Origin of the sequence: Altibacter sp. (assembly GCF_019913785.1) — a bacterium.
Classification (GTDB): domain Bacteria; phylum Bacteroidota; class Bacteroidia; order Flavobacteriales; family Flavobacteriaceae; genus Altibacter.
Window position 1 is genome coordinate 57,672 of the sequence record NZ_JAIOHK010000072.1, and the last position, 54,250, is coordinate 111,921.

Consider the following 54,250-nt stretch of genomic DNA (forward strand, 5'->3'; position numbering starts at 1 on the left):
GTAAAACTTAAGATGTTTTAAATGACCTATGGGATAGAGTCGGAATCCCGATTGCGTATCCTGTAATCGAATGCCCGTCTCTACCCAATACCAAAAATTCGAGAATTTATTGCCAAAGCTGCTTTTTTTTGGCACGCCCTCTTGAGACATATTTCGAGCTCCAATTAGCAGCACATTCTTGTTTTCTTCATTTTCTAGTGCTTCTACAAATACCTGGATGTCTTCAGGAAAATGTTGGCCGTCACTATCGATGGTAATTGCATACTGAAACCCTAATTTTTCGGCCTGTTTAAATCCAAGTCGAAGGGCGTTCCCCTTTCCTTTATTTTTAGGAAGTGTTATTTGTTGGAGTTGTGGGTAGTCTTTTAAAATTACAGCTGTACTATCTGTTGAACCGTCGTTTACAATAATAATATCTTTCGTAAACACAAGGACTCCGTCAATTACTCTTTTCAACGTCTTGTAATTATTGTAAGTAGGAATAATTACACAGCATTGCAATGCCTTAAGTCTTGTATTAATTGCGTTTAGCTTCATTTAATGGCTCCCTTGAAATTTTACAATTACACAAGAGGTGTACGTTGTTGAATAGCGAGTAAAAATAGACATTCAATTACGAAGTATCAAACTTTAAACACTAATGAATATAGAAAATTAGTTGGGAATTCGGCCTATTAAAACAGATCTTTTTCTTCGGAAGTAAAGGAATTGGATTGCTGAATAAATGACCGAACAAACACCTTCACTTCGTTTGAAGAAGTGGTGCCAAAATGATCGATTATAAACTGTTTGTCTTCGGCCAAGTTTTGTTGAAACTTTAAAAATTTTGGCGTATTTTCTTGAACGCTCATTCGCAATACCCGAATTTCGATATTATTCGGATTTGCATTGGCTGCAAAATTAAGCATGGCAGCACCTTCTTTAAAATAGCTTTTTTTCTCCTGTTTGCCTTTGGTGTACTTTGCCATTAATGTTAAAACGGCGCCCTTGTACGCGACCAGTACTTTATCATCGGTCTTTTTTACTTCGGCCAATTCTTTAAAAAGCAAGGCGGTCGCTTCCTTATTTTCCGAAGCTTTAATATAAGCCGTTCTTAATTCGCTTAATTCGGGCAAAAATGCAGTGCAGAAACAGATGAACAATATGGAAACCGCCAATTTCATTAGTCAACTATTTTAAAGGTGGCACTTAATTTCAATGCTTCGGTATCGTTGAACGAAGTGATGTTTTTAACCTTTACCTCATCGCCATCTTCACTTATTAGCAAGTCGAGATTCAAAACAGGATTCACGTCCGGGTTTATAATGGTCATAAATTTAATGTTGGAAGAAACCGATAGGAATAGCTTCTTATCTATAGCCTCTTCGGTGAGTTCTTTGATGATTTGAATCATACAAACTCCCGGCATGATAGGATTTCCCGGAAAATGACCCTTAAAAATATCATGGTCCTTATTTAATCGCACTGTGGCCTTTACGCCTTCTGCAGATTGCTCTAGGGCAATCACACTATACAATTCTTCTATTAGCATTTAGTCATTTTTGATATAGTCCAAATCAATGAACAGTTTTATATTATGATGCTGTATGGTAATCTGTTGGGCTATTTCCTTTGCTTCGGAATAAAATACAATCTCAAACTTCTCTTTCCTTTTTGAAGCATTTATTATGCGCTCGAGTCTGTTTTCGACACTGTTAAAAAAATAATAGGCATCTCTTTTCCCACCTTCCGATTTGTAAACCGAATGACTGTCTGAAACAAATTGCTCACTCACTTTACTATTTTCAGAAATTAATAATTTAAAATCTTGCCGAAGCGTATTGACCAATATTTTCTTATTTAAATCTTCAACAATAAAATTTAGGGTAAAGGTATCACCTTCATAGAGAAAATCAAATACCTTACTTCCAAACTCGGTGGTAAACACCACACGATGTATATTTTTCGATAGTTTTTTTACAATTAAGATCCCTCCAAAGTACCTGCCGTATACCTCAATTTTCGCCTTATAAACATAATCGGTCGCTTCGTTTGCAAAATACGGATTCACAATTGCGGTTGTGGTAAGAGGTGCAATTCTCAATCCTTCGGTGGTTTTTAAAGCACAGGAAGACAGGGTCGCGATTGAAAGAAAACTAATTAGTAAAAACCGCATCGCTTAAGCTGCTATTTAGCGTCCTGTTTTTAAAAATAATCTTAGTGAAATCGCCCGAAGGCTCTATCATTTTAACTTCGATTACGCCTCCGTCATCCCTATCAAACACCAGCTCAAAGGAAGCAATATAGTTCGCAATTTTCTTGTCATATGGCTTAAAGATGGCCTTATTCATATTTGTGGTTTTTAGGTAGGAGATTTTAAAATCTTCATCCTTGAATAAGGTGCCCTTTACACTGTTTACAATGAGTTCGTTCAGCTTTTTAAAAAGTTTACTGCTCCCAATATCTACCGAACTCTTAGTTCCCCCATCATTAATCAACATTTGGTCGTCTTTAAAAATAACACTGTACTGATAGGGTGTTGTATATTCCCATTTAACCCATCCGGGGGCCTTAAATGCCAATTTACCGGAGGTCTCAATATCATTGTCCAAAAAATCCAAATGCTTGTACTGCACGAAATCACTTTTAATGGTCGACGTAGCCTTCGATGTAGCTTCTACCATACTCTTAAAAGCGGCAATTTCTGCTTGATTCATAGGGGTTTCCTGAGCCAATAAGGTGACTGGGAAAATCAAGCATAGTAGGATAAGAAATGACTTATGCATAGGGTTCAATATTGAGCAATTGATCTACAGTGACCGATTTCAAATGGTTTGTCTGCAAAAATAGCAATAACTGTTCCAATACGGCGATTGTTTTTTTACTGCTGTCGTGAAGTAAGATAATATCCCCTTTTTGCAGGTTGCGAGTGATTCTCTTAAAAATGATTGCTTCTGAAAGCATGGTGGTATCAAAAGATCTTTTACTCCATCCAATAGACGTTAGGCCGGTCACTTTGAGCGCTTTTTTTATGTTTGGATTCGTTATTCCGAAGGCAGGGCGGTACAGTTTCAGTGCTAGTCCCAAAGTATCTTTCACAACTTTATTGGTCTGCTCCAATTCTTGAACAACTTTTTCCGAAGAAAAAAACCCAAAGGCATAAGCATGTGAATAGGTATGATTACCAATAGTATGCCCTTCAGATAGTATTTGCTGAACAATCTCCGGATGGGATTCCAAATTTTTGCCTACACAGAAAAAAGTAGCTTTTGCCTCATGCTTTTTCAGAAGGGATAAAACAGCAGGTGTAAATTGAGGGTTTGGGCCGTCATCGAAAGTAATGGACACCCAATTCTCGGTCATGTGTTTATTTTTATTCAGAGACGGTAGATGGTAATTCCAACCTATAAATGCAGATCCCATCGCAGTGATCAAAAGCCAACTAAGCCCTAAAATAACGTAATAAATCCAATCGAACGCAATCAAAAAATTGATGAAAAGCAGCAGCACCGCTACACCCAGCGTAATTTTGTTTATGGTATTAAACTTTAGCATTTTTGCAAAAGTACGAAACTGTGGTTCTGACCTCTGTATTGGTTGTACAGCAAAATTCTATTCAATTTTGAAGATGTTATTGAATTCAGTTTTGTGTCCTCGGGAATTTGCTGAAACTTCAATATTTTGGACGCTAACCAAACACCAAATGAAGATGCGGTATTGAATTCCCCGCTTAGATGTTTGTAGTACGCTTGTGGGATTTTTGAAAACAAACCATCGCTTAACTCGCGATAATAGGTATCAAAAACAACATCTCCGTTATTCCCCATGACCAACAAATCGATATCCTCCACCTTTAGCTCCGCAGTGGCTAAAAAGCGTTCCATCGATTGTGAAAGATCTTCCTTATCGAGCGTATTCAAAATATCAACCGCCAAAAGTTCGGCGTAGGCTCCTTCTTTCTTCTGATTTGAAAGAACAAAAAAGTTTGCACCTTCACCAAAGACTGCACCTTCGGTATTCGATTCAAGTAATCGTGCCGACGACACCATTTCGGCTTTAATATGATGCACTAATTTATGAATCTTCACCGTATGTGCTCCTAACTCATCCACACCACCTACCAAAATAGTTTCGGCTTCTTCCATAGCCAATTGTAACTGGGCATCCAGTAAGGCCGATTCGAACGAAATACTCGAATGCACATAGGTAAAATTATATCCTTTACATTCCAGATCGAGTGCAATTTGTCCACCTACCGTATTGTGTGTAGATTGAATAAAAGAAGTTGGCGTTAAATACTCCTCCTTGTTGTCGATAATAGCACTGACAAATTTTTCTGATTCCACTAAACAACCCATCCCAGTACCAGTGATAATTGCATCCACCGAATCTAGACCCGCATCGCTCAATGCAATTTTGGATGCAACAATACCCATCTTAATTCCTTTTGCCATTCTCCGAGCCGCAGCAGGTGGAATATAGTCTTTATAAGCAGGGTCGATGGCCGGGACCACATTGGCTTCATAGATCTCAATTTCATCCAAAAATTGGCTGTTATCAAAGGTTTTTTGGCAGGAGACTGAACCCACGCTTTGTATAAAAACTCGCTTCATTAGGGTTCTTTTGTAAAAATTAAGGTAGAGCAATTGCCTCCAAATCCTAATGAATTCGACAATACAGCGCTCAATGTTTTTTCTTTAAGTGTGGTTTGAGGTGTGATTTCAAACTCCTTCATCTGGGTTTTAAAATTGAGGTTTGGATAAATCACACTATGCTGCAAGGCCAATATGGAATATACTGCTTCAATGGCTCCTGCCGCTGCAAGCGTGTGGCCTGTATAGGCTTTTGTGGAGCTAAACTCGGGAAGATTCTCTCCAAATACACGTATCAATGCCTTTCCCTCAGAAAGGTCGTTATTACCTGTTGCAGTTCCGTGGGCATTTACATAATCGATGTCTTTAGGATTAAGACCTGCCACTTTTAAAGCCTTTTCCATCGCCAAGGTAGCACCGTCTCCATTTTCGGATGAGGCCGTTTGATGATAGGCATCGTTAGCATTTCCATATCCTTTTACATAGGCCAGGACTTTTTTGTTTTCGGCCTTAACAACCGCATCACTTTCCAATACAAGAAAAGCTGCTGCCTCGCCTAAATTTAAGCCCTTTCGATTTTCATCGAATGGCGTGTTATAGGTATCTGAAAGTATCATTAAGGTTTTAAAGCCGTTTATGGTAAACTTCGACAAGCAATCGGAACCTCCCACTACAACCCGATCCAACTTACCTGCTTTAATTAGACGCGCTCCAAACATTATGGCATTCGCCGCCGATGAACAGGCGGTACTTATAGTAGTGACCAGCGAATGATTAATTCCTAGTTGTTCGGCAATTTTCTGGGAAGAATCGCCTGCATGATGTCCATCAATATATTTCTGAAGGCTTTTTTCCTCGAGATATTCGTAAAAATACCGTTCGGTCATATCCATACCTCCAACACTTGTGGCCGAAATCAGGCCCGTTTTGTATGTATCAATATTTGTTATTTGAGCAGCTGCAATTGCCTGTTTAGCGGCAATTGCTCCAAGTAAGGCAGTTCGTGAATAGTTGTTATTGGAGTCGAGAGCGAGTTGGGATTCCAGTTCGGCGTTTGAAAAATTAATCTCACCCACCATGATCTCATTTTTGTGAATGGTGTCTATCCAAGCTATTCTGGAAATTCCTTTTTTTTCACCAATAAGGGCAAGATAATTTTCTGCCACGGTGTTTCCTATGGCCGAAATAATTCCCATTCCGGTAATTGCTACTCCTTTGCCCAAGAAAATTTATTTTGTACGATGCTCGGCAATATAATTTGCCATCACCTCAATTGATTCAAAAATCTTTCTCCCTTCCTTGGGATCCAATAATTTAATTCCGTAGTCCTTATCAAGCATTACAATTAGTTCTAATGCATCGATAGAGTCAAGACCCAAACCATCTCCAAAGAGGGAATCATCATCGGCGATGGTATCGACCGAAATATCTTCCAAATTTAATTGTTCAATAATTTTCGCCTTCAGTTCTTGTTTTAAATCGCTCATAATCTGTATAATCTGTTTATTTCTTTTTTGTTATGCGGAATACTTCCCTTATCACTCACCAAATATAAAAAAGCTTCATAAGTATCGGTATCAAAATCCACCCAGCCACCTATAACTTTTTCAGCTTTATTATTTAAAAAAAGACCATTGGTATAGTCGGCTAAATGTTCGGCACTAAAGCGGTCAAAGATAAAAAAACTATTTTCGGAAAACAGCCTATGTTTTATACTAATCTCACCAATACAAATATTGGGTAAGGTATACACAAAAACGGCGGGACTGGGAAAGTAATCCTCTTTATTTGCAATAGACGCCTGGTGTTTCCGGTCGGTATCAAGGCTTGATGCTCGGTTGGAAAGTACAATGGCTATATTCTGTTCTTTGTTTGTTGCTGAAGGTATCTCTTTCAGCAGCACATCGGCGGCCAAAAAGGCCAATTTGCTGAGGTTATCCATTTTAAAGAATTTAGGATACCCGGTATCCAATGCGTTGTATGCCGCTTTGATAAAATCGGGAAATGCTTCCGAAGCATTCTCAAATAATAGGGTTCCATTCTTGGAAACGGTATTATTCCTTATGTGTGAATAGGATTGTATAAATTTATTGGTCTTCAGCAAAACTTACTTCTTTTTACACACTAACATGGTGTGGTACTCTCCCAAGGCTATATCTTCTTCAATCCGGAGGCCGGCCTCGTCTATTAATCGCATCATCACTCTTGAACTATACATCTTACTGTTTCCGTTTGCCAGCACAGTGAAATAAAGTGAGGTTGCTTCTAGAATAAACTTTGCATTGTCAAACTTCTGCCTATCGGTAAAGGTTTCGGTAATACGCAATTCGGTCGAGGCATCCATTGAAGCAACGCAGGTTCGCAATACCTTTACGATCTCTTCTTCAGAAAAACAATCCAAAAATTGACACATCCAAATTTGGTCAGCGCCCTTCGGAATTTTAGGGCTTTCCGAAAGCCAATCTATTTCCTGTCCTGAAACACGATCTTCAAAACCATTGCTCTTAGCATTGGCCAAAGCCTTATTTAGTTGGCCCGGCAAATCGACAATTTTCACTAAAATCTCTTGATTGAATTTACAACACTGAATGGCAAACTTTCCAGTATTCCCGCCAATGTCAAAAAGCACTTTTGGTTTGGATTGAAAGACCAGTTGTAACGCTTCCTCAAAAATATTATCCGAGTAGTGATGGTCAAAATCGAACCATGCTTTTTGTGCTTCGGGGGAAAGCTGTGACAGGCCTTCGTAGATCGTTTTCCAGTTACCCAGTTCTTTTAATCCTTCGGGTTTACCTTTAACAATTGAATCGCTTAAATGAAACAAACCCTTATAACAAACATCATTTGTAAAATTAATATTGGCATTGGCTGTGGTGTTGTAATTCAAGAAATAGCCAACTTTTGTAAGTTCGTATTTTCCCTCCTCGCTTTTGTCAACTAAATTGGAACTCTCGGCAATTTCTAAAAGGACTCCAATGCCATACGCACTAAGTGATAATCCCTCCGAAATTTCCTCGATGGTTGCTCCTCCTTCATCTCTTTTATCGAATATAAAATCAAAGATTCCTAGTTTGCGAAGTGAAACTGTGGCTTGAAAAACGAAGGGTGCAAAAGCAATTTTTTGTGCTTCTTCCAATGCTTCGATTGCTCTCATTGCTTTTTTTGACATTTATCTCTTAATTTTCTGAAAAATTATTGCTGTATTGCATCCCCCAAACCCCGAGGCGGTTTTTAAAAATACATTTAATTCTTGTGCCCTCGTCCCGGTTATAATATTTAGAGGTTGCGATACGCCCAGTTCCTCAAAGCCTAGTGATGAAAACAATTTGTTTTGCTGAAGGGAATGCATCCCTACTATGGTTTCCAACAATCCAGAAGCACCCAGCGTATGACCAAAATAACCTTTCAAACTATTGAGTGGCACTTCGGAAAGCCCCAACCTATTAAAAGCAATTGCCTCCATTTCATCATTGAAAGGGGTCGCCGTTCCGTGCGCCGAAATATAATCAATTTCATTGGGTCTCACACCAGCTTCATCCAAGGCCGAAATCACACTTCTGTACAATCCTTCTCCGGTTCGTGACGGACCCGAAATATGGTTTGCATCATTGCAAGAAGCATCCCCTAGTATCTGAACCGCTTCCGCCGCTAAATTGTTTTTTTCTGAAGTAACCAAAACACTGGCCGCTACCTCTCCAATATTAATTCCATCTCTGTACTTGCAGTAGGGTTTACAAGGTTTATTGCTTAAGGCCTGAAACGAATTGAATCCCGAAACAATAAACTCGGTTACAAGGTCTCCACTTACAATAAAGACGTGATCGAATTTCCCTTGATTAATAAAACGCTTCGCAACTCCAACGGCCAAAATTCCCGAAACGCAGGCATTCGAAAGCACTATGGCTTCGGTTTTAAATCCGAAAAAATTCTTGATTAGGGTACCCAATTCACTTAAATACGCCCGCTTTTTAGGGAAAGGATTATTGGTTTCTAAGGCATCAATATTTCCCTTTGTAGTGGAAATAATTAGCCCCACTCGTTCATCCAATGCCAAACCCGATGCCTTGATTACCTTCTCAAGTGACACCAACATCATTTGTTCCAAGCGCGTAAAAGACCCATTGGTATTTAGAGATTCAAAAGCTCCCGATAAGGTTTCGGTTGGAATTGTGGAGGCGTAAAACGCCTGGGGTGAAATATTCTTATCAGCTATGCGAGAAATACCACTCACCCCATCCGCTACGTTTTTAACCACTGTAGGGCTGTCGAATCCTAAGGAAGAAACTATATTGTTATATGATACATAGACGCTATTCACTTAACAATCCTTCTTTCTCTTTCCAAGCCTTAAAAAATGGTGGAATCGTTAATGATAATTCGCCTGAGTCCAAAGAAATAAACACCTGTATTGTTTCTCCGGTACATACCAATTCTCCTTCTGGATTAAAAATTTCATATCTGAAAATCATTTTGGCAGCGGGGGAATCTACGTAAATGGTTTTTATAGTTGCCACATCGCCATAACGAAGCGGTAATTTATGTTCGCTAGTCGACTTTACAATAGGTGAGGCAAATCCATTCTCTTTTTGATCCAGATAGGAGATCCCGTGATGTCTGCCAAAAGCCTCTCTTCCATCTTCAAAATACTGAATATAATTTCCGTGCCATACAATTCCCAAAGGGTCGGTCTCTACAAATCGCACCCTAATTTCATAGGTATAATTAATTTCTCTGTTGCTATTATATCGCATTTTTCTTTTCATTATAAACAATTGAAATAACTGTTGTGATGATAAAAAACATGAATAGAAGTCCAATTTCAGGGAGAATCTCCTTCAAATTCGAATTTCTTAAAAATACATCATAGAATCCGTTTAAGCCCCAATTCATCGGTGATAAATTTGACACCAGTTGCATAAACTTCGGCATTACAAAAACCGGAACCCAAACACCCCCTAAAGCGGCTAAAATTACCACAAATGTGGCCCCAAACGGAGCCGATTGTTCCTGTGTTTTTGCTACGGTACCTAGCAACAAACCCAGACCAATTGCAGCCAAGCCTGCAAATGCAGCCACCGTAAATAAAAGTGGGAGTCGCCCTGCCACATCTAATGTAGGTAAGCCAATTGCGGGGAAAAGATATACGCCTATAATTAACATCAGGGAAAATTGAATGAGGCATACGGTTAGATACACCACCGTTTTTCCACCCAACACAGTAGCATAGTGTACCGGATTTGTTCTCAAGCGCACAAAGGTACCTTGGGTTTTTTCCTTGACCATATTTATAGAGAGCGGGACTATGATAAAAAAGATGGCAAATAGCGCCCAGGCCGGTACATTGTGTTGAGCCGAATTCGGTATTATATCCTTACTATCCTTCGTTGGGACCATTTCTTTATACGAGATAAAACGCTCCGTTTCGAAAATAGCCTCTTCTTCATCCTCGCTCAATTGTTCCTGAAACGCCTTGTAAATAGATTGGGTTTCTATTTGTGAAATCATTCTGTCGATTCCATTTTTTACCGAGCTTTTAAAACTTTGTTGTGTTGCCGGATCAAAATAGAGTATGATTTCCATGCGTTTAGGGACGCTTTCGGCGATTTGAAGACTATCTTCTTCCAGTCCGAATTTTGCCAAAATTCCTTCTACATTGTAGTTCACTTTTTTCTGAAGTACTGCTGATAGGTTTTCGGGAATTACGATCGCGAGTTGATATTCGCCATTAAATACTGCCCTTTTTGCCTCTTCCTCCGAAGCCTTTGTTATAATTTCTAAGGAATTAGAAGTCGATAACCCCTCAAAAATACTCTGAGACACACTCCCTTTGTCAAGATCAACCACTAGCACCGGAATCTTGGTATCGTTGATGGTTTTAAAGCTGCTGTCCTGAATAAGAGTAATAGTAATCACCAATACAAGCGGCATTACAAATAGGATGGCTAGTCCGCCAAGATCTCTTGAAAGTAACAAGGTTTCCTTATATGCAGAGGCTATTAATTTATGCATGGTCCCGAAGTGCTTTTCCTGTGATTGCTATAAATACATCTTCCAAATTGTGCGCGTTGGCCTGTTTGGCAATAAGATCGCTTGGGATGCCCTTACTGATTATTTTCCCTTCATCAATAATTGCCACCCGACTACAGAAATTTTCAGCTTCATTTAAATGATGAGACGTATAAATCATGGTAGTTCCTTCTGCATTTAATTGCTTAAGGTGATCGATAATTACATTTTTGGATTGCACATCTACCCCTACCGTTGGCTCATCCAAAAACAACACTTTGGGTTGGTGTAATATACTTGCTATTAGATTCACTCTTCTTTTCATTCCGCCCGAAAACGAATCGATTTTTTTATGTGCAAAACGCGTTAATCCCAGAATTTCGAGATGCTCGTCAATTGAATTTTTTAATTCACTGCCCTTTAGGCCGTACATGCTCCCGAAATAAGCAAGGTTTTCATAAGCCGTCAATGTAGGGTACAACGAATATTCCTGTGGTACAATTCCAATAAGTTGTTTGAGCTCGTTCTTGTTTTCCTTAAACGTACGTCCGTTAATCGAAAAACTCCCTGAAGTTGGTTTAATCAAGGAGCACAGCATAGAAATTAATGTAGTTTTCCCGGCTCCATTGGGCCCTAACAGGCCAAATATTTCTTGTTCCTTAACATGCAGGTCTAAATCCATTACCGAAAAATAATCGGCTCCTTTATACTTTTTGGATAGTTGATGGATTTTAATCATATTTCGGTAGCTTCAATTTTTTAGAAAAGCAACTTAATTTAGTGCTGACTATACGGCCTTTTTTAGTTTTTTAAAGAAAATCGCTTCCAAGTCGGCGATAGCTTCCAACTGAGTGGCAACCGCATCATAGACATCAATTTCCACATTGGCGCTACGGTTTCGGTAAATCCTGGATGCATCGACCGCAAAATCTCTCCAAAGATCGCCTATTTGTGTCATTTCGGTAGAAAGTTCCAATAACTTTTCATTTTGCAATAATTTGCCCGCTTCCTGCAAAAAGGCCGCATAAATATATCTAAAACCTCCACCTCCGGTCCCAATTTCTTCCTGCATTCTAACGATTTGCCCCAAATAATGATTGGCGACCTTAGTCCCTTTCTTTTTGGGCCACTTTCTAATGAGTTTGGCAATAGTTCGCACGCCTTTAACTCCAACATAAGGGACCGGCGCGAGCATATCGCGACAGGTATGTTTTATCCCCTTAACAATGGCCTTTTCTAATTGAAGTTCTTTGGGAAATGCTACCGGGTAATACATATGCCCCTTGGGAGCAAACGCTCCTTTCGCAAATCGCACTTTCTCAAGTTCTTTATCGGTTAAGGAAGTAACTCCCTCCATTACCGGATCACTTATAAGATAGGTGTTGCCTTCCTTTCCATAGACCACAAGATTATGGGCATTAAAGTGAAAGCGGTATTCATCGGGAAAATACGTTAAATTATATACTCCAACTTGCAGCCCAACAGGATTGTTCATGGCTAGGTTGGCATCTAATCGTTCCTTAGCGATACTTGGGTTTTTAAATTTTTCTCTTTTAAATTTTACACCAACCCTTTTCGCAAAGCGGTTAAAGATAAATCCCGGCATGGCTCTGTAGGTGATTGCTGGCCCATGATTTACCATCAGAAAGGGGATATAACAATACAGTAATCCGGATCCGATACCGAACACCATGGGTTCACTAACGACAAAGCCGTTATGTTTCATAAGATTAGAAACTACACCATTTTCACAATGGGCAGCTTGATGGTGGGTAAAATCTATTTCCATGAATTAGGATTCGATATGTTGCAATTCTTCGACTGAAATTTCAAATACATCGGCATATTTTTTTAATGTCTTCAAACTTAATTTTTTAAATACCGAAGGATTAAAATGTCTTTTTACTCTCCATTTCCAGAATCCAACATAGCTCGACAATACAGACAGGTCCATTTTATGCAATTCCATATAGTACTCTATCGGACTCGTTTTATTGTCTGTTACTCGTTGTTTGGCTCTTGCGATACGTTCATTAATTTCATCAAGCGCGTTGTTCAATGCAATGGTTTTAGGATCCCATCCGGTAGTGTGTTCGGTAATATATTCACCATTTTCATCCACCGCATAGCACAGCTCTCTCAGGTTGACCGATGCCAGATTGCTCTTATCCTGTGGAACTTCATTTTTTTTCATCAGGCCTCGTGAATTAGAAAGTTTAAGGTACAAGCTACAATTAATTCATCATTATTAAAAGTAGAGCACTCAATACTGCAGATGGTTACCGACCCAGTGTCAAATCGGGAGATTAATACTGCTTTTGTAGCAATTATTTCTCCTTCCTTCGGAAGACAAAATATTTCAACTTTTTTGATGGCACTAATATAGCCCACAAGTTTATTTCCCTTTCCATCCAAATCGTCTTTATCAAAATAACTCTGACCTACGATTGACGAACAGGTTTGTGCTGCATTTTCAATAAGACCTGTTTCTGAAAGCTTTCCTTCTTTCACAAACACGCAATCCGGTGTGATTTTAAATTGGGAATGTACCGAATTAGCATCTATGCTCACCAGCTTGCTCACCAATAACATCGGGTCTCTGTGCGGCAGAAAATTCTTAAACTCTATATGATCTTCTCTACTAAACTTCACGTATGTGCTAATACGGTTTTCATTTCACTGGTTGCTATAATCTTTCCGGAACATGTTGTTTCAATTTGAACAAGCGTTACACCCATAATGTCATGCAGAATGATGACCGAAGTTGTCAATTCTTGAGAGACCAAGGGCAGTTCAATAATTTCAACCTTCTTTATGGCGCCAATATATCCGGTTGGAGCTGGCTTGTTCATCAAAAAATACCGGTAGCCGGTGTGGAGCGCCACCGTTTGTGCCATATGTTCTATCAAGCCCGGTGCTGCAAATATATTGTCACTCGAAAAAATATTCTCTTTAGAAATAGTTAGGCCAGAAACTACCTTATTTTCAGAAAAAAAAAGCAGCTTATCGACCATAATAAAAGGCGCTTTTTGAGGAATCAAGTTTTGAACAAAACTTTTATCGGTAATTTTCTTGTCCAATAAATTCATTTAACAAACAGTTAAATACGCATAGGAGTATGAGAAACGGGCACTTTCGGGGACAGATAATAATATCTTATCTCCTTTTTTAAGCTTACCCGAACGCGATAATTCTTCGAGCATTATATAAATAGAGGCCGCTCCTACATTTCCAACTTTGCTCAAGTTCATAAACCAATTCTCCCAGGGGATTTCAATATTGCGATTCTTCATTTCATTATAAAGCCCTTCCTTAAAATAATAGGACGAAATATGAGGAAGATAGTAGTCGATATCGGTATGTTTAACACTGTGTTTATCGATTGCCATTTTTAAACTGTCAACGCCTTTTATAAGGATATTTTCACCTAATAAACGAGTGTCCTGTTTAATTGCAAAAATCGATTTTTGTGTCCACATTTCCGGTGAATACTCGCTCCATGGTTTTAAATTTCCATCCTGCAGCTTGTCTCCACCTGCGTACATACATGTTTCCATTTCATGCGCATACGAAAATCCTTCAATCCATTCAATTTTAAGCGATAAATCTCCCTTCGGACTGTTTTGTAAAAGGAAAGCACCGGCCCCGTCTGACAACATCCATCGTAAAAAGTCTTTATTAAAAGATAAAATAGGATGGTCTTCCAGTTCCTTTAAATGTTCAACTTCATTTTCGTACAAATTGGACTTCATCCAGGTAGAAACTCGTTCCGATCCGGTACATACCGCATTATCCACCTGTCCTGCTTTTACGGCCAGGAAGGCATATTTTAGGGCGTTCATCCCGCTACAACAAGCTCCGGAAGGCGAATTAATCTCTACATTTCCGTTTTTTAAGAAACCGTGTACCATGGATGCATGTGATGGTAGTATCTGGTCGGGAGTTGAAGTGCCACAGGAGAGTAATTGAATTTGGTCTTTCGTAAAGGTAGCATCACAAAGTCGCTCTACAGCCTCTTTAGCCAATTGGGCATTGTTATGTGTTGTTTCACCATTTTTGCCAATAGCGTAATATCGAGTCGTTATTTTATTGTTGCGCAATACAATACGGCGGGCCTTAGAGGTCTTCCCATTGATCACACCCAATTTCTCCTCCATATGATCATTGTCAACAGGCTCGTTGGGTAAAAATTTTGATATCCTTGTAATGTATACGTCTTTCATTAATCCTTCTTTGTAACTACACTTGAAAAATACAAATTCTCCCTTTTAATTTTATTGGCCATAATTGGATAAGTGAGCAAAAATACAATAAATACTATAGGTGCTAAACCCCAAATTGCAAGTAACAAATAATAATTAAAAAAAACGAGCCATTTCTTCCTTTTTGGATTACTTGGACCCCCTTTTTTAATAATAATATTTGCCCATTTAGAAAACAAAATATTTGCTCTTTTATCTGCCAGAACAAGAAACGGTTTTATACGTACCGCATCCAATTCTAGTAAATCTTTCTGAAGGTTTGAAAAGTTCGTAGACAAGAGACTTTCTTTAATGGGTGAACCAAACTTAAACGCCCCATTAATGTCTCTTTCCGAAACTCCGGGTTTTGGAAAAATCCCCCACATTCGATCTTTTTTACCTCCAAACATCCAGTGAGTGATCGTAATAACACTAATATGATTCATATGCCGATCCACTAAGGCTATATTGCCCACTAATTTTGCACCACAAGCGTACAGTGCTTTTTTTAGTTTCTCTTGCGCTTGAACCCACATATTTCTTGCACCAATAACTGTGATTACCGGTGTTTTATCAAGTATTTTTTTGGCCGCATCCGATTTTAAAAACGAATTTATCGGAATTGATGGTGTGAGGAACCAAACCTGATACCCTAAAATTACCAAATCGTATTTCTTCTCGAGAATTTCGGGTTTGGGATCTTCTATTTCGGACGGAATTTGAAGGAAGGATTCAGGAAAAACATCAAAAAATTCTTCCTTTTTCCATGGAAATTTATAGGCCTGCTTGGGTTCAATTTTATGGTAGGTAAAAGTAATATCAGGGTCGGCCATACCCAGAGTGATATTTTTTAAAATATCGTATAACTGTCCTGTTTGTGAATAATAAACTACTAAAACTTCTTTCATTTCGCAGATTTTTCATTCCAGAAATTAAAATAATTAAACCATTGCAAGGGGTATTTAGACAACATCCAGGCTACATTATCGGTATATTTTTTAACCAGCCCTTCTGCATCTCCGTATGCAACTTCTGCTCTTCGGGCATATAAATGATAATGTTTGGTAGATTCTTTCATGACATATACAAAAAGTACAGGAACCTTTAATCGAGATGCCAATACAAAGGGGCCGGCCGGAAATCTTGCCATTTCTCCCAAAAGCATTTCAGAAATATATTTGGTCCCTTCAAAAAATCGATCTCCTGTAAAACAAACGAGCTCCCCCTTGCTTAGGGCAGCGTTAATTTCAAAAATATGGGATAAATCATCTCCAACAAGAATAAATTTTATATTGGATTTTTTTGTCACACTTTCCAAATACTCTTTTATATTTTCGTGTTCGGCATCTGTAGTGACCAGGTTGATCTGCGAACGCGTATCTATTTCTTCAAAAAAATACTCGGCAAGTTCGAAATTACCAACATGAGCACTAATTAAAATACCCCCTGTTCCTTTATCCAATAGATCTATAATATTCTCTACACCGTCAAATTCATAGGTGAACTGATCTTTAAGGCCTGAAGCAATTGCCGATTTGTCGATAATCGTCTGACCAAAAACAAAATAACTTTTGAAAACAGAAAGGACGCTTTTTATTCTGGAATAATGAAGTCTTCTTCGGAAATAAAAATAGATATATTTCGTGCTTTTCCCTGCAAAGAAGCAAAAATACAAGGCCACAAAGAAAAGTAGTCCATAGGCTGCACGAACCCCTAAATTTCGAATAAAGAAAATGAAAATCTTATATCCTAAAACTGTACCTCTCGACTTTCCTTTCCATTCATCCGACATGTGTAAATATTGGTAATTTTCAGCTTATTTTTCTTTCGATAAGGTCATAAAAATCCTGAAGTGTTATAATCTTTAGGAAATCTTCTCCAACCAATTTAACGCCAAAATTAGCTTCAATTGCTACCACCAAATCTACAAAATCTAAACTATCCAATTCTAAGGTTTCTTTTAAATTCGCTTGAGGAGCAATCTCTTCTTCTTCAACCTCAAACTCATCTACAAGGAAATAGTTTATCTTCTCTACTATTAGCTGTTTCGTCATTTCTAAGACACTTTTTTTATAATTAATGCTGAATTTGTTCCTCCAAATCCAAAAGAATTGGACAAAAATACATCAATTTTTTTATTTAACATTTTACCGACAAGGTTTAATTTCGCTGCCTCCTCATCGGGTTGTTCTAAATTAATATTTGGGGCCACAAAGGAGTGTTCCATCATAAGCATCGAATAGATCACTTCACTTGCTCCCGCCATCCAACATTCGTGGCCTGTCATAGATTTCGTTGAGCTCACACAAGGCCCATTTTCACCAAAAACTTCAAAAATTGCTTTGGCTTCATTTGCATCTCCAACAGGGGTTGAAGTGGCATGCGCATTCACATAGTCTATTTCACTTGGTGTAAGATTAGCCTGTTGCAATGCATTTTTCATTGCTCGTGATGGTCCCTCAACATTTGGGGTAGATATATGCTCTCCGTTCGATGAAAATCCGTATCCAATGATCTCTCCCAAAATGGGAGCTCCTCGTTTTACAGCAGACTCATAACTCTCGACAATGAGCGTTGCAGCACCACCACTGGGTACCAATCCATCTCTGTCCTTATCGAAGGGGCGAGAGGCTTTGGAAGGATCGTTAAAATTCATCGAGAAAACACCCAAACCGTCGAAGCTGCCCATCGCAAGTTCATTAATTTCCTGAGCACCTCCACAAATAATGCAATCCTGAAGACCGCTTTTTATTAGTTGATATGCCATTCCAATAGCGTGGGAGCCACTGGCACAGGCCGCACTGATGGTGAAATTAATTCCGGTAAGTCTAAAAATGGTAGATAAATTCATAGTGACCGATGAATTCATCGCTTTGAATATCGCTCCAGAACCTACCAAAGTGGTGTCTTTTTTTTCGCGTATTTTATCGACAGATTCAATGACCGATTTGGCCGTGCTGTCATTTCCGAAGAGAATTCCCACTTCGTTTGAATCCAAGTAAGCTTGATCAATTTTTGCGTTTTCAAGGGCTTCGAGGGTAGAAACATAGGCGAAATTTGCCTCTTCGCCCATACTAATCCGTTCCCGTCTTGAAAGAAGATGTTTAAGGTCGGGAGCGTCCACCATTCCCGTTAATGGAGATCGATAGCCAAATTCCTTCCGGCTTTCGTCATAAACAATTCCGGATACGCCATTATATAGAGATTCTTTTACTTCTGAAAGATTTTTTCCTATACAAGAATAAATTCCCATTCCCGTAATTACAACTCGCCTCATCGTTCACAACTAGATTTTAAGAGTAAATTCCTCCATTTATATTAATTACTTCACCTGTAATATATGACGATTTTTCCGAAGCCAAAAACGAAACAATATGAGCGACTTCTTGGGCTTCTCCAAATCGGTTTGCGGGGATCATTTTCTTTAATTCTTTCTCATCTAGGGCATCTGTCATATCGGTTCTTATAAAACCCGGGGCCACTGCGTTAACAGTAATATTCCTTTTGGCCACTTCCTGAGCCAAAGCCTTGGTTGCAGCGATAAGGCCTCCTTTTGCCGCCGAATAATTAGTCTGACCGGCCGTCCCTTTCAATCCTGAAACCGACACCATATTGATGATCCTTCCGTAGCGATTCACCAATAATTTTTGAATTAATGGGTTAGTAACATTGAAGAATCCGTTGAGACTGGTATTTATAACATCACTCCAGTCTTCCGGTTTCATCCACATAAACAAGCCATCCTTTGTAATTCCTGCATTGTTTACAATCACTTCGACAACTGCCTCCTTGTGATTTTCGTGCCAAGCATCCAATTGTTTTTTCACCAATTCGGCATCCACGACATCAAATTGAATAATTTCACCCGAACCACCAACCGATTGGACCTCTCTTAAAGTTTCGAGTGCCGCTTCTTTATTGCTATTGTAATTTATCAAGATATGATAGGACGTATCTTTGGCTAGTTGAACACATACAGCCCTCCCGATTCCTCTCGAACCTCCTGTTACCAGCGCGTATTTTATTGCTGCTTTTTTCTCTTCCATTATTTATTTGTGTACGACGCTCGGTATATGCTTAGGTGCGAATACTTCCAAAATTATTTTTATTTCGAGAAGTTTTCTGCGTTTTGATACCATTTTCCACCTATGGGATCTCCACTCTTATTTATAAAACCCCATAATTTTTTATACTTCACACGAGCCACTCCGTTTCTAAACCCTTTTAAGTTATCCTTGCTAAAAAGTGACAATCCACCTGCTGTGATTTCGTATTGCGCAGGAATCACCATTTTCCCTTTGGTATCAATAAATCCCCACAATTTACTTTCTTTCACAGGTGCCAAACCATCCGATGAAAAAGTTTCGGCATCTCTATAGTTAAAAGGAACAACTTCCTCTCCTTTTTCATTTATATAACCCCATTTTTTACCTTTTGCAACTGGTGCCAAGCCATTATTGAATGCTCTTGCCTTATCGAATGTTGGCTGAATCACCCATTCACCCTTAGTGTTGATAAACCCAATTTGTTTATCTCTGCGGGCATAGGTTAAATTGGAATCTTCGGTGAAATCCCAGATTTTATCGGTGTTTTCTACAACAGTAAAATTCCCTTTTGCGACAATTCCGAATGACTCACCTTTCGCCGCCCAAATGGCTTTGCTGCTATAATCGCTTAGTTCGGAATACTCCACCGGTATGTAAACACTACCCGCTTTACTTATCATACCCCATTGATCCCCATTTCTAACTCTTGCGTATCCGTTAACGAATGGTTTGATGACATCATAGCTAGGCTCAAGGACTACCTTCCCATTGGTTCCAATAAGTCCAATCTTCTCACCAACCCTGTAAAATGCAACTCCATTATCGAAGTCATAGAATTTATCTTGTACCGGGGTGCTTAATACAGTCCCTGAAGGGGCGATATAGTTCCATTGGTCGTCGTCGTTCAATACGAGTGCATACCCCGAATTAAATTCCTTTACCCTTTCATAGATGGGTTGAATAACCCATTTACCCGAACTGTCAATAAACCCCCATTTCTTATCCTGAAAGGCGGCAGCATAACCTTCCTTAAAATCACCCGCCTTCTCAAACTGTGGCGAAATTACCATAGAGCCAGACGTGTCGATATAACCAAATTTGTCATTGTCCCTTACTAAAGCCAATTCTTGGGCATTAATAAATCCAGAGTTGGCCAGAAGGCCAAGCGCGAAGAGAAGTACCTTTTTCATAATTTTAATCTTCAGAGTTAATTATATGTTCTTTTACATTGTTTACAAAAGGATACATGACAACATCTTGGGTAAAAACGGGTACTATTTTTCGAATTTCATCAAACATTTTCTTTGTCTTAGACGATACCTTATTTTGGACTTCTAAATATTCAATAGCTTGAACAATTGTGATCAATTCGATGGCTACGACTTCAAAAGCATTTTCAATTACCTTTTTTGTAATCAGGGCCGCATTAGTTCCCATACTCACAATGTCCTGATTGTCATTATTATTGGGGATACTATGAACATACATTGGGTTGGAAAGCATTTGATTTTCTGCGGTGGTGGACGTCGCAGTAAACTGAACTCCCTGCATTCCAAAATTTAAACCCAGCGTACCCAAATTTACGAATGGGGGTAAGATATCGTTCAATTTTGAATTAAGCAGATAGTTTAATTGCCGTTCTGCCAGCATACTCATTTTGGCAACGACAATCTTAAGCTTATCCATCTCTAAAGATACATAATCTCCGTGAAAATTACCACCGTGATAGACATGCTTTTTTTCAACATTTACAATGGGATTGTCATTGGCCGAATTTACCTCTTCAATTAATATTTTTTCTACATTATTGAGTGTGTCAAGCACCGGACCTAAGATTTGTGGAACACAACGCAAGGAATAGTATTCCTGTACTTTTTCCTCAAAAACAGTAACCGTATCATTACCATTATTGCTATTGTACAAATGATGTGCTCGTTTCCTGGTAAGGGAACTATCTTTTAAATGCGAGCGCATAGATGCAGCAATTAGTCGCTGTCCAGAATGCTTTTTAGTATTGTTTAAATCTTCCGACAAATGATCGTCATACGCTTCTACTATCTCATTGATAGCCGAAGAACAACTAATCATCCAATTGAGGAGTCTCCTAGTATAAATTGTATTTACTACACCAATTCCCGTCATTACCGAAGTGCCATTCATAATTGCCAGTCCTTCGCGTAGGGCTACTTTAATTGGCTTAAGACCTTCCTTCTCAAAAACCTCTTTGGTATTTCTTTTCTCTCCTTGATAGTTAACCTCACCTTCTCCTATTAATACCAGCGCCATATGTGCCAATTGCACCAAATCACCACTGGCACCTACTCCACCATGTTCATAGATAACCGGAGTAATATTTCTGTTAATCAATGAAGTCATTAATTCGATCACCGAACTGTGTACCCCCGAATGACCCAAACTCAATGTATTCAGTCTGGCCAGCATTGCCGATTTAACATACATGGTTGGAATTGGATTTCCGGTACCTGAGGAATGACTGCGAATTAAGTTGTACTGAAGTTCAATTCGTTGAGAATCTTTTATTTTATACTGAGCCATTGGACCAAATCCTGTATTGACCCCATAAATAATCTTATTTTCAGAAAATTCTTTTAAAAAATCAAAGCTTTTCTGAACCGTATCCATAACTTCATTGGCAATTTGTATCGATTCATCTTTAAATACAACATCGTAAAAATCTGTAACACCTAACTCCCCTTTAATTGTCAACATCTAATTTAGAATAACTTTAAATGACTACTAATTTAACCCTCGAATAAAAATTGCTATATTGAATGCAAATTTAATAATTTTAAGTAGCTATACACCAAATATATAAATCAATGTAAAGTAAGCTATGAAGAAAGACAACAACATCGACGTATTAATAATTGGCGCCGGCCCATCTGGCTGTGTTGCAGCATCTTACCTTCACCAAAAGGGATTTTCGGTTAGGGTGATTGAGAAAAGTATATTTCCAAGATTTGTGATTGGAGAAAGTTTATTGCCCCGTTGTATGGATCATTTTGATGAAGTTGGCCTCTTAGATTGCTTAAAAGAGCAGAATTTTGAAGTTAAAAGAGGTGCCCGCTTTTTGAAAAACAACGTTGTATGTGATTTTGATTTTAGCAAAAAACACTCTGAAGGATGGGATTGGACCTGGCAGGTTCCCCGTGCCGATTTTGACAATACACTTAGCAATGAATTGATTAAAAAAGGGGTTCCTATTTCATTTGAAAATGAAGTCGTGGATGTTGCATTTGCAGACAACGGGACTTCAAAAACTACGGTGAAGGACAAAGACGGAAACACGCAAATAATTTCTGCCAAGTATATTGTAGATTCCAGCGGCTACGGAAGGGTACTACCACGTTTGCTAGATTTAGACAAACCGTCCGCCCTGCCATTGCATTCTTCTATTTTTACTCATGTTAAGGAAAGCAAAAGACCTGAAGGAAGGGAAGGAACACTTATTACTTTCGACGTGGTGAAGGACCATGTTTGGTTATGGGTGATCCCCTTTTCGAATGGAGTAACAAGTATTGGGTTTGTTGGACCCACCGCACTTTTTGAACAATACTCGGGAACTACTTCAGAAAAACTAAAAGAAATGATGAAGCTTTCCAGCTATTATTACGATCGTTTCTATGGAGAAGATTATCTTTTTGATCCTCTTGAAATAAAAAACTACTCTAAATCTGTTAAAAAACTCTACGGAAAAGGATTTACGCTTACCGGTAACAGTTCCGAATTTCTAGATCCTATTTTTTCCTCGGGTGTTACTTTTGCTACCGAATCGGGATTGCTATCGGCCAAATTAATTGCAAAAGAGCTTCGTGGTGAAACCGTAAACTGGGAAACAGAATACTCAGACTACATAAAAGAGGGGGTAAATGTTTTTACCACGTACGTAGAGGAATGGTACGCCGGAAATCTTCAGAAAATCTTCTTTCACCGACCTGAAAACCCGGAGATTAAAAGTCAGATATGCGCTGTTTTAGCAGGCTATGTTTGGGATAAAACCAATCCCTTCATAAAAAACCACAACCGCCTTTTAAAAACGGTCGCACATATTATTGATTTGGAAAATGAAAAAAAAGAGTAAATAAAAAAGGGGGCTTTGAAAGCCCCTTTTTTATTTTATATGCGTCTATTTTGCTTTTTTCTTAATATCTGCCGCCACCTTCTTTGCCAGTTTTGCGTAGGCTTCTGAAATCCTATAACCTGAATCGAAATCGTACCCCATGGCTCCACCTCCTTCAACTTTTGTATAATTTGCAGAAAATAGTACCGAAGCAGGGTCGCTGGTTTTAAACACCGAGACAGTAGCTTCTATTTTAGCGTTTTTTCGAACTATACCAACGTTATAGCCTGCCCACATCATGGTAGTATGAATTTTCATAGTATATTCCGCTTCGGGTAAATCGGCTCCCACCTTAATTTGTCCATTATCAAATCGCTTGTTAAAAGACTCAATATACTTTGGTTCGTAGCGTTCCTCGCGATCTGAAAACCAAGATGCCTTAAACCTATCTCCCGTTCCAGGTTCTTTTTCATCTCGCTTGGCCATTTTATCTTTTAGAAAATCTTCTTCAGAGTCATATTTGGGAATTTGCACATTTGAATAATCAAATTCCAAATTATAAGCAGAAATACCTTTTAAAGCAGCATAACTGCCTTGGGTAATCTTAACTTTCTGAGCATAAACAAAAGCCGTACATGCAATTGCTAAAATAAGCGTTAGTTGTCTTTTCATATCTTAAGTGTTAAGGTTTTTACGTATTCAAACTTAAAAAAATTATATGGGAACTCCCCTTTATTACCTTATCAATTTAGAAAATTAATACCCAAAAAACAATAACTTCTAAGCTCATTTAAGATTATGGTTTTACATTTAGTTGGCCTACTAGGGCTCCCTTCGGCATCGCTCAGGATAAACTTCTCGCCCTACAAAATTCTCAAAAAAGAAAATCCCAACCTCTTTTGAGATTGGGATTTTACATTTAGTTGGCCTACTAGGGCTCGAACCTAGACTCTTCTGGACCAAAACCAGACGTGTTGCCAGTTACACCATAGGCCATTACCTTAATGTGGGCGCAAATTTAGTACAAACTTTGGCTTGTACAAAGATTTTTATCAAAAAAAGTGTTTTTCCGAAAAGTAACTCAAAATAAGTCTCAATAAAACCACGTTATGCTTAATTGATATATGGGAACTATACATATTATTAGTAAATTCGTCCCAAATAAAATAGCACGCGTTTATGGATTCCTTCAACTTCAGTAAATGGAATAATATTTTAGGATGGTCGGTCTTTCTTGTAGCTCTAATTACTTATTGGCTCACCGTAGAGCCCACCGCAAGTTTTTGGGATGCCGGCGAATACATAACTACTGCGAGTAATCTTGAAGTAGGACACCCTCCGGGAGCACCTCTTTATCAACTTCTGGGAGCCTTCTTTTCCATTTTTGCCTTGGAAGCCAGCAGCATTGCCTTGACCATTAACCTTATGTCGGTTTTTGCCAGTGCGTTTACCATTTTATTTATGTTTTGGTCGTTGACCTTATTGCTTCGGAATGTCATCGCCAAGAATGAGGAGATTTCAAAACACAGTGCTATTGCCTTGTTAGGAAGTGCTGTCGTAGGCTCTCTTGCCTTTGCTTTTACCGATAGTTTTTGGTTCAATGCCGTAGAAGCCGAAGTTTATGCTGCCGCCGCCTTTATTATGTCCGCCTTGTTTTATTGCGGACTGCGCTGGGAACGCGAAATGAATACGCCCCGCGGAAATCGATGGATTATATTGATCGCCTTTTTAATTGGACTCTCGTTTGGAGTTCACTTCTTGGGTCTACTCACCATTCCTGCTATAGGATTTCTCTATTTTTTCAAGAATTACAAAGAAATTACCGTTAAGAATTTTATTATTGCCAATGTCGTTGTCGTTGCCATTTTACTTTTCATATTCAAGCTGCTATTGCCAATGACCATGAAGTTCTTTAGTGGTTCCGAATTGTTCTTCGTCAACAGCATGGGAATGCCTTTTAATTCGGGCACCATTATTGCCGGACTTATTTTTATCGCATTATTCTACTTCGGACTTAGATATACTCAGAAAAAAGGATATACCCAATTTAATACGCTGCTATTGTGCGTCTTGTTTATTTTTATTGGGTTTTCCAGCTGGTTAATGTTGCCCATTCGCGCGAATGCCGGAACAGTTATTAACGAAAACAACCCAAACAACGCCCGTGAATTATTGGCGTATTACAACCGGGAACAATACCCCGAAACGCATTTATTCTACGGCCCCCTTTTTACGGAAACATTTGTCGGTCTCGATCCTACCAACCCGTATAAAGACGATAAGCCTAAATACGAGAAAGACGAGAAAGCCGGTAAATATGTCATCGTAAACAATTATAAGAATGCGAGTCAGAATACAGATGATTCTCAAAAGGCATTCCTCCCCAGAATGTGGAGTCTGGAACACAATGCAAACTATTTGGAATTCACCAATGGTCTCAACTTCAGCATCAAAAGAGAATACAGGGGAGAACAGCGATTGGTCGACGAGGTGAAAGCCTTTAAAGAAGCGAATGCCCAAGGACTTGTGGATGGGGACGATTACAATTCGTTTTTAAAAGATTTTAGTCCCTTTCTCGATATTGAAAAACCTTCCTTTTGGCAGAATATCAGCTTTATGTTCGAATACCAATTTGGGTATATGTATTGGCGCTATTTTATGTGGAACTTTACCGGACGACAGGACGATGTCCAAGGACAGTATACCGACTTACACGGCAATTGGCTCAGTGGAATTGATTTTGTAGACGAAATGCGTTTGGGCTCACAAGACAATCTATCCAGTGATATGAAAAACAACAAAGCGAGGAATACTTATTACTTCCTCCCCCTTATTCTAGGTATTTTAGGATTGGTCTTTCACGCCAAAAACGACAAGAAAAGCTTTTGGGTGCTTCTGGTGTTTTTCCTGTTTACCGGTTTGGCATTAAAAGTCTATCTCAACGAAAGGCCTTTTGAACCTCGTGAACGTGATTATGCTCTGGTAGGATCCTTCTATGTATTCGCCATATGGATTGGATTTGGTGTTTTTGCCCTTTATGAAGTTCTCAAAGAATATATTAAACCCAAATTGGCAATTCCAATAGTTTTAGCGGCGACTACCCTTGCAGCACCGGTGCTATTAGCTACACAAAATTGGGACGATCACGACCGTTCTGGGAGATATACCGCACAGAGCATGGGTAGAATGTATTTGGATAGTTGTGATGAAAATGCAATTCTGTTTACAATAGGCGACAATGATACATTTGCGCTTTGGTACGCTCAAAATATCGAGGGTTATAGACAGGATGTCCGTATTGTAAATACGAGCCTTTTCCAGACAGATTGGTACATTGACGATATGAAAAAGAAAGCGTTTACAAGCGACCCTATTCCCTCGCAACTTACGCATGACAAATACAAGTTTGGATCTCGAGATTTCCTTTTTTTCCAAGAGACGAAACAAGACACCATAGACATAAAAACATGGATGAATTGGGTAGCCGATGATAGTCCCGCCACTCAGGTTGAGCTGCAGAGCGGCCATATGGCCAATACTTTTCCATCAAAGATAATTCGCATTCCTGTCGATAAGGAAGCCGTATTGCGCAATGGTATCGTGGCTCAGAAAGATGCAGACCTTATTGTTCCATATATTGATATTGAATTAAAAGGAGAGGTAATTTATAAAAACCGCATGATGATGTTGGATGTAGTAGCCAACAACAATTGGGAGCGTCCTATTTATTTTAGCGGCGGCGCTTTTGGCGACGACGATTATTTATGGATGAAGGATTACCTGCAATTGGACGGAGTGGTTTATAAATTGGTTCCTATTAGAACTAAGGTAGACAAGCGAAATCCATTCGATATGGGACGTATTGATAGCGATAAGATGTACGATATTGTAATGCGTTGGGATTGGGGCAATAGCGGTAGTCCCGATATTTACCACGATACAGAAACACGCCGAAACGGAATAACCTATAGAAGTAATCTCGCTCGTTTGGCCGAAGCTCTGATCAACGAAGGCAAATTGGAGAAAGCAGAAAAAGTACTCGATTTGGCCATGGAAAAAATGCCGGTAGATTATTTTGAATATTACTCCCTGCTCGAACCTTTTGTACTGGGCTATTTCGAAATAGACAAAAAAGATAAAGCGCGAGAAGTATACGAATCGGTTGCAAAGAAATATCAGGAAAATTTGGTGTATTTCAGCGGAATGAAAGTACAACGCCAATACACCATAGCCGATGAGATTATTAGTAATATGGAGCGCTACCGAAGCCTCGTCGATATTCTCATCGTTATGGATTCCGAAGCATACGCAAAAAAGGAAGCCGCCAAGTTCAATGATTACATCAAGTTGTTCCGTCACTTTTACAAGGAGAGTGAAGGAATAGACGTAAACAAAAATGCACCGGTTCAAGATACGTTGCAGACGCTATTAGATTCGGCCGTACTAGATGCCATCGAAGCCGAAAACTAAAAGAATATGAAGCCTTATCTGGTAAAAATGCCCAAATTCGTTCAGTGGTTGTTCCCAAAGCGAATTTGGGCATTTTCCAGTAATACAGATACGGTATATCTTACTTTCGATGATGGCCCTATCCCTGAAGTCACGCCTTGGGTGCTTTCCGAATTAAAAAAACACAACGCCCATGCCACTTTCTTTTGTATAGGGGACAACATTAACAAATACCCAAGTATCTTTCAACAAATAATTGCTGAAGGGCATTCCGTTGGAAACCATACCTGCCATCATATAAACGGCAGTAAAACCGAGGCTTCAGCCTATGTGCAAAATGTCCTAAAAGCGGAAGAAACGATACAGTCCAATCTTCCTAATAGCCAAAAATCCAACATGCTATTCCGTCCTCCGTATGGAAAACTCACTTCAAAACAGGCTAAATTACTTCAGCAACAGGGGTATAAAATCATTATGTGGGATGTATTGAGTGCAGATTTCGACACTAGGATTTCGGAAGAGAAATGTCTTCAGAATGTGATAAAAAATATCCGGCCAGGCAGCATTCTAATATTTCACGATAGTTTAAAAGCAGAAAAAAACCTTCGATACGCACTACCAAAAGTGCTAGAATTTTTAGCAGAAAAAAAATGGAATTGCAAACCTATTCTATGAAATTAGACAAACTCCTTTACAAGTCCGATCAAGGTATTTGCATCTTGTTCTCCACTTTGGCGCCACTTCATTTCGCCGTTCTTGTAGATCATTAGGGTGGGTAAGCCTTTTACGCGAAGTGCTTCGGCTAGTTCTTTGTTTTTTTCAACGTCTATCTTGATGACACGGGCTTTATCACCTAAAGCGGCCGCCACGTCTCTAAGTACAGGATGCATTCCTTTGCACGCCTCATCCCATTCAGCATAAAAGTCCAACAGAACGGGTACTCGAGTCTCAATTAATTCCCCAAATTTTGACATCTATCTAAAGTGTTACTTGAACAATTGTATTACAAATATAGCATTTCCCTTAAATTAAGCCTTATGCAACCGTTTTTTAAGCTGAATCACTGTAATTTCAGGCCAAATTCCTACGCGCCCAGGGTAGCCAATATAGCCAAATCCCCTATTTACATTGATATATCGTCCAAATTCCTCATAGATTCCGGCCCAATTCTCATATCTATATTTAACAGGACTCCATTTAAACCAGCCAGGAATCTCAATCCCGAACTGCATCCCATGCGTATGCCCGCTTAATGTCAACTGAAAATTACGATCATCCTCCTTTACCTGTGCCTGCCAATGTGATGGATCATGACTCATTAGAATCTTAAAATCTTCCTGTGCTACACCCCGAATAGCCCGGTTTAGATCTCCTGCCTTTTTGAAGCCGCCGGCTCCCCAATTCTCTACACCAACCAACGCAATACGCTGTCCGTCCTTTTCTATAAACCGATGTTCATTCAGCAATAAATCCCAGCCCATTTCCTGCTGAAGTGTTTTTAAATTGTCAAGATTCTGATTTTTGGCAGTTTCTGAATTCCACTGCACATAGTCACCATAGTCGTGATTCCCCAGTACCGAATACACACCATCCTTTGCCTTTAAAGAAGCGAAAATTTCTTTCCAATCGTGCATTTCTTCCGTTGAATTATTGACCAGATCTCCTGTAAACAAAATGACATCGCTTGCCTGCTCATTCACCAGATCAACTGCATATTGTACCTTTTTAACATTGTCAAAACTCCCACTATGAATATCGCTTATTTGCGAAATACGATACCCATCGAACGCTTCGGGTAAATCATCAAACTCTAAGGTATACTTTAAAACTTTGTAATTGTACTTTCCCTTGTACATGCCGTACAGCAACGATGTGAATGGGATGGCAGCAATGCCTAAAGCAATCGCGCTAATAAACTTTCTACGGGAGGGGATGTAAAAGCCTTCGTTATTACCTGCTATTCCCATTTTAGAAAATAAGCCAACAAACAAACGCATGATATCCTCGCCAAACATAAAAATGATAAGTAATAACTTCGGAATAAAGATCGCCAAGAAGAGCCCAAATACATACATTCTATCCGGGGTCATGGTACGTGTGGATACGCCGTAATTTAACTGATAGATAAACACCAAAAGTACGGCGACCGAAACTATTGCATACACCCATTGTATCCAAGGGTTCTTGGTTACTGTTTTTAATGCCTGAAAGGCATACAAATCAATTAATATATAAATTACAATAAAGATGATCCAACGGAGCATGGTGCTGATTTAGAGAATTTTTAAAGATACCACCTTTCAAAAAGTTGAAACAGACATTCACTTTTTTTTAACTGTTTTTAGTATCTTTTCAACTTATAAAGACTTCATGAAAAACTTCTACTTTTTCACTTTACTTTTGGTGTTACTCATTAGTTGTTCAGAACCGGTTTCTGTTACACCTGCCAAAAAAGGTAAAAGCCTTATATCCTACGTCAATCCCTTTATTGGAACGGGCGGACATGGCCATACGTATCCCGGAGCTACCATGCCGTTTGGAATGATGCAACTGAGTCCGGACACACGTTTGGACGGTTGGGATGGTTGCAGCGGCTACCATTATAGCGATTCATATATTTACGGGTTTTCTCATACGCACCTCAGCGGTACAGGGGTAAGTGACTATGGCGATATATTGCTGATGCCTACCGACACCTTGATTTTTAACAACGGAGCTGACGGAAGAAAAGGATATCGGGCGCATTTTTCTCACGACAATGAAAAGGCCTCACCCGGATACTACAAGGTACATTTGGATGCTACGAATATTGACGTAGAACTTACAGTAACCCCACGCGCCGGAATCCATAAATACACCTACCCCGCTTCCGAAAATCAACATCTTATCCTTGACCTGGAACACCGCGATATGATCTTAGACATAAACGTGCGAGAAATTTCCAAATATGAAGTCAGTGGCTATCGATTTTCAAAAGCCTGGACCGAAGACCAACGACTTTACTTCTATATGAAGTTTTCCCATCCTATTGACATCCCAACTCATTTCCACAGGGATCCCGATAGAAGAACTCGTATGGCTGGTTATACGTTTATCAACCCGAATAATGAACCGGTGACGGTACGTATTGGTATCTCTGCAGTTGATGAGGCCGGTGCGAAAAAGAATTTGGAAGCCGAAATTGGGAATCGCTCTTTTGAAGAAATTAAAGCTTCGGCGGAAGACGCGTGGGAAAAACAACTCGAAAAAATAGTTATTGAAAGTACTGACAATGACCATAAAACCAATTTTTATACCGCACTGTACCATACCATGATTGCTCCAAACCTCTATCAGGATGTAGATGGTCGCTATCGTGGAATGGATTTGGAAATTCATCAAACAAACGAGTTTGACTATTACACCGTCTTTTCACTTTGGGATACCTATAGAGCGGCTCATCCATTGTATACGATTATCGAGCAAGAACGAACCAACGATTTCATCAATACTTTTTTAGCCAAATACGACGAAGGCGGTATCATGCCTATTTGGGACTTGTCCGCTAATTACACAGGTTGTATGATTGGCTATCACGCGGTTCCCGTAATTGCAGATGCCTATTTGAAAGGCATTACTGACTATGATTCCGAAAAGGCCTTTGCTGCTATGAAACACAGTGCTATGCAGGACAAATTGGGACTAGAAGCCTATAAAAAACTGGGCTATATTCCTGTGGAAGCCGAAAGCGAATCGGTTTCGAAAACCTTGGAATATGCCTATGACGACTGGACCATCGCCCAAATGGCCAAAGCACTAAATAAACCTGAAGATTATAAATTGTTTTCTGAAAGAGCCCAATACTATAAAAACAGCTTCAATCCAAAAACCAACTTTATGCAGGGACGGTTTAGAAATACCTGGTTTTCGCCTTTCGATCCCTATGAAGTAAATTTCAACTACACCGAAGCCAACGCCTGGCAATACAGTTTGTATGTGCCTCAAGATATTTCTGGAATGATGGAACTCATGGGTGGTAAAGAAAAACTGCACGAACATTTGAACAAGCTATTTTCGGCCAAATCGGAAACATCGGGTCGTGATCAGGCTGATATTACCGGCCTTATAGGGCAATATGCCCATGGGAACGAACCCAGCCATCACATGGCCTACCTGTACAATTTTGTAAATCGGCCTTCCAAAACACAGGAAAAAGTGCATGAGATTTTAACCACTCTTTATAAAAATGAACCCGATGGTATAAGCGGCAATGAAGATTGCGGACAAATGAGTGCCTGGTATGTGTTTAGTTCGTTAGGCTTTTATCCGGTAACACCCGGAAGCAATCAATACATCATTGGAACACCTCTGTTTGACAAAGCAACCATCAATTTGGAAAGCGGAAAACAGTTTACTGTTGTTGCCGAAAATATTTCTGAAACCAATACTTATATCGCTTCAGCTATCTTAAATGGCAAAGAATTAAAGCGAAGTTACCTTAATCATGACGAAATTATAGAGGGAGGGGTTTTGGTTTTTAAAATGACTTCGCAGCCCTCAAAGTGGGGAACCACCGATGCCGAAATACCGGTGACAGAAATTAAGGAGTATCTTATCACACCTGCTCCTTTTATTGCTGAAGGCGAGGTCGCTTTTAAGAATAAAACCAGCGTCGCGCTTGCCGTAGCTTCGGAAGGACCTGAGATTTTTTACAGTATCAATGATTCAGAATTCAAAAGCTATACCGAACCTTTTATCATTTCCGAAGAAAGCAATTTAAAAACCTATGCTGAAATAAACGGACTTAAAAGCAGCATACTTTCCACTCAGTTTTATAAGATTAATCCCAATGTGAGCATAACTCTGCAAACGGAATATGCCAACCAATACAATGGTGGCGGCAACAATGCACTAATTGACGGCATTCGAGGGGCCAGAGATTTCAGGACCGGAGCTTGGCAGGGATATCAGGATACCGATCTCGTAGCGATTGTAGATCTTGGCAAGGTGCAGCCTATTGATTCTATTAGTGTCAACTTCTTGCAAGACCAGCGCAGTTGGATCTTTTATCCTACGGAGGTGGAATGCTATGTTTCAGACAGTCCAACTTTTTATAAGAATCTCCCTGCTCAGCATATCGCTTCCGAAATACCTTCAGACGTTTCGGAAATAAAGACAATTCAATTCAGCATGAAAGGATACAGTGCCCGATATATAAAAATTGTAGCCAAGAATTTAAGCGATCTTCCCAAATGGCATTTAGGAGCACCATTCAATGGCAAGGCCTGGCTGTTTGTGGATGAGATCGAAGTAAAATAAACAATGACATGAGTAATACTCCAACCAAAAATTAATTCCTATGAAACGAAGAAAATTTATTCAAAGTGCATCCCTGACCGGTCTCGGCGTGGTATCGGGTGCTGCTATAGCTTGTAAAGAAAATACTTCGGAAATGCCTTCAGAAAAAAATGCAGTCACAACGATATCCCCGAAGACAAAGATCCCCATGGTGATCGCCACTTGGAATGTCGCAAAATCTACCGAAAAGGCATGGGAAGTCTTACAAGAAGGCAAATCGGCCTTAGATGCCATCGAACAGGGTTGTATGGTAGAGGAAGCCAATGCCGAAGGGCAATCGGTTGGACTGGGAGGCTTACCCGATCGTGATGGCAATGTAACGCTGGATGCCTGTGTAATGAACAAGGAAGGGAATTACGGCGCAGTGGTTTGCATGCAAAACATCGTTCATCCTATTTCGGTCGCACGAAAGGTAATGGAGAATACCCCACATGTGATTTTGGCCGGAAAAGGCGCCGAAGCATTTGCGGTTTCGGAAGGTTTTAAAAGAGAAAATCTACTTACTGAGGCTTCCAAAAAAGCATGGGAGGAATGGAAAAAAACATCCAAATACAAACCCATAATCAACATCGAAAACCACGATACCATTGGCATGTTGGCCATTGACAAAAACGGAGATATTTCGGGGGGCTGTACCACCAGTGGCCTTGCCTACAAGATGGCCGGGCGTGTGGGCGACTCTCCCATTATTGGTTCCGGACTATTTATCGATAATGAGGTGGGAGGAGCAACGGCCACCGGGCTCGGCGAAGAGGTATTAAAGACGGTAGGTAGTTTTTTGATTGTTGAGCTCATGCGGCAGGGAAAATCACCACAGGAAGCCTGTGAGGAAGCCATTGGAAGGATTGTAAAAAAGAGTCCGAATTTTGAGGATTTTCAGGTAGGTTATATTGCGGTAAACAAAAAAGGGGAAACAGGTGCCTATTCCATACACGATGGATTTTATACCACAACCTATCAAAACGATAAGAACGAGAGTAAAAAACCTGACTTCTACAACAAAAAATAAACTTCATGACGCAAAAGAAATCCTTCCGTTCTGCTTTTATCATAGTTACTGTACTTTTCTTTCTATGGGGTTTTATTACGGTTTTGGTGGATAGTTTGATTCCAAGATTAAAAGATGTCTTTGAACTTTCCTATTTTCAGGCTGGCTTGGTACAATTCGCTTTTTTTCTAGCCTATTTTGTGTTTTCGGTACCGGCCGGATTTCTGTTATCGCGAATTGGTTATCAAAAAGGGGTCATCTTAGGCTTGGTTACCATGGCCGTTGGCTGCTTACTTTTTTATCCAGCAGCATCGAGCCGTTTGTTTTGGGTTTTCTTAGTGGGATATTTCACATTGGCTGCCGGGATAACCATCCTGCAAGTAGCAGCCAACCCCTATGTTTCGGTCTTGGGGAGTGAAGAAGGTGCTTCCAGTAGATTAAACCTATCGCAAGCTTTTAATTCATTGGGAACCGCAATTGCTCCTGTGGTAGGTGCCCTGTTCTTACTGAGTGATACTATAAAGACTTCGGAAGAGATTTCGGTGCTTGAGGAAACCGAAAAGGCCACCTATTATCTTTCGGAAGCCGGAGCCGTACAACGCCCTTTTTTATACATTGCCGCCTTTATTGGCTTGTTGGCGCTGCTATTTGTCTTTATTAAACTTCCGAAGGTATTGCAAGAAAGTCCGAAAGGCGGTTACACCAAATTACTAGGCAATAAGCTAGTGTTAATGGGGGTGGCTGGAATCTTTCTGTATGTTGGGGCCGAAGTGGCCATAGGCAGCTATTTGGTAAACTATTTTCTAGATATGAATATGGCAGTCGTTATTTTCGAAAATGAAACGATGAAGTGGCTTTCTGAAAGTATTCTGAACAGTGATTTGGCTTCGATGGATCGCAAAGCAATCGTTGGCGCCTTTGTGGTTTTCTATTGGAGTGGTGCTATGGTGGGGCGATTTATAGGAGCGTATCTTACTAAAATAATAGCCCCTGCTAGAGTTTTAGCAGTGTTTGCCATCTTAGCCGTTGTTCTGATATTAATTTCCATGAACACCCAGGGGCTTGTTGCTATGTGGTCCATTTTAGCAGTAGGCTTGTTTAATTCGATTATGTTCCCTACCATCTTTACATTAACTATTGATGGACTAGGGGATCTTAAGCCACAGGCCTCGGGATTACTGTGTATGGCTATAGTTGGTGGGGCTGTGATACCCCCTCTGTATGGTTTTTTAACAGACCAAATGGGTTTTAAATTGGCCATGTTCTTGTTAATAGCTTGTTATGGGTATATTTTAATTTTTGGGTATAAAAAACTGAAAACAAGAACCTTAAGGGTCTCTACCTAAGCAACCATTTTCTTATAATTTTCTAAAAATAGTATTGCAATCAATAATTTTTGTAGCTTTGCAAAACATAAGTAGGTTGATAACCTGGGTTATCGATCAAATTTGGGGCGAAAAGTCATCACACCTGTGATGGCTTTTCTTATTTTAGACAATTCAGGATTGTCTATTTTTGCTAAAAGTTTTGTGATAATAGGCCTATTGACAATTCCGGTTCAGGCTAAGATAATTTCCATTAAAACAAATTTCATTTTGAAGCGAGCGGCCTTCTTATTGCGCAAAAACTACTTCTCCGCTCGCCTCTTGTTCTTTAAATTTTTGCACCAAATCCAATGCATCGGGAATTACATCGCTACACAAGATAATCAAAGACCCTTTCTTGGCATTATTCACAGCATAGGTAATAGCCTCTTTTTCGGAAGGAATAATGGTCGTTTTCTTCTTAGGGTCTCTCATTTTTATACCATCATTTAACATTTTAATGAGTTCTTCTTCGGTTCGTCCTCGCAAGCGCTTGTCTTGACGAATTATAATCTCATCAAACATATCGGCTGCGATACTTCCAATGGCATTGGTGTCTTCCTCACGCCTATCGCCTACTCCCGCTATAATTCCAACTTTAACAGTGGCTTCCATCGTATCGGTAAACTTTTTTAAGGCCTCCATTCCGGCTGCATTATGGGCATAGTCTAAAAGGATTGAAAAATTTTGAAATTCGAATAAATTCAATCTTCCCGGTGTCTGCGAAGCCGAAGGGATAAAAGTTTCCAACGCCACCTTCATATCTTCTATACTTATTCCTCTCACGTTTGCAGCAAGTACAGCTGCCAGCACATTTTGAATCATAAAAGTCGCCTTTCCACCATAGGTCAATGGAATGTTTTCAGCCTTCATAATTCGCATCTTCCAAGAACCCCTACATAAGGTAACATATCCATGCTCATATACCGCCGTTATACCCCCCATTCGCTGAAGAGCCTGAATTCTTGGATTGTTTTCATCCATGGAGAACAGTGCCAAATTACAATTGATACCTCTTCGCATATCGTACACTAAATCATCATCGGCATTTAAAATAGCATATCCTCCCGGCAATACCGTTTCGGGCACTACCCCCTTCACCTTTGCCAATTGTTCAATAGTATGAATCCCTTTTAACCCTAAATGATCTGCCGCCACATTGGTTACAATAGCAACATCACAATTATGAAAGCCCAATCCTGCGCGCAAAAGCCCCCCTCTTGCACATTCTAAAACTGCAAAATTGACGGTTGGATCTTTTAAAACAAACTCGGCACTGGCAGGGCCCGTACAATCGCCTTTCATTAATAATCTGTTCTGAATATACACTCCATCACTCGTGGCATAACCTACACGATAGCCTTTCATTTTTGCCATATGCGCCATTAAACGACTGGTCGTAGTTTTACCATTGGTTCCTGTAATCGCTATAATTGGAATCCTTCCGGTATCTCCATGATTTGGAAACAATTTATCCACCACCGGTGCCGCCACATTTCGTGGCAATCCCGTAGTTGGAGCCAAATGCATCCTAAATCCGGGACCGGCATTTACTTCGAGGACGGCTCCACCTGTTTCGGATAATGGCTGACTAATATCACTTGTCATAATATCTATTCCGCAGATATCCAGGTCGATTATTTTTGAAATCCGTTCAACCATCGAAACATTTGCAGGGTGTACTATATCGGTCACATCCTCGGCGGTGCCTCCTGTGCTCAAATTGGCCGTATCTTTTAAAATAAGTCGTTCTCCTTCGGGAATGACCGAATCTTCCGTATATCCGGCATCTTTTAAAATGGTTCTGGTGAGGTCGTTGATGGTGATCATGGTAAGCACATTTTCGTGACCATACCCACGTCTTGGGTCTTCATTCACCTTGTCGACCAACTCTTTTACAGTCGATTTTCCATCGCCAATCACATGAGCCGGCGTACGCTTTGCAGCAGCGACCAATACATGATTTATAACCAGTAAACGATAATCCTCTCCTGTGATAAATTTTTCAACGATAACCCGTCTTGAAACTTCTTTGGCAGCATGGAAAGCTACTACAGCCTCCTCATAATTCTGAATATCTACGGTAATTCCTCGACCGTGATTTCCGTCAATAGGCTTAATTACCAATGGGAATCCAACATAGCGACACGCTTCTTCCAAACTGCTCTCACGACTAATGATGTCACCACGAGGGACTTCAACTTCGGCTTGTTCGAGTAAGAATTTTGTATCTTCCTTATCGCAGGCAATCTCCACGCCAATGCTACTAGTTTCACTGGTGACCGTCGCCTGAATCCGTTTCTGATTGGCACCATATCCCAACTGACAGAGCGAATATTTATTCAATCGAATCCACGGAATTCCTCTACTGGCCGCTTCTTCCACAATAGACCCGGTACTTGGTCCTAACCGTTCTGCTTCCCGAAGTTCACGCATCTTCTGAATATCATCCTCCATATTGTATTTTTCTCCAACGATCAAAGCTTCACAAATACGCACCGCCGCTTCGGCCGCAAAACGTCCCACATTTTCTTCGATATACGAAAAGACTACATTATACACTCCTTTTTCACCATAGTCACGAGTTCTTCCGAAGCCGGTATCCATACCCGCCAATGTTTGGATTTCAAGTGCAATATGCTCAATTATGTGACCCATCCAAGTCCCCTCGTCCACACGTTGAAAAAAACCACCAGGCTCACCCACCGAACAACGATGTGAAAACATCGTCGGAAACATTTCTTTTAAATTTTCGCTAAATCCCGGAACTTTATCGGAAGGGCGATCTTCCATCTCTTCCAAATCTAATACCATGACAATCAGTTTGTGACGGCGTACAGACCAGTAATTGGGACCACGCATTGCATTTATTTCTCGTATTTTCATATTCGGTTGGTTTATCTTTACAATAGTGAAAGATTATAAATATATAATTTTTTTTAGAACAAAACTCCTATTTTTGCCGTCAATAAATTGTATTGAATGAAAGCAAAAGGCATCCTTATTCCTATAGGAGGAAACGAAGACAAAGGAATAGAAATCAGTGAAATTTACCATCTGGAATTCATACAAGAAGGGATACTTTCGAGAGTGGTAAAAGAAAGTGGAGGAATCAATGCGTCCATCATTATCGTGCCAACAGCATCCAGTATTCCTGCAGAGGTAGGCGAAAACTACTTACAGGCATTCAACAAATTAGGATGTACCAATGCGCAGGTGATGGACATTCGAAATCGTGAACAATCTGAAGATCCCAAAAATATCGAGCTTATTAAGAAAGCAGATTGTGTGATGTTTTCGGGAGGAAACCAATCGAATATTACACAACACATTGGAGGAACTACCCTCCACGAGATCATGATGGATCGATATAAAAATGAACATTTTGTGATTGCCGGAACCAGTGCCGGAGCTATGTGTATGTCTACGGAAATGATCACAGGCGGTGGTATTAAGGAAGCCTTTACCAAAGGCGCTACCGGGATGGGAAAAGGAATGGGTTTTATCCCTAATCTTATTATCGACTCTCACTTTATCCGTCGTGGACGTTTCGGGCGTTTGGCAGAAGCCGTTGCAAAATTTCCTGAATTACTAGGAATTGGCCTTGCCGAAGACACCGGTCTCATTATTAAAAATCGCAATAATGTAGAGGTGATTGGCTCGGGGATGGTAATCCTTTTCGATCCTAGAAGACTGAAACACAACAACGAAGGCAGAGTGGTAGTAGGCTCCAATATGTCGTTGACCAATCTAAAAACACATATTCTTGCCAATGGGGATCGTTTCGATATTAAAAAGAAAAAAATTAAGGTATCTCCCTTTGGAATTCCGGTGACCGACGCTCAATCTTTGTAAATAGAAATTTCTTTTTTCCCAACAGAAGTTTTAAAAGCGCGATACATTCCTTCGGTATTGAACGGCATCGCAATATTCCCTTTTGCATCAACAGCAATCAATCCTCCATCACCACCTATTTCTAGGATGCGATTGTAGATAACTTCGGAAGCAGCCTCCTGTAATGAAAGACCCTTGTACTCCATCAAACAGGAAACATCGTAGGCAACGACACCACGAATAAAGAACTCGCCACTTCCCGTACAACTCACCGCGCAGGTTTTATTGTTGGCGTAATTTCCGGCTCCAATTATTGGACTGTCTCCAACCCGCCCCCATTTCTTATTGGTCATCCCTCCTGTAGAAGTCGCCGCAGCAATATTCCCTTCTTGATCGCAGGCCACAGCGCCTACGGTTCCGAATTTACCATCTTTCTTCACGCTGTGATCCAATTGAAAGCTCGTGCTATCTTTTATCCCTTGCCACTGTTGATACCGTACCTCGTCATAAAAATAAGCGGCATCCTCAATAGTGTATCCGTTGCTTTTCGCAAATTGCATTGCGCCTTCTCCGGCCAAAAAAACATGGTAGCTTTTCTCCATCACATCACGTGCCAACGTTATTGGGTTCTTGATACCTGTGACCAATGAAACAGCCCCTGCTTTTAGGTTTTTTCCATCCATAATAGCAGCATCCATTTCGTGGGTTCCTTCAGCGGTAAACACAGATCCCCTTCCGGCATTGAACAGCGGGGTGTCTTCCAAAGAATTTACGGCTGCTTCAACAGCATCTAGAGCGCTACCCCTTTTTTCAAGAATCGCGTAACCCTTTTCCAGAGCTGTATCTAAAGCTGCTTTGTAATTCGTCTCTAATTCGGCAGTCATTAATCCTTTTACTAATGTTCCGGCACCTCCGTGAATGGCCAGTGAGAATTTCTTCATAATTAAAAATTGAGATGCGAAAATTACAAATTGCATTTTAATTAATTTCGGTTGGCGAGAGAAGTTTTGTAGTTTTATACACTTCAATAGAATTTACAAATGGCCGAACAAAAAAGACTTTTTCTCGTAGATGCCTACGCCTTAATTTTTAGAGGGTATTACGCCTTTATCAAAAACCCTCGAATCAACAGTAAAGGAATGGATACTTCAGCCATATTGGGGTTTACCAATTCACTTTTGGATGTGATAAAACGGGAGCGGCCCAATCATTTGGCCGTTTGTTTTGATAAAGGGGGTAGTGATGTTCGCAACGAGATGTTTTCTGAATATAAGGCCAACCGCGACGAAACACCCGAAGCGATAAAAATTGCCGTTCCCTATATCTGCAGAATTCTGGAAGCCATGCACATTCCCATCATGGTAAAAGAAGGCTATGAAGCAGACGACGTGATTGGAACCTTGGCCAAAAAAGCCGAAAAAGAAGGCTATCAGACCTTTATGGTGACACCCGACAAGGATTTTGCCCAATTGGTTTCAGAAAATATTTTTATGTATCGTCCCGTTTTTGGCGGAGGTTACGAAACATGGGGAATTCCAGAAGTAAAAGAGAAGTTTGAAGTTGACGATCCATTGCAGGTGATCGATTTTCTCGGAATGATGGGCGATAGCGCCGATAATATCCCCGGACTTCCCGGAGTGGGTGAAAAAACTGCTAAAAAATTCATTAAGGAATACGGAAGCATGGAAGGGCTGCTGGCCAATACCCACGAATTAAAGGGCAAAATGAGGGAGAAAGTAGAAGGCGCAAAAGAACTGGGGATGCTTTCCAAGGAGCTCGCTAAAATTCTGCTCGACGTTCCGGTCGAATTCGATGAAAAGGATTTTGAAATGTCTGAGCCAGATATTGAAGGGGTGAAGGAAATTTTTCAAGAATTGGAGTTTAGGAGACTTACCGATAATTTCTTAAAAACTTTTGCTGAAGAAAGCAGTCAAGAAGCGACATCTTCTTCCAACGGAAACGAAAAAAGCGATGCCGATAAGAGCCGTCCTACACAAGGAAAAACTACAGCCGGAAGCGGACAATTTTCGCTATTTGGCGGAGATGCAGAACCCACTGCCGAAGCGAAAGTCACCCATACCCGAAACACCATTTCGACCACAGAACATTTTTATCAAACGGTACAACCCGGCATGGGCACCAAGTTGTTTATTCAGAAACTTATGAAACAATCCAGTGTTTGTTTCGATACCGAAACCACAGGATTGAACCCCATAACCGCCGAATTGGTCGGTATTGCCTTTTCCTGGGAGGCCGGCAAGGGGTTTTACCTTCCCTTTCCTGAAAAGAAGGAGGAAGCTCAGGAACTTATTGAATTACTTCGCCCTTTCTTTGAAGCCAAGGATATTGAGAAAATTGGTCAGAATTTAAAGTACGACATCAAGGTATTGGCCAAATACCAAGTTTCGGTAAAGGGAAAATTATTCGACACCATGTTAGCGCACTACCTCATCAACCCGGATATGCGGCACAATATGGACGTCCTGGCTGAAGCGTATCTCAACTACACTCCGGTATCCATAGTTGAATTGATTGGTAAAAAAGGTAAGAACCAGTTGTCCATGCGAGAAGTTCCTATAGAACAACAGACGGAATATGCCGTAGAAGATGCAGACATTACGCTTCAGCTAAAGGAGCATTTTCAGCAAGAATTAAGTGAAGCCAATACCCAAAAATTGTTCGATGAGATTGAAATTCCGTTGTTGCGCGTCCTAGCCGATATGGAATTGGAAGGAATCAATTTGGACGAGGATTTTCTTAAAGGCCTTTCGTTACAATTAGACAAGGATATTCTCACTCTGGAAAGTGCTATTTATGAGGCTGCCGGAGTGCAATTCAATATCGCTTCCCCCAAGCAATTGGGTGAAATATTGTTCGACAAAATGAAGCTTATAGACAAGCCAAAAAAGACCAAGACCGGGCAATATTCAACGGCCGAAGACGTGCTCTCCTATTTGGCAAAGGATCACAAAATTATCCGAGATGTACTAGAATACCGTGGACTGGCAAAACTAAAAAGCACCTATGTAGATGCTCTTCCATTGCAAGTTGAGCCTATTACTAACAGGGTGCATACCGACTATATGCAGGCGGTTGCCGCCACGGGCAGATTGGCGAGTAATAATCCGAATCTACAAAACATCCCAATCCGTACCGAACGCGGAAGGGAAGTCCGGAAGGCGTTTATTCCACGGGATAAGGATTATGTCCTCTTAGCAGCGGACTACTCACAAATTGAGCTTCGAATCATTGCTGCGCTGAGTGAGGAAGAAAATATGATTCAGGCGTTTAAAAACGGTGAAGATATTCATGCTTCAACCGCGGCCAAGGTGTTCAATATCCCGCTTTCAGAAGTAACTAGAGAACAGCGTGCCAATGCCAAGACGGTTAACTTCGGAATTATTTACGGTGTATCCGCCTTCGGACTAAGTAATCAAACCGATCTGTCCCGAACTGAAGCCAAAGAACTGATAGACACCTATTATAAAACCTATCCGAAACTTCGGAATTATATGAGCGAAGTGGTAGATTTTGCCAGAGACAATGGCTACGTACAAACGGTATTAGGCCGTCGCCGTTATTTAAAAGACATCAATTCACGTAACGCCGTAGTTCGCGGTGCTGCTGAGCGAAACGCCGTAAACGCACCCATCCAAGGAAGTGCTGCCGATATTATAAAGATTGCCATGATCCGTATTCATCAAAAAATGACCGAAGGGAAGTATAAAAGTAAAATGCTTTTGCAGGTACATGATGAATTGGTATTCGATATCTATAAACCCGAATTAGAGCTACTCAAAACACTTATTAAAAACGAAATGGAAAAAGCCTACGCGCTTGCCGTTCCATTGGTGGTGGAATTAGGTGTAGGTGAAAACTGGTTGGAAGCCCATTAAAGCACAAACCGATACGTCGCCTTAATTAGAAAGGTGTTTTGCGGCTGTTGCCCAAAGATTTGATCTTCGGCTAGTGCGCTAAACCTGTCTGCTGGGTTGCCTAATCCTGTGACACCTTGTGACCATACGAGGAAAATTTCGGAGCCCGGGATATACTCCCAGCGAACTACTAAGTTAGAACGGAACTGTACAAAGGCAAAATCGGGCTTTCCAAAACTGTAGTCTGTTTTTCCGTCTAGGTCTTCATCGACCAAATACGATTCCTCAGATAAGGAAATCTGATTTGTATCATACCAGGTAACGCGATCGTCCAATTTTTCCGCTATAGGATCATTCACATAATTGAAGTTGGAATAATTTGCTCTGAAAAGAAACGGTTGCCCATAATACTGTATCGTTAAATTGGGGTTGATTGTATAATTCACCCGAAGGGTAGCGCTAAGCGATTCGTTATCAATGGCCCCCATAATATATCTCGGTGAACCATTGAATGAAGTTTCGGTTACATATTGCGTTTTGTTGGGATTCTGCTCAAATTCTGTTGACAACGAAACACTTAAGGAATTAAGAGGTTGGTATCTAAATCTAATTTCGTATCGGTCCAATGAGAAATTATCTTCGGCAGCTCTAGAATTTACATATCCCAAGGTCATACTCAATTTTTTCCGATCATCGGTGCCGGAGAATACATACCAAAAATTTTCGTCGCTCCATCGCCATCTTGGGCCTCCACGTAAGACTGTATTCGTATAAATTCTGGGTTTATGTGCAGCACCAAACTCAGTCCACATATTATTCTTATAGTTTACAAATCCGTTTAATTCGTACTGAATGCGATTGTAATTGCCTTCAAAATCGTAGGTAGAATATTGGTTTAAGCCAATATTGGCCTGGCGATACCAACTGGTTGGTTTATTAAATAACCTTCTAATATTAAAGTATTGCTGAATAAGGTCAGCTTGCCGTAAAAATCCAATGTCATTCAATTCCAATTCGGGTGATTTCCAGCTTCCTCCTACATTATAGCGCCAATTTCCCCCTCCTCCTTTTCCAATTTCCAACATACCTCCGGTCCCCATTAAGAACGTCTTGGTGGGATCCACCTCAACATGTCCCGCATCGACCCTTTGAAACAAATGGGTAATACTAGTCTGGGTTCCTTGAATGGCTTCGGCACTTCCGCGCACAGTACTCATAACCACATCGCCTTCCACATAATATTTCCGATCCTTCCAATTGTGTTTAAAATCGAGTCCTCCGGAAAATGCATGGCTGTGAAGGAATGAACTATTTGGATCCATATTTCTATGTACTGCTGTAAAGATGCCTCCAACATACGAGTTTCGGTCATTAAAATCCTTCTGCGCTCTTCCAACTAGATAATTGGTAAGTGGTTCTACCAGTGTTTCTCCTTCTGCTCCGTTAACATCAACTGTTTTAGCAAATTCGTTTGCCGTAAGACTTTCCAAAATTCCCAAGGACCAACCGTTCTTTGTTTTCCCGCTAAACTTTGCTGCGCCTAAAATGGTAGAATTTATAGGCTGATCGACATAGGCAATATTCTGTCCGCTCGCACCTCCTTGTGGGCTGCGACCAATGCGTCTCGAAAAGAAAAGATTATCCTGGTCCCCTGCAAATCGATAGTCGAATATATTTTTGTTCTCCACGAAAAATGGCCTCCGTTCCTGAAAAAAGATTTCAAATCCATCGAGGGAGATCGCACCCGGATCTGCATCTACCTGGCCAAAATCGGGGTTGATGGTAAGATCTACAGTGAGATCGTTGGTAATTCCAATTTTGGCATCTACACCAAATGTCCCACTAAGATCACTTCCATCCCTATACGGATTTCCCGCTTCTTCGGGATAGGTGTCTAACTGGGTGAGACCATAAGGTTGAATCTCCAATTGCTTTTGAGGTTTCAATCCTACTAATCCTTTTAATTCTCCAAACTCACTTACCCATCCCGGGGAATTAGGCAGAACATGTTGCCATAGCGAACGTTCTTCATTTCTGAAATATCGACGCGTCGACTGTAAACCCCAAGTTTGTTCTTCCTCATTGCCAAAGCGCAACTGACTCAGTGGAATACGAATCTCGGCCGTCCAACCTTCTGCATCTACTTGTGTTTTTGCATACCAAATTGGGTTCCAACTCGAATCCCAGTTGTTCCCGTTGTCTGAAATAAATTCATCTCCTTTTACACCGGCAGCAGTAATCGTGAAAGAAAAGCCGGTACGATCATCATTGTAACTGTCAATATTAAATTCTACCCAATCACCCTCAAAACCATCTCTTCTCGAGAGGCGTTTTACAATTTTATTGGGTTCGGCATCTTGACATCGAACTGCGATGTATAGGTTCTTTTCGTCGTATAGAATTTTGAACTTGGTCTGTTCGGAGGGGGCAGTACCATTATCGGGCTGGTTCTCTAAATAATCGCCTGTCCATTCAACTAGGTTCCAAGCAGCTTCGTCAAAGATTCCGTCTATTTTTGGAGGGGTGTTTTGCCCGATGGGCTTGGTGGTATAACTCTTTCTTTCGGGTTGTGTTTGTGCTGTAGTCGCGGTGTTTTCATTTTGGGAATATGCTGTAAGTATGACACATGGAAATAGAAAGAGTATTAGCGAGAGTCGACGGTACATAGTGATTAGTTTAACTAAATAGACTTCTTCAACTTAAAAACGTGACACGTTCGTATTTTTTTTAAGATAATTTTAACATTCAAAAAATGTTCTTTAGTAAGTAGTAATTAAGCTATATTTAGGCTATATTATGGATGCTATGAGAAAATTGATGTCGAAAAAGAAACCTGCATATAAGATTTCAGAACAGTTATCTCAATATCTCACACGTCAGGGCAGGAACATTAAGATTCCTATTTATTATGATGATCTGCTGCGTTTTCAGGGATCGATTTCTATTTTCGATAAATTTGGAAATGACACGCTTTGGATAAGTGTCTATTATTCCGAATCTGAACGCGATGAGATTGAATTAAGTCTCAAAAAAATGTATACCATATTACATGCCGATGGTAGTGATATGGTGCTCCCCTACTTAAATATAGATAGTATCGACTACTGTACTTTTGGGAATACCAAGCCTTTCCGAGTGAAGGTGCGAAACATCCTTAACGACAATTATATTTTTCTCTATATCAAAAAAGCAGATGCCTCGCGAATCTACGGTCTCGAATTAGAGCATTTATTGTCTCCCAATCATATTAACTTTTTGGTCCACGGAAATACCTTAATTGAAGAGCATATTTCGGGTATTCCCGGAGACGATTTTATTGCGAACAATCTAGACAGTTGCTCTGAACAAGCCAAACGCGAAATCGCTAAGGAATTTGTAAAATTTAACGAGCGCTGTTTTGTGAGATTGTTGGGCGATATGAGATCGTATAATTATGTGATGGTATTGACACATGATTTTGATCGTATCCAATACCGAATTCGAGCAATAGATTTCGACCAGCAGAGCTATGAAGGCAATGCGAAGGTATACAAACCTCAATTTCTAAAGGAAAACAACAAACTTGTAGAAATGACCCTGAAATTACTGCAGGAGGAATCTATAGAACAATACAAACGTGAGGAACGCTCCTTATTAGCAAAGCGGGCGGCTAGTGAAAATGACCGACTCATGGAGTTGATGGATTGTATGACCGTTGATGAGCTCTCTTCAAAAGCCAAAATTAAAGAGTTAAAAAAGCAACTCTTTACCCTGACAGGAGATGTAAATTTTAAAAAAGCTTCGAATATGGGAGAAATTTTAAAAAGTGCTTTAGATTTTATTGTTCGTAATTATAAAAACGAAAACCCATATATCATTAAATAATACGTCAATTTCAACAAAATAAATAGACTAATTTTTATTATGCGTGCATACTATTTTTTATCTTTAACCCAAACAATTTAAAATCGTTCAATCCGTAATTCCAAATACATGAAAATACAAAAAGTGCTGGTGGCAAATCGCGGCGAAATCGCCATCAGAGTGCTTCGCGCCTGTACCGAAATAAACCTCAAAACAGTTGCTATTTATACGTACGAAGACCGCTATTCGCAACATCGTTATAAGGCAGACGAATCGTATCAGGTTGGCGAAAATAACCAACCTCTAAAGCCGTATTTGGATAGTGATCAGATTATTTCACTGGCCAAGCTAAAAGGCGTTGACGCCATACATCCCGGCTACGGATTTCTTTCAGAGAATTCAGAATTTGCCAGAAAATGTGCTGCCAATGGGATTATTTTTATAGGACCCGATCCCAAGGTGATGGATGCTTTGGGTGACAAAATCACCGCCAAGAAAATTGCGACAAAATGCCATGTCCCAATCATAGAAAGCAACACCAAAAAACTAACTTCTCTAAAGGTGGCACTTTCTGAAGCCGCCATAATTGGCTATCCACTTATGCTAAAAGCAGCTTCAGGTGGCGGGGGAAGAGGGATGCGAATTATACGTCAGCCCGAACATCTAGAACTCTATTTCGAGTCAGCTCGAAACGAAGCCTTGAATGCTTTTGGCGATGACACTATGTTCCTAGAAAAATATGTGGAAGATCCGAAACATCTGGAAGTTCAAATTGTAGCCGACAACCATGGAAACATCCGACATTTATTTGAACGGGATTGCTCCGTGCAGCGTCGCCATCAAAAAGTGGTAGAAGTTGCTCCTTCCTTTAATGTTTCAGAAAAAGTGAAGCAATCGCTCTATAAATATGCGCTCGCCATTGCAAAAGAGGTACAATACAACAATGTAGGTACGGTCGAGTTTTTAGTAGATCGCAAAGACAGGGTGTATTTTATTGAAGTAAATCCACGTATTCAGGTGGAACATACGGTTACCGAAATGGTCACCGGTATAGACCTTATTAAAACCCAGATTTTTGTCGCAGGTGGATATAAACTAAACGATACTCAGATTAAAATTTACGCTCAAGATTCATTGGCCACCTATGGTTTTGCGCTACAATGCCGACTAACGACCGAAGACCCGGAAAACGATTTTACTCCCGACTACGGTACCATCACCACCTACCGAAGTGCTTCGGGGATGGGAATACGCCTGGATGCCGGAAGTATTTATCAGTCGTATAGTGTGAGTCCGTTTTTCGATTCGATGCTCGTAAAAGTTTCGGCGCATGGAAGAACCTTGGACGGTGCCGTTCGGAAAATGACACGCGCCTTAAAGGAATTTCGCATCAGAGGTGTAAAGACCAATATTCACTTTCTTCAGAATGTAATTCAACATGATACCTTTAAGGAAGGGAAGGCCTCTGTAAATTTTATTCAGAATACACCCTCACTCTTCAACATCAAACTTTCGCAGGATCGGACTTCCAAAATTACGCAGTATTTGGGTGAAGTAATTGTAAACGGAAATCCCGATGTGAAATCTTTCGACACCAACAAGGTTTTTAGAACTCCTAAAATCCCGAAATACGACGCTTTGGCCGCATACCCGAAGGGGACCAAAGATCTACTTACCAAATTAGGACCCGAGAAATTCTGTGCCTGGCTGAAGGCCGAAAAAAAAATTCACTATACGGACACCACAATTCGAGACGCACACCAGTCATTATTGGCTACCCGAATGCGTTCTAAAGATATGCTTCTGGCGGCCGAGAGTTTTGCGAAAAATCACCCCAACACCTTTAGTATAGAAATGTGGGGAGGAGCCACCTTCGATGTTTGCTATCGCTTTTTAAATGAAAGCCCGTGGACCCGGTTGCGAGAGTTGCGAGCGAAGATTCCTAATATCTTGTTTCAAATGCTGCTGCGCGGATCGAATGGTGTGGGGTACAAAGCCTATCCCGATAATTTAATTGAAAAGTTTGTAGAAAAATCATGGGAAAATGGAGTCGATATCTTCCGGATATTCGATTCGCTCAACTGGGTAAAGGCCATGGAACCCAGTATGAATTTTGTTCGAAATAAAACAGGGGGCATCGCCGAGGCGGCCATAAGCTATACAGGAGATATACTAGACCCTAATGAGACCAAGTACAATTTGAAATATTATACCCAGCTCGCTAAAGATTTAGAAAATGCAGGTGCACATATGATTGCCATCAAGGACATGGCCGGATTGCTAAAACCCTATGCCGCCACCGAACTGGTTGGAGCACTTAAGGATACGGTAAAAATCCCTTTACATTTACATACACACGACACCTCTTCCATACAGTCTGCCACCTATTTAAAGGCCATCGAGGCCGGAGTGGATGTTGTGGATGTTGCGTTGGGAGGCCTTTCGGGACTCACATCTCAGCCCAATTTCAATTCGATTGTTGAAATGATGAAGCAGCAGGAACGTGCGCACGAATTTGACATCAATACCTTAAATCAGTTTTCGAATTACTGGGAAGACGTTCGCGAAATGTACTATCCCTTCGAATCGGGATTAAAAGCCGGAACCGCTGAGGTGTATCAGCATGAGATTCCCGGAGGTCAGTATTCAAACTTACGGCCACAGGCGGAAGCCTTGGGATTGGGAGACCGTTTTGACGAAGTAAAGCAAATGTATGCCCGGGTGAATCATTTATTCGGAAATTTAATAAAGGTAACACCCAGCTCGAAAGTGGTGGGCGATATGGCTATTTTTATGGTCACCAATGATTTGTTTCCCGAAGACGTGATGCAAAGGGGGCATGAGATTTCGTTCCCCGAATCGGTTATCAATTTCTTTAAAGGAGATTTAGGGCAGCCCTTAGGTGGTTTTCCGAAGGCGCTTCAGAAAATAATTCTGAAAAACAACGAGTCGTATACCGACAGACCCAATGCGCACCTAACGCCTATCGATTTTGATACAGAGTATAAAGCTTTTCAGAAGAAATTTCAGAAAGGATTTACCCGCCCTATCGAATTCGAAGATTTTCTGTCCTTCAGTCTGTACCCAAGGGTGTTTGAGCAGGCACATGAAAAGTATAAACTATACGGAAACGTGGCCATCTTGCCGACACCTAACTTCTTCTATGGCATGAAGGTGGGCGAAGAAACGCTTATTGAATTGGAACCCGGAAAGACCATTATTGTGAAATTGCTTTCGGTGGGAAATGCCAACGAAGAAGGAATTCGCATAGTGTTTTTTAAAGTAAATGGTGAAAACAGGTTTGTTGAAGTTAAAGACACCTCTTTAAATATTAAAAAAGAAGAAAACGCAAAGGCAGATGCGGCAGACGCTAATCAGGTTGGAGCCCCATTACAAGGCTCCTTGTACAAGGTGCTTGTTAAAAAAGGCCAGGAAATTAAGGCAAACGATCACTTGTTTATCATAGAAGCCATGAAGATGGAAACTACGGTAACGGCTACCAAGCCGGGCAAGGTAAAATCGGTTGTATTAAAACCCGGAACTATGGTCTTAAAGGATGATTTGATTGTGACGTTGGAGTAAAATATTTTCAGTATTTTGCCCAAAATTTAAACTTTATGAAGCATCTTTTTAACTCACTGGTTCTAACGATTACTCTTATTACTTGTTCCTTTGGTCAAGACCCCAATATACTTTGGCAAAGAACGATAGGCGGAAGTGGCTATGATAGACTTACTTCAATACAGAATACAGTGGATGGGGGGATTATTCTAGGAGGTGAATCCGATTCTGATATTTCCGGTGAAAAAACAGAAAATTCGCAAGGAGGTAAAGATTTTTGGGTAGTCAAATTAGATAGTCAGGGTATAATTGAATGGCAAAATACAATTGGAGGGAGTGGAAATGACATCCTAAACACATTATCTCAAACATTAGACGGTGGTTATATTATTGGAGGCTCTTCCGATTCGGATATTTCAGGAGATAAAACAGAAAATTCGAATGGTGAAAAGGACTATTGGATATTAAAACTTGACGTGAATGGTTCGATAGTTTGGCAAAATACTATTGGAGGGGGCGGAAGTGACTCACTTGTCTCAATCGCTCAAACTCCCGATGGAGGTTATATTTTAGGAGGAACTTCCAGTTCAGGTATATCAGGTGATAGAACGATATCTTCTCAAAGCCAAAATGATACCTGGATTGTAAAAACAGATGCAAATGGAGTTATACAATGGCAAAAAGCTTTTGGCTTCGTTGATGCTTATACACACAGTTCTTTGTCACTTACTAATGATGGAGGATTTATTATTGGAGGTTCAGGAGCTGCTCCCCTCCGGTCATATTATATGATAAAATTGTCAGAATTAGGAACATTCCAATGGAGTGAATTATATGGAGGGTTTGGTGAGGATGCATTAACCGAGGTACAACAAACTTCCGATGGTGGATATATAGTGATTGGGCTATCAGATTCAAATGCCTCCGGAAATAAGACGGAAGATTCTCAAGGTGGTTTTGATTTTTGGATTATAAAAACCAATATCTTGGGTGCTATGGAATGGCAGAATACTATTGGCGGCACTACTGGAGATGCCTGCTATAGCGCAATTGAGAGTGACGACGGAGGATACTTTATATGTGGTTATTCAGATTCTAATGTTGGTGGAGATAAAACAGAAGATTCTAATGGGGCCACCGATTATTGGATTCTCAAGCTTAATTCTGTTGGAATTATAGAATGGCAAAACACTATTGGTGGAGAAAATCAGGATAGAATCCCGAACGCTGTTCAAAATATTAATGGCGAATATGTTATTGGAGGCTCTTCATTATCGGATGCCTCCGGTGACAAAACTGAAAATTCACGTGGTGATTTTGATTTTTGGATCCTAAAACACAATAAAGTGCTTGGAGTCGATGATAATGTATTTTTTAACGGATTCACTCTTTTTCCTAATCCCACAAGTAATAAGATTGAAGTTTCGATTCAAGACCAACTTATTGATGTATTAAAAATTTATTCAGCAAAAGGTGAGCTTCTTAAAGAATTTAAGAACATTGAAAATTCTTCGATAATTGATGTCTCTCACCTTTCAACGGGAGTATATTATCTGCAGATTATCTCAGGAAAAAACATCGCTACAAAAAAGTTTGTAAAAGAATAAAACTGTTTTCAAAATCCTCTCAAAACACATTGAACCAAAATACCTGCTCATTGTGCTAGCAGATGATTTGATTGTGACGTTGGAGTAAAATATTTTCAGTATTTTGCTAAAAAGTATTAAAACATGAAGAAGCTCTATACTTTTCTGATTTTAGGTTTTGCATTGAGTTTAATTTCTTTTGGGCAAGATCTTCCAATTATATGGCAGAATACTATAGGTGGTAGTGATGATGATCGTTTGTATTGTATGAATAAAACGGCTGACGGGGGATTTATCCTTGGTGGTCGTTCGCGTTCAGATATTTCGGGAGACAAGACAGAAAATTCTATTGGTATTGGAGATTATTGGGTTGTTAAAGTTAATTCAAATGGTTTAATTGAATGGCAAAATACCATTGGGGGTAGTTTAGATGATCACCTTTATTCAATTTCTCAAACTTCAGATGGCGGTTATATTTTGGGAGGTATTTCCAATTCAAATATTTCTGGAGATAAAAGTGAAAATGCAATGGGAATTATGGATTATTGGGTCGTAAAAATTAATGCTTTTGGATCTATTGAGTGGGAAAATACTATTGGTGGTAATGGCGTAGATTATATGTACTCTATTGAGGAATCTTTAGATGGAGGGTATATTCTGGGAGGAAAATCAAACTCAAATATATCTGGAGACAAAACCGAAAATAGTTTAGGTGAAGATGACATTTGGGTAATAAAAATTAATGAAAGTGGTATAATTCAATGGGATAATACAATAGGTGGAGATAGTTATGATAACTTAGAATCATTGTCTGTGACTACGGATGGAGGTTATATTCTTGGTGGATCTAGTTCTTCCGGTATTTCTGGCGATAAAACTGAGGGAAACATTGGTAGTAGTGATTTTTGGGTAATTAAATTGACCAATAACGGGAATATTGAATGGCAAAATACTATTGGAGGAACCGAAGGTGATTGGATTGAACATATCTCACAAACTTCAGATGGAGGGTATATTATTGGAGGGGGGTCAACCTCGAATATTTCAGGAGACAAGACGGAAAACAGCAATGGCGGATTTGACATGTGGGTTGTTAAATTAGATTCTTCAGGTTTAATTCTTTGGCAAAATACAATAGGCGGAAACGATCAAGACATGCTTGAATCTATACGGGAAACTAGTGGAGGTGGTTATATTATTGCAGGAGGTTCTCAATCAAATATATCTGGAGATAAAGACGAAAATACAATTGGGGATTCAGATTATTGGATTCTTAAACTCAACGCATTTGGCGCTATCGAAGGTCAAAATACCATAGGAGGAACGGGTGCTGAAGGTGCTTATTCAGCAATTGAGACAGCTGATGAAGGATATTTTGTTGCGGGATTTTCGAATTCAGATATTTCTGGTGACAAAATCGAAAATTCGCAAGGTGGATATGATTTTTGGATATTAAAACTTGACAATATTTTAGAGGTAACTGAAAATGATTTTTCGAATACATTAAATCTTCATCCCAATCCAGCAAAAAATACGATTAGGATTACTCTCAAAAACCAAACTATTGATGTGGTAAAAATCTATTCAGTAAAAGGAGAACTTCTTAAAGTGCTAAAGAACTTTGAAAATAGTAGCCCCATTGATGTTTCCTACTTGGCCTCGGGTGTTTATTATCTTCAATTAACTTCAGGAAAAAGCATCGCTACTAAAAAGTTTGTGAAAGAGTAGTATTGTTGTTTTTAGACTTCAGAAAAAATAAAACGACACCCCTTGTAATTCAAATAAATAATACTACATTTGCACCCCGATTTATCCAAAAGAAGGAATGTTTAACACTGCCTGTAGGTGAAGACAGGTGGTAAAATTAATAAAAGTGGATACACTAAGTTATAAAACAATATCAGCTAATAAAGCGACCGTAACCAAGGAATGGTTGCACGTAGATGCTGAAGGGCAAACCCTTGGACGTCTTGCCAGTGAAGTTGCAAAATTACTTCGCGGAAAGCACAAACCAAACTTTACCCCACACGTTGATTGCGGTGACAATGTAATTATTACAAACGCCGAAAAGATCAACCTAACAGGAAACAAATGGGATGACAAGACGTACATTCGTCACACAGGTTACCCGGGTGGACAACGTAGTTTGACTGCCACTGAAATGAGAAGCAAGCACCCGGAACGCGTTATTGAGAAAGCGGTAAAAGGGATGTTACCTAAAAACAAATTGGGAGCCGAACTTTTCAGAAATCTAAAAGTATATGCCGGAGCATCACACGATCAAGAGGCACAAAAACCAAGAACCATTAATTTTAATAAAAGCAAGTAATGGAAGTTATTCACAAAATAGGTAGAAGAAAAACCGCTGTTGCACGTGTATACCTTTCAGAAGGAAAAGGAAAAATTACCGTAAATAAGCGCGACATGGAATCGTATTTCCCTACCGCTACTTTACAGTATAAAGTAAA

47 protein-coding genes and 1 tRNA gene (1 of these 48 running past the window's edge) are annotated in these 54,250 nt (G+C 40.1%); 14 read left to right on the plus strand and 34 right to left on the minus strand.

Going from position 1 to position 54,250, the window contains the following annotated elements; translation table 11 throughout:
- From K8F54_RS12820 to K8F54_RS12950, 27 genes are all read right to left on the minus strand, one after another.
- Positions 1-537, minus strand: the start of a protein-coding gene (locus K8F54_RS12820) for a DUF2062 domain-containing protein (protein ID WP_290791569.1). The gene continues 660 nt to the left of window position 1, outside the view; the window shows 537 of its 1,197 coding nt (coding positions 1-537); the start codon lies at positions 535-537; the stop codon falls past the left edge of the window.
- 137 nt (positions 538-674) lie between these two features.
- A complete protein-coding gene (locus K8F54_RS12825) occupies positions 675-1,163 on the minus strand; it encodes a hypothetical protein (RefSeq protein WP_290791571.1) in 489 nt (162 codons plus the stop codon).
- Positions 1,163-1,531 carry a 3-hydroxyacyl-ACP dehydratase gene (locus tag K8F54_RS12830; RefSeq protein WP_290791573.1) on the minus strand — a complete coding sequence of 123 codons (369 nt, stop codon included), beginning with the start codon at positions 1,529-1,531 and terminating at the stop codon, positions 1,163-1,165. Before K8F54_RS12830 ends, K8F54_RS12825 begins: the two co-directional genes overlap by 1 nt.
- Entirely contained in the window at positions 1,532-2,155 is a 624-nt protein-coding gene (locus tag K8F54_RS12835; protein ID WP_290791575.1) for a hypothetical protein, read from the minus strand.
- Positions 2,136-2,696, minus strand: a complete 561-nt coding sequence (locus K8F54_RS12840) for an outer membrane lipoprotein carrier protein LolA (RefSeq protein WP_290791577.1) — start codon at positions 2,694-2,696, stop codon at positions 2,136-2,138. The genes K8F54_RS12835 and K8F54_RS12840 overlap by 20 nt, the downstream gene beginning before the upstream one ends.
- 61 nt (positions 2,697-2,757) lie before the next feature.
- The gene (locus K8F54_RS12845; protein WP_290791579.1) at positions 2,758-3,534 is read right to left on the minus strand and encodes a polysaccharide deacetylase family protein; all 777 of its coding nucleotides are present in this window, start codon (positions 3,532-3,534) and stop codon (positions 2,758-2,760) included.
- Positions 3,528-4,592, minus strand: coding sequence for a beta-ketoacyl synthase N-terminal-like domain-containing protein (locus K8F54_RS12850; protein ID WP_290791581.1), 1,065 nt, complete (start codon positions 4,590-4,592; stop codon positions 3,528-3,530). Before K8F54_RS12850 ends, K8F54_RS12845 begins: the two co-directional genes overlap by 7 nt.
- Complete coding sequence (locus tag K8F54_RS12855) at positions 4,592-5,794, minus strand: beta-ketoacyl-[acyl-carrier-protein] synthase family protein (protein WP_290791583.1); 1,203 nt, start codon at positions 5,792-5,794, stop codon at positions 4,592-4,594. The genes K8F54_RS12850 and K8F54_RS12855 overlap by 1 nt, the downstream gene beginning before the upstream one ends.
- A gap of 6 nt (positions 5,795-5,800) precedes the next feature.
- Positions 5,801-6,058, minus strand: a complete 258-nt coding sequence (locus tag K8F54_RS12860; RefSeq protein ID WP_290791585.1) for a phosphopantetheine-binding protein — start codon at positions 6,056-6,058, stop codon at positions 5,801-5,803.
- Positions 6,055-6,672, minus strand: a complete 618-nt coding sequence (locus tag K8F54_RS12865) for a 3-oxoacyl-ACP synthase (RefSeq protein WP_290791663.1) — start codon at positions 6,670-6,672, stop codon at positions 6,055-6,057. The genes K8F54_RS12860 and K8F54_RS12865 overlap by 4 nt, the downstream gene beginning before the upstream one ends.
- A gap of 6 nt (positions 6,673-6,678) precedes the next feature.
- The gene (locus K8F54_RS12870; RefSeq protein WP_290791587.1) at positions 6,679-7,740 is read right to left on the minus strand and encodes a methyltransferase; all 1,062 of its coding nucleotides are present in this window, start codon (positions 7,738-7,740) and stop codon (positions 6,679-6,681) included.
- On the minus strand, positions 7,741-8,889 hold the full coding sequence (locus K8F54_RS12875) for a beta-ketoacyl synthase N-terminal-like domain-containing protein (RefSeq protein ID WP_290791589.1): 1,149 nt from the start codon (positions 8,887-8,889) through the stop codon (positions 7,741-7,743).
- On the minus strand, positions 8,882-9,334 hold the full coding sequence (locus tag K8F54_RS12880) for a thioesterase family protein (RefSeq protein ID WP_290791591.1): 453 nt from the start codon (positions 9,332-9,334) through the stop codon (positions 8,882-8,884). The genes K8F54_RS12875 and K8F54_RS12880 overlap by 8 nt, the downstream gene beginning before the upstream one ends.
- A complete protein-coding gene (locus tag K8F54_RS12885) occupies positions 9,312-10,580 on the minus strand; it encodes an ABC transporter permease (protein WP_290791593.1) in 1,269 nt (422 codons plus the stop codon). The genes K8F54_RS12880 and K8F54_RS12885 overlap by 23 nt, the downstream gene beginning before the upstream one ends.
- Positions 10,573-11,316: an ABC transporter ATP-binding protein gene (locus K8F54_RS12890; protein WP_290791595.1), complete on the minus strand. Its 744-nt coding sequence runs from the start codon at positions 11,314-11,316 to the stop codon at positions 10,573-10,575. The genes K8F54_RS12885 and K8F54_RS12890 overlap by 8 nt, the downstream gene beginning before the upstream one ends.
- A gap of 48 nt (positions 11,317-11,364) precedes the next feature.
- Positions 11,365-12,366, minus strand: coding sequence for a BtrH N-terminal domain-containing protein (locus K8F54_RS12895; RefSeq protein WP_290791597.1), 1,002 nt, complete (start codon positions 12,364-12,366; stop codon positions 11,365-11,367).
- A gap of 3 nt (positions 12,367-12,369) precedes the next feature.
- Positions 12,370-12,771 carry a hypothetical protein gene (locus tag K8F54_RS12900; protein WP_290791599.1) on the minus strand — a complete coding sequence of 134 codons (402 nt, stop codon included), beginning with the start codon at positions 12,769-12,771 and terminating at the stop codon, positions 12,370-12,372.
- The gene (locus K8F54_RS12905) at positions 12,771-13,229 is read right to left on the minus strand and encodes an ABC transporter permease (RefSeq protein ID WP_290791601.1); all 459 of its coding nucleotides are present in this window, start codon (positions 13,227-13,229) and stop codon (positions 12,771-12,773) included. Before K8F54_RS12905 ends, K8F54_RS12900 begins: the two co-directional genes overlap by 1 nt.
- Entirely contained in the window at positions 13,226-13,666 is a 441-nt protein-coding gene (locus tag K8F54_RS12910) for a hypothetical protein (protein ID WP_290791603.1), read from the minus strand. Before K8F54_RS12910 ends, K8F54_RS12905 begins: the two co-directional genes overlap by 4 nt.
- Positions 13,667-14,800: a beta-ketoacyl-ACP synthase III gene (locus tag K8F54_RS12915; RefSeq protein ID WP_290791605.1), complete on the minus strand. Its 1,134-nt coding sequence runs from the start codon at positions 14,798-14,800 to the stop codon at positions 13,667-13,669. It lies immediately after the preceding gene.
- Positions 14,800-15,726, minus strand: coding sequence for a dialkylrecorsinol condensing enzyme DarA (locus K8F54_RS12920; RefSeq protein ID WP_290791607.1), 927 nt, complete (start codon positions 15,724-15,726; stop codon positions 14,800-14,802). Before K8F54_RS12920 ends, K8F54_RS12915 begins: the two co-directional genes overlap by 1 nt.
- Positions 15,723-16,610: a lipid A biosynthesis acyltransferase gene (locus tag K8F54_RS12925; RefSeq protein WP_290791609.1), complete on the minus strand. Its 888-nt coding sequence runs from the start codon at positions 16,608-16,610 to the stop codon at positions 15,723-15,725. The genes K8F54_RS12920 and K8F54_RS12925 overlap by 4 nt, the downstream gene beginning before the upstream one ends.
- 19 nt (positions 16,611-16,629) lie before the next feature.
- Entirely contained in the window at positions 16,630-16,872 is a 243-nt protein-coding gene (locus K8F54_RS12930; RefSeq protein WP_290791611.1) for a phosphopantetheine-binding protein, read from the minus strand.
- 2 nt (positions 16,873-16,874) lie between these two features.
- Complete coding sequence (locus tag K8F54_RS12935; RefSeq protein WP_290791613.1) at positions 16,875-18,095, minus strand: beta-ketoacyl-[acyl-carrier-protein] synthase family protein; 1,221 nt, start codon at positions 18,093-18,095, stop codon at positions 16,875-16,877.
- A 16-nt stretch (positions 18,096-18,111) separates the two neighbouring features.
- The gene (gene fabG, locus K8F54_RS12940; RefSeq protein WP_290791615.1) at positions 18,112-18,864 is read right to left on the minus strand and encodes a 3-oxoacyl-ACP reductase FabG; all 753 of its coding nucleotides are present in this window, start codon (positions 18,862-18,864) and stop codon (positions 18,112-18,114) included.
- A 59-nt stretch (positions 18,865-18,923) separates the two neighbouring features.
- Entirely contained in the window at positions 18,924-20,054 is a 1,131-nt protein-coding gene (locus K8F54_RS12945; RefSeq protein WP_290791617.1) for a WG repeat-containing protein, read from the minus strand.
- 4 nt (positions 20,055-20,058) lie between these two features.
- Complete coding sequence (locus K8F54_RS12950) at positions 20,059-21,594, minus strand: aromatic amino acid ammonia-lyase (RefSeq protein WP_290791619.1); 1,536 nt, start codon at positions 21,592-21,594, stop codon at positions 20,059-20,061.
- 124 nt (positions 21,595-21,718) lie between these two features.
- On the opposite strand from K8F54_RS12950, the gene K8F54_RS12955 reads away from it, so the two are divergent.
- Positions 21,719-22,966: an NAD(P)/FAD-dependent oxidoreductase gene (locus K8F54_RS12955; protein WP_290791621.1), complete on the plus strand. Its 1,248-nt coding sequence runs from the start codon at positions 21,719-21,721 to the stop codon at positions 22,964-22,966.
- A gap of 45 nt (positions 22,967-23,011) precedes the next feature.
- Here the strand turns inward: K8F54_RS12955 and K8F54_RS12960 are convergent, their stop codons facing one another.
- Positions 23,012-23,617, minus strand: a complete 606-nt coding sequence (locus K8F54_RS12960) for a hypothetical protein (RefSeq protein ID WP_290791623.1) — start codon at positions 23,615-23,617, stop codon at positions 23,012-23,014.
- A gap of 251 nt (positions 23,618-23,868) precedes the next feature.
- Positions 23,869-23,941, minus strand: a tRNA-Gln gene (locus tag K8F54_RS12965).
- 183 nt (positions 23,942-24,124) lie between these two features.
- Between K8F54_RS12965 and K8F54_RS12970 the strand changes: the two genes are divergently transcribed.
- Both K8F54_RS12970 and K8F54_RS12975 read left to right on the plus strand, forming a co-directional pair.
- A complete protein-coding gene (locus K8F54_RS12970) occupies positions 24,125-27,415 on the plus strand; it encodes a DUF2723 domain-containing protein (protein ID WP_290791625.1) in 3,291 nt (1,096 codons plus the stop codon).
- 6 nt (positions 27,416-27,421) lie between these two features.
- Positions 27,422-28,069, plus strand: coding sequence for a polysaccharide deacetylase family protein (locus tag K8F54_RS12975; protein WP_290791627.1), 648 nt, complete (start codon positions 27,422-27,424; stop codon positions 28,067-28,069).
- A 2-nt stretch (positions 28,070-28,071) separates the two neighbouring features.
- Here K8F54_RS12975 and K8F54_RS12980 read toward each other — a convergent pair whose 3' ends face one another.
- Both K8F54_RS12980 and K8F54_RS12985 read right to left on the minus strand, forming a co-directional pair.
- Positions 28,072-28,368, minus strand: a complete 297-nt coding sequence (locus tag K8F54_RS12980; RefSeq protein ID WP_290791629.1) for a thioredoxin family protein — start codon at positions 28,366-28,368, stop codon at positions 28,072-28,074.
- Positions 28,369-28,422: 54 nt separating this feature from the next.
- Positions 28,423-29,658 carry a metallophosphoesterase gene (locus K8F54_RS12985; protein ID WP_290791630.1) on the minus strand — a complete coding sequence of 412 codons (1,236 nt, stop codon included), beginning with the start codon at positions 29,656-29,658 and terminating at the stop codon, positions 28,423-28,425.
- Between the two features lie 106 nt (positions 29,659-29,764).
- Between K8F54_RS12985 and K8F54_RS12990 the strand changes: the two genes are divergently transcribed.
- From K8F54_RS12990 to K8F54_RS13000, 3 genes are read left to right on the plus strand one after another with little or no spacing between them, the layout of a single operon-like run.
- Positions 29,765-32,692 (plus strand): GH92 family glycosyl hydrolase, encoded by a 2,928-nt coding sequence (locus K8F54_RS12990; RefSeq protein ID WP_290791632.1) that lies wholly within the window; start codon positions 29,765-29,767, stop codon positions 32,690-32,692.
- A 40-nt stretch (positions 32,693-32,732) separates the two neighbouring features.
- Positions 32,733-33,740: a N(4)-(beta-N-acetylglucosaminyl)-L-asparaginase gene (locus K8F54_RS12995; protein WP_290791634.1), complete on the plus strand. Its 1,008-nt coding sequence runs from the start codon at positions 32,733-32,735 to the stop codon at positions 33,738-33,740.
- Positions 33,741-33,745: 5 nt separating this feature from the next.
- A complete protein-coding gene (locus K8F54_RS13000) occupies positions 33,746-35,065 on the plus strand; it encodes a sugar MFS transporter (protein ID WP_290791636.1) in 1,320 nt (439 codons plus the stop codon).
- 267 nt (positions 35,066-35,332) lie between these two features.
- On the opposite strand, the gene cphA is transcribed toward K8F54_RS13000, so the two are convergent.
- Positions 35,333-37,969: a cyanophycin synthetase gene (gene cphA / locus K8F54_RS13005; protein ID WP_290791638.1), complete on the minus strand. Its 2,637-nt coding sequence runs from the start codon at positions 37,967-37,969 to the stop codon at positions 35,333-35,335.
- A 96-nt stretch (positions 37,970-38,065) separates the two neighbouring features.
- On the opposite strand from cphA, the gene K8F54_RS13010 reads away from it, so the two are divergent.
- Positions 38,066-38,938: a cyanophycinase gene (locus K8F54_RS13010; protein WP_290791640.1), complete on the plus strand. Its 873-nt coding sequence runs from the start codon at positions 38,066-38,068 to the stop codon at positions 38,936-38,938.
- On the opposite strand, the gene K8F54_RS13015 is transcribed toward K8F54_RS13010, so the two are convergent.
- Positions 38,926-39,858, minus strand: coding sequence for an isoaspartyl peptidase/L-asparaginase (locus K8F54_RS13015; protein ID WP_290791642.1), 933 nt, complete (start codon positions 39,856-39,858; stop codon positions 38,926-38,928). The genes K8F54_RS13010 and K8F54_RS13015 overlap by 13 nt on opposite strands.
- Before the next feature lie 99 nt (positions 39,859-39,957).
- Here K8F54_RS13015 and polA point away from each other — a divergent pair, with 99 nt between their 5' ends.
- A complete protein-coding gene (polA, locus tag K8F54_RS13020) occupies positions 39,958-42,813 on the plus strand; it encodes a DNA polymerase I (RefSeq protein WP_290791644.1) in 2,856 nt (951 codons plus the stop codon).
- On the opposite strand, the gene K8F54_RS13025 is transcribed toward polA, so the two are convergent.
- On the minus strand, positions 42,810-45,458 hold the full coding sequence (locus K8F54_RS13025) for a DUF5916 domain-containing protein (RefSeq protein ID WP_290791646.1): 2,649 nt from the start codon (positions 45,456-45,458) through the stop codon (positions 42,810-42,812). The genes polA and K8F54_RS13025 overlap by 4 nt on opposite strands.
- Positions 45,459-45,609: 151 nt before the next feature.
- On the opposite strand from K8F54_RS13025, the gene K8F54_RS13030 reads away from it, so the two are divergent.
- The 6 genes from K8F54_RS13030 to rpsI form a co-directional block, all read left to right on the plus strand.
- Complete coding sequence (locus tag K8F54_RS13030) at positions 45,610-46,656, plus strand: hypothetical protein (protein WP_290791648.1); 1,047 nt, start codon at positions 45,610-45,612, stop codon at positions 46,654-46,656.
- A 108-nt stretch (positions 46,657-46,764) separates the two neighbouring features.
- The gene (locus K8F54_RS13035) at positions 46,765-50,217 is read left to right on the plus strand and encodes a pyruvate carboxylase (protein ID WP_290791650.1); all 3,453 of its coding nucleotides are present in this window, start codon (positions 46,765-46,767) and stop codon (positions 50,215-50,217) included.
- Between the two features lie 35 nt (positions 50,218-50,252).
- Positions 50,253-51,803: a T9SS type A sorting domain-containing protein gene (locus K8F54_RS13040; RefSeq protein ID WP_290791652.1), complete on the plus strand. Its 1,551-nt coding sequence runs from the start codon at positions 50,253-50,255 to the stop codon at positions 51,801-51,803.
- Positions 51,804-51,926: 123 nt separating this feature from the next.
- Positions 51,927-53,510: a T9SS type A sorting domain-containing protein gene (locus K8F54_RS13045; protein WP_290791654.1), complete on the plus strand. Its 1,584-nt coding sequence runs from the start codon at positions 51,927-51,929 to the stop codon at positions 53,508-53,510.
- A gap of 145 nt (positions 53,511-53,655) precedes the next feature.
- Entirely contained in the window at positions 53,656-54,111 is a 456-nt protein-coding gene (gene rplM / locus K8F54_RS13050) for a 50S ribosomal protein L13 (protein WP_290791656.1), read from the plus strand.
- Positions 54,111-54,250, plus strand: a 140-nt coding sequence (rpsI, locus tag K8F54_RS13055; RefSeq protein ID WP_290791665.1) for a 30S ribosomal protein S9, incomplete at its 3' end; no start/stop codon positions are given. The genes rplM and rpsI, both read left to right, overlap by 1 nt.

Coding starts and splice junctions, on each gene's coding strand:
- K8F54_RS12825 (WP_290791571.1), bottom strand. CDS start 1,163: ATGAAATTGGCGGTTTCCATATTGTTCATCTGTTTCTGCACTGCATTT.
- K8F54_RS12830 (WP_290791573.1), bottom strand. CDS start 1,531: ATGCTAATAGAAGAATTGTATAGTGTGATTGCCCTAGAGCAATCTGCA.
- K8F54_RS12835 (WP_290791575.1), bottom strand. CDS start 2,155: ATGCGGTTTTTACTAATTAGTTTTCTTTCAATCGCGACCCTGTCTTCC.
- K8F54_RS12840 (WP_290791577.1), bottom strand. CDS start 2,696: ATGAATCAAGCAGAAATTGCCGCTTTTAAGAGTATGGTAGAAGCTACA.
- K8F54_RS12845 (WP_290791579.1), bottom strand. CDS start 3,534: ATGCTAAAGTTTAATACCATAAACAAAATTACGCTGGGTGTAGCGGTG.
- K8F54_RS12850 (WP_290791581.1), bottom strand. CDS start 4,592: ATGAAGCGAGTTTTTATACAAAGCGTGGGTTCAGTCTCCTGCCAAAAA.
- K8F54_RS12860 (WP_290791585.1), bottom strand. CDS start 6,058: ATGAGCGATTTAAAACAAGAACTGAAGGCGAAAATTATTGAACAATTA.
- K8F54_RS12870 (WP_290791587.1), bottom strand. CDS start 7,740: ATGTCAAAAAAAGCAATGAGAGCAATCGAAGCATTGGAAGAAGCACAA.
- K8F54_RS12880 (WP_290791591.1), bottom strand. CDS start 9,334: ATGAAAAGAAAAATGCGATATAATAGCAACAGAGAAATTAATTATACC.
- K8F54_RS12885 (WP_290791593.1), bottom strand. CDS start 10,580: ATGCATAAATTAATAGCCTCTGCATATAAGGAAACCTTGTTACTTTCA.
- K8F54_RS12890 (WP_290791595.1), bottom strand. CDS start 11,316: ATGATTAAAATCCATCAACTATCCAAAAAGTATAAAGGAGCCGATTAT.
- K8F54_RS12895 (WP_290791597.1), bottom strand. CDS start 12,366: ATGGAAATAGATTTTACCCACCATCAAGCTGCCCATTGTGAAAATGGT.
- K8F54_RS12900 (WP_290791599.1), bottom strand. CDS start 12,771: ATGAAAAAAAATGAAGTTCCACAGGATAAGAGCAATCTGGCATCGGTC.
- K8F54_RS12910 (WP_290791603.1), bottom strand. CDS start 13,666: ATGAATTTATTGGACAAGAAAATTACCGATAAAAGTTTTGTTCAAAAC.
- K8F54_RS12915 (WP_290791605.1), bottom strand. CDS start 14,800: ATGAAAGACGTATACATTACAAGGATATCAAAATTTTTACCCAACGAG.
- K8F54_RS12920 (WP_290791607.1), bottom strand. CDS start 15,726: ATGAAAGAAGTTTTAGTAGTTTATTATTCACAAACAGGACAGTTATAC.
- K8F54_RS12925 (WP_290791609.1), bottom strand. CDS start 16,610: ATGTCGGATGAATGGAAAGGAAAGTCGAGAGGTACAGTTTTAGGATAT.
- K8F54_RS12930 (WP_290791611.1), bottom strand. CDS start 16,872: ATGACGAAACAGCTAATAGTAGAGAAGATAAACTATTTCCTTGTAGAT.
- K8F54_RS12935 (WP_290791613.1), bottom strand. CDS start 18,095: ATGAGGCGAGTTGTAATTACGGGAATGGGAATTTATTCTTGTATAGGA.
- fabG (WP_290791615.1), bottom strand. CDS start 18,864: ATGGAAGAGAAAAAAGCAGCAATAAAATACGCGCTGGTAACAGGAGGT.
- K8F54_RS12945 (WP_290791617.1), bottom strand. CDS start 20,054: ATGAAAAAGGTACTTCTCTTCGCGCTTGGCCTTCTGGCCAACTCTGGA.
- K8F54_RS12950 (WP_290791619.1), bottom strand. CDS start 21,594: ATGTTGACAATTAAAGGGGAGTTAGGTGTTACAGATTTTTACGATGTT.
- K8F54_RS12955 (WP_290791621.1), top strand. CDS start 21,719: ATGAAGAAAGACAACAACATCGACGTATTAATAATTGGCGCCGGCCCA.
- K8F54_RS12960 (WP_290791623.1), bottom strand. CDS start 23,617: ATGAAAAGACAACTAACGCTTATTTTAGCAATTGCATGTACGGCTTTT.
- K8F54_RS12970 (WP_290791625.1), top strand. CDS start 24,125: ATGGATTCCTTCAACTTCAGTAAATGGAATAATATTTTAGGATGGTCG.
- K8F54_RS12975 (WP_290791627.1), top strand. CDS start 27,422: ATGAAGCCTTATCTGGTAAAAATGCCCAAATTCGTTCAGTGGTTGTTC.
- K8F54_RS12980 (WP_290791629.1), bottom strand. CDS start 28,368: ATGTCAAAATTTGGGGAATTAATTGAGACTCGAGTACCCGTTCTGTTG.
- K8F54_RS12985 (WP_290791630.1), bottom strand. CDS start 29,658: ATGCTCCGTTGGATCATCTTTATTGTAATTTATATATTAATTGATTTG.
- K8F54_RS12990 (WP_290791632.1), top strand. CDS start 29,765: ATGAAAAACTTCTACTTTTTCACTTTACTTTTGGTGTTACTCATTAGT.
- K8F54_RS12995 (WP_290791634.1), top strand. CDS start 32,733: ATGAAACGAAGAAAATTTATTCAAAGTGCATCCCTGACCGGTCTCGGC.
- K8F54_RS13000 (WP_290791636.1), top strand. CDS start 33,746: ATGACGCAAAAGAAATCCTTCCGTTCTGCTTTTATCATAGTTACTGTA.
- cphA (WP_290791638.1), bottom strand. CDS start 37,969: ATGAAAATACGAGAAATAAATGCAATGCGTGGTCCCAATTACTGGTCT.
- K8F54_RS13010 (WP_290791640.1), top strand. CDS start 38,066: ATGAAAGCAAAAGGCATCCTTATTCCTATAGGAGGAAACGAAGACAAA.
- K8F54_RS13015 (WP_290791642.1), bottom strand. CDS start 39,858: ATGAAGAAATTCTCACTGGCCATTCACGGAGGTGCCGGAACATTAGTA.
- polA (WP_290791644.1), top strand. CDS start 39,958: ATGGCCGAACAAAAAAGACTTTTTCTCGTAGATGCCTACGCCTTAATT.
- K8F54_RS13025 (WP_290791646.1), bottom strand. CDS start 45,458: ATGTACCGTCGACTCTCGCTAATACTCTTTCTATTTCCATGTGTCATA.
- K8F54_RS13030 (WP_290791648.1), top strand. CDS start 45,610: ATGTCGAAAAAGAAACCTGCATATAAGATTTCAGAACAGTTATCTCAA.
- K8F54_RS13035 (WP_290791650.1), top strand. CDS start 46,765: ATGAAAATACAAAAAGTGCTGGTGGCAAATCGCGGCGAAATCGCCATC.
- K8F54_RS13040 (WP_290791652.1), top strand. CDS start 50,253: ATGAAGCATCTTTTTAACTCACTGGTTCTAACGATTACTCTTATTACT.
- K8F54_RS13045 (WP_290791654.1), top strand. CDS start 51,927: ATGAAGAAGCTCTATACTTTTCTGATTTTAGGTTTTGCATTGAGTTTA.